Source organism: Streptomyces sp. NPDC104367 (assembly GCF_055583825.1).
Map to the genome: position 1 here is coordinate 1 of NZ_JBVJND010000042.1, position 57,671 is coordinate 57,671.

Genomic DNA, 57,671 nt, shown 5'->3' on the forward strand with positions numbered 1-57,671 from the left:
AGGCCGGCGGTGGTTACGCTCCGTTGGACCCCGGGTATCCCGACGACCGCCTCGCCGGCATGATCGAGGACACCGGCTCACCGGTCGTCATCACCAGCTCGGACCTGACCGCGCGGCTGCCGCGGGACGTGCCGCACGTGCTGATGGACCGCGACATGGCTGCTCTGGCCCGTCATTCGAGTGGCGATCTCGTGCCGGTGGTGGGGCCGGAGGACCTGGCGTACGTCATCTACACGTCCGGTTCGACCGGCAGGCCCAAGGGCACGCTCATCCAGCACAGTGCCGTCGTGGACCTGGTGCACTGGAACCTGGACACCTTCGACATCGGTCCCGGTGACCGGGTGGCGTTGCTTGCGGGGGTCGGGTTCGACGCGGCTGCCTGGGAGTTGTGGCCCGCGCTGGCGGCGGGTGCGACGGTCTGTGTCACGGACGAGGAGACGCGTATGTCGCCGCGGCTGCTCCAGGCGTGGCTGGGGGAGCGGGGGGTGCGGGGGACGTTCCTGTCGACGCCGATGCTGGAGGCGCTGGCGAACCTGGACTGGAGGGGCGGGGCGGCGCCGGAGTACATCATGACCGGTGGTGATCTGCTGCGGTTGCCGGCCGGTGTCCACCTGCCGTTCCGAGTGCACAACGCCTACGGCCCGACCGAGGCGACCGTCATCGTCACCTCCACCGATGTCGATCCCGGTGATCCGCTGCCGCCGATCGGCCGGGCTACCGCCAACTCCCTGCTGTGGGTGGTGGACCGTTGGGACCGGCCGGTGCCGGTGGGTGTTCCCGGTGAGCTGCTGATCGGTGGTGCGGGGGTGGCGCGTGGGTACCTGAACCGTCCGGAGCTGACGGCGGAGCGGTTCGTGGAGTACGTGCCGGATCGTGCGGCGGGTGTGTCGTACCGGGTGTACCGCAGTGGTGATCTCGTCGTGCGGCGTGCGGACGGGATGCTGGACTTCGTCGGGCGGATCGACACGCAGGTCAAGTTGCGTGGTTTCCGTATCGAGCTGGGGGAGATCGAGACCACGCTGCTGGCTCATCCGGGTGTCGGGGCGGTCACCGTGATGGTGCGGGAGGACACTCCGGGCGACAAGCGCCTCGCCGCCTACGTCGTGCCCGCCCGACCGGACACGGTGCCGACGGCGGGGGTGCTGCGGGCGCACCTGGGGCGGCACCTGCCCGAGCACATGCTGCCGGCCGCGTTCGTCTTCCTGGACGCGCTGCCGCTCACGCCCAACGGCAAGACCGACCGCCGCGCGCTGCCCGTGCCCGACACGACCCGCGACGGCCTGGAGACCGAGTACACCGCGCCGCGCAACCGCGTCGAGGAGGCGATCGTCCGCGTCTGGGCCGACATCCTCGGAGTCGAACGGGTCGGCGTCCACGACAACTTCTTCGAGTTGGGCGGCCATTCGCTGCTCGCCACCCAGGTCAGCAGTCGGCTGCGCAGGGCGCTCGGCATCGACGTGCCGGTCCGCACGGTGTTCGGCGCGCCCACCCCGGCGGCGCTGGCGGCCGCGCTGGCCGACCTGATGATGGCGGCGATCAACGCGCAGTTCAGCAGGGCCTGACCCGTACCGTCGTGTCGCCCGGTCCGGAGGGCCTCATATGAGGTCCTCCGACCGCAGGCTCCCCTCGGCCACGGCCATCACTCCCAGCTGGAAGCGGCTGTGGGCACCGAACCGCTCGGTCAGCCGCTCCGACAAGCGGCGCACCGTGCGCAGCGAGACGTCCATCTGGCGGGCGGCGGAGGCATCGGTCAGACCGCGTGCCCACAGCCGCAGAATGTGCTGCTCCTGCAACGAGAGCCGGCCCCGGGTGCGGGGGCGGGCCTGGGCGAGCGGTGCGGCCTCCTTCCACAGCTTCGCGAACAGTTCGACGAAGGCGCTGACGATCGACTCGACGGAGCACACCAGGCCGCCGGAGACCGAGCGGAAGGTGTTGACGGGTATCACGGCCCGGCCGTCGGCCAGCACCATCCACACCGGCAGCGTGGGCAGGGTGCGCACCCCGCCCAGCTCGTCGGTCTTCCACGACAGGTAGTCCATGGCGGCCTGGTCGTGGCGGGCGCTGTCCAGAAGGATCGAGCGGGAGCGGGCATTGCGTTCCAGGACCGCCTCGTCCACGGCGCGGGCGAGGCTGATCTGGGCCGGGGAGAGCCGTTCGGCGGGACCCAGACTCAGAAGTTCGCTCTTGCAGCTGCCGGCGAGGGTGGTGATGTACTCGCGTACGGCCCGTTCCCCCGACAGCCACTCCACACCCGGAACCCCGCCCCGGGAGCGGCTGTTGTGGTCGGCGAGAAGGCGCGCGACCTCCAGCCGCGTGTCCTCGAACTGTAACTGACGGCGCGCCAGGTCCGCCTGCTGGCGGGCGAGTATCGCGGTCAGCCCGACCTCGGGGTCCACCGGTCTCCATCCGCTGGCGGCGTCCCCGGGCGCGACCAACGACAGCCGTGACAACCGTTGCAGCGCCTCGCGGACCGCGCCGTCGCTCTCGTCCAGGCGTTCGGCCAGCTTCGGCACGTCTGCCTGCGGTTGGTCGACCATCGCCAAGTAAACGCTTTTCGCCACGGAATCGAGTTCAAGAGTGGTCGGCAATGCTCTGCGCTCCTGTCGTGTCGTGTGACGGTGCCCGGTGAAACGCGGTGGCCCGGCCCCGGTTCCGCGGCTTTCACGGCCCGGTCGGCTCCGACGCAGAGTCAACGGGACTCAGCCAAATCACGTATGCGTGGCGCCCACCCATGTTTGTCGGCCGTCATGGACCGGGATCCGCGCCGAATCCACCGCGGCCGACGGGCCGCGACCCCCTGAGAAGGCCCTGACGCGGAACGTTCTCGCAGGTGGGCGTATGCGCGCACAAATATGGGTGAGGGACACGCATGTGCCCACCACCTTCTCGCGGCGAACCTGGTGACACACCAGCCGACCAGGAGGAAAACCGAGATGAAGACCATCGCCACCGCCCGCCGCACCGCCCAGGCCGTCGTGACCGTCGCGCTCATCGCCGTCACGGGCGTCACCTTCCTGAACGCCGCCGGCACCGGCTCCGCCTGCGCCGCCCACACCGCCGCCTGCTCGGTGCGAGCCGACGGCGGCGCCGCCAACGGCTGACCGTACGCACCGCCCGCAGAGCCGCACGAGGACCAGCCCCGCACCACCCCGCACAGCCCCGCACGACTGCGGCCCCGGCATCCGACCGGGACGCACCGGACGCCCGGCTTGCACGTGAACCTGCCGCACGACCGCACGTTCCGCCCCGGGCCCACCGCGCCGCATCGCCGCACATCGCATCGCGCACATCGCGCCGCACCGCCACCCTCCAGCCACCGCCGCATCGGCCTGGCCGAACGCCGCGCCGGTCCTGGCGCGCGTCCCGTGCCGGACGGCCACCACCGCACTCACCACCATCCGCGCCTGTCCGGACGCGGGAGACGGGAACAGACTCACCTATGTCGACCGGCGCTCGCACCGACGGCCCGAACGGGTCGCCGCCCCTACCGTTCCGCACGATCCCGGGAGGCAACCGGTGAAGGCCGAGATGTTCTGGGAATGGGTACGCCCACCACGCCCGGGCCGCGAACTGCCCGTCGCCGTGGGCGGGTCGACCGCCCCGCACCGACTGCTGGAGGCGCTGAGGCACGCCGCGTTCCCGTATCCGCGCGGCGGACTGCGCCTGGCCGGCATGCCGCCCGCCGGCTACGCCCAGCAGGTCGCCGACGGTCTGATCGCCGCTTTCCCCGGCGGGGACGCGGACGGGGCCGAGGTGTCCTGGTGGAGCCCGGTCTCCCGACCGGGGCTGCCGGTCAACGCACCGTCGCTGGCGGACGCGCTGCGTCACACCACCGCCCGGGCGCCGCACTGGGTGGTCACCTGCGGCCACGCCTTCGCCGGTGTCGTCGACTCCTGTCGACGTCACGGCGGTTCGGACTGGATCACCGAGGACTACCGCGACTCGATGGTGGCCCTGCACGCGGCCGGGTGGGCGCACAGCATCGAGATCTGGCAGAACGAGCGCCTCATCGGAGGTCTGTTCGGCACCGGCATGGGCGAGGTGTTCAGCGTCGACTCCGCCTTCGGCCGTCGGCCGCAGGCGCTGCGGGCCGCGTTCGCCGATCTCAGCCGCCGGCTCACGGGCCGTGCGACACTGATCGACCTCCAGGTGCCGCAGCAGTACACCGCGGGTCTCGCGGCGGGCTCCGTGACCCGCGCGGAGTTCCTCGACTTGGTGCTCGCAGTGGACCTCCCGCTGCCGATGCGCTCGGAGGTGCTGGCCGTAAGGCCGCTCGCCCACGACTCCGCCGCCACCTGACCTGTCCGACGGCCACCACAGGGACCACGGCCGCCCCGTCCGCCTCCCGGACGGCACAGCGGACCGGGACAAGTGGCTCGAACCTGACGGAGAAGCCAGGCCGCCCCGGCTGAAACAGCGGGCCACGCATCGCAAGGGCTTCCGCAAGCAGGGCCGCAGAATTTGCAGTTGGCCGAAACGGACCTACGACCAGATGGTAGGTCTGCGCGCGACGGCCGGGTGCGGGACGAGTGCCCGCCAGCGCCGGAGCACCACCCGCAAGGGACGCCCACGAGAACCCGGGCGGGAACATCGCCCGCCCGCCGTGGCGGCACCCTGCACCAGGCTGCCGCACCGGGACGGCCGCACACTCCGGTCCCGGCTGCCGGAAGGGCGGTCGTCGGCGTCCCGATGGCGGGCTGTGCCTCCGCGCCGGAACGGGCGTCCGTCGCAGCGCCGCCGGTCGCGCCACGGACGTGCCGAAACTGATCGCAACGCTCCGTACCGTCCGGACGAGGCGGCCGTACACTCCGACGGCACGACCACGATCGGATCAGGTCAATGCCTGACATGACCAACTAGTCGCCTGTGAAGACTATTTGAGAACGTGGACGCACAGGTAATCTGATCGTGTGCATGTCTCATCACCGACTGTGATCGGGCGCTCCGACGAACTCGGCACCCTCCAGGACGCACTGGACGAGGCGTGTACCGGGCGAGGCGGTGCGGTGTTCCTCGTCGCCGACGCCGGAATAGGCAAGTCCCGGCTCATGAGCGAGTGCATCACGTCCGCCGCACGCGCCGGCATGGCCGTGCTGCGCGGCCGGGCCACTCCGGCCGGAGGCGTCGTCCCCTACCGGCCGCTGACCGAGGCCCTGTTCTCTCTCGCGCGGGCCGGAAACGTGCCCGACGACCCGGAACTGGCGCCGTACCGAAGGGTACTGGGGCGACTGGTGCCCGAGTGGCGCGACCGCTCGGACCCCGGCGACAGCGACGACTCGCCGGTCGTGCTGGCCGAGGCGGTGCTGCGGCTGCTGGGCGCCGTCGGCCGCGGCCGGGGCGTGCTCATCTGCCTGGGCGACCTGCACGACGGCGATGCCGAGACGCTGGGCATCGTCGAGTACCTGGTGGACAACCTGAGCGACCAGCCGGTGCTGCTGCTGGGCAGCATCCGCACCATGCCGTCGGCGGCGCTGCGCCTCGCGAGAGCGGGGGCCGGCAGCCGCACGGCGCTGGTGCTGGAACTCGGCCCGCTGACCGACGCGGAGGTCGGCCGGCTGGCCGCCACCTGCCTGGGCACCACCGCCGACGCGCTGCCGTCCGACATCACGGCATGGCTGGTGCGCAGCGCCGACGGCAACCCGTTCGTGGTGGAGGAACTCCTGCGCGGCGGAGTGGACTCCGGCGCGCTCACCCGCACCGCCGAGGGCTGGCGGATGAACCACGACCTGCCGATCGGCGTCCCCTCCACGGTGGCCTCCAGCGTCGGCGACCGCGCCCGGCGGCTCGGCGAGCGCTGGCACGCCGCCCTGGAAGCGGCCGCGATCATCGGCCGGCACTTCCCGCTCGACGTGCTGCAACGCGTCACCGGGCTGACCGAGGACGAGATGCACCGGATGGTGAGGGCCGCCACCGAGGCGCAGCTGCTGACGCCCGCGGCGGGCTCGCCGGACTGGTGCACCTATCGCCACAGCTGGACCGCCGAAGCCCTCGCCAGCGGTGTGCTGCCCTCGCAGCGCAAGGCGCTGGCCGGTGCCGCTGCCGCCGCCATCGAGTCCCTCTCTCCCGAACTGCCTGGTGAAATGTGCCAGTTGACGGCGCGGCTGCGGCTGGCCGCCGGCGACGGCCCCGCCGCCGGCCGACTGTACGCGCTGGCCGGCCGGCGCGCCCTGGACTCCGGTGCCGCCGTCTCCGCGGAACACCTGCTGGACCGCGCGCTCGGCCTGCTCCCGCCCCAGACGCACGGCGCCGAACGCGCGAGCGTGCTCGAGTCGTTGCTGTACGCCCTCACCGAGGCCGGCGACATCGAGCAGGCGCTGCTGCGTGGCGCGGACCTGTACGCGTCCACGTTGCTCGCCCCGCAGCACCGGGCGGAACTGCTGACCCGGCTGGCGTGGGTGTGCGTGGTCGGCGGCCGCTGGGACAAGGCGGCCGAACAGGTCGCGCTGGCCCGCGGCCTGCTGGCCGGCGCCGCCTCGCCCGCGCACCTGGCGCCGCTCGACGTGGTGGAGGCGCACCTGCTGACCCTCGGCGGCGGCCAGGGCGACGGCAGCGCGGCCCGCGCCGAGGAACTGGCCGTGCGGGCGGTGCGGGTGGCGGAGGAGATACCGTTGCCGGCCACCGCGTGCCAGGGTCGGCAGGTCCTGGCCCTGCTGGCCCGGAGGCACAGCTTCGCCGACGCCGACGTGCACCTGACCCGCATGTTCGCCACGGCCGACCAGCACGGACTGCCGATCTGGCGGCTGCGCGCACAGATCCGGCTCGCGACCAACGAGCTGATGCGCACCGGGGAACCGGCGCAGATCCTGCTCGCCCGGGAGGCCGCCTTCGCCCTGGGCGCGGTCACCGCGGGGCTCCAGGCCGACGCCAGCATAGCCATGCAGCGGGTGCTGTTCTGCGAGTTCGAGCAGGCCGAGGCGCTCGCCGACAAGCTGCTCGAGTCGACCACCCGCATGCACCAGGCGGGCGAAGCGCAGTTCTGCCTGGTCATTAAGATCGCCGCTCAGGCCCATCAGGGCCGCTGGGAGGCGATGCGGGCGCTGCTCGCGGAGTTCCGGCGGCGCGACGGCGAGCGGTCCTTCCACGCACCGGTGGTCTTCGGGCATCGCGCGATCTGCGCGCTGCTCGGCGAGGACCGCCCGGGAGCGGAGGCCGAGATGGCCCGGGTCCGCGAGTGGGAGCGTACCCACCCCACCATCTACTACCAGTCCGGCCGTTACGGTCTCGGCATCCTGCTGGAGGTGCTCGCGGGCCGGGCCGGCCGGGAGAGCCTGGAGGAGACCTGGCCGTCGGCGGCGGCCGGGCTGCGCTGGAACACGCAGTTCCTCCAGGCCGCCGACGCCGTGCTGATGGGCCGCGAGAACGCCGCAGAACAGGCCGCCGACCGTATGGCGCAGGCGCTGTCGGCCGCCGCGCCCTACCCGATGGCACGCCACCTGCTGATGCGGCTGGTCGCCGAGGCGGCGCTGGCCGACAGCTGGGGCGAACCGGTGGAGTGGCTGCGGTCCGCCGAGCAGTACTTCCACGGCAGTGATGTCGCGGCGGTGGCCGGCGCGTGCCGGGCACTGCTGCGCAACGCCGGTGTACGCGTGATGCAGCGCCGTGCCGGAACGGGCGCGGTGCCGCCGCAACTGGCGAACCGCGGGGTGACGGCAAGGGAGTTCGAGGTGCTGACCCTGCTGGGCGAGCGGCGCGGGAACCCGGAGATCGCCAAGCTGCTGTTCATCTCCCCGCGCACCGTGGAGAAGCACGTCGCGAGCCTCCTGACGAAGCTGGACAGGTCCGACCGCCGCGAACTGTCCCTCCTGATGGCGGACCTGAGACTCTGACCGCTGCCTCCGCACACGGCACGGCCGTCCTCCTCGCGGGGATCGGCGTCGCCACGGATCCGGGCCGCCCGCCGCGTCGCCCGCCCCCGATCAGCGAGTTGCCAAATTAGGCAATCTCGATGACAGAAGCTGTTGCCGAGAGTTGCCTGCCTTGACTAGGGTGTGCGTTGTCCGGGTGCGCGGAATCAGTGCCCGGGGCGCCGGTGGGGTCAAGCCGTCACCCGTCCTGATGGGCGGTTGTGCGTGGTCGCGGCTGGGTCCGAGGTGGAGTGACCCTGATCCGGCCGCTGGTCACCGGAGGAGGATTGCCAAAAGTTGCCAAGTGGGAAAAGGTCCGGCAACACGTCGTTGCATCGTTCACCAAGTGTTGAGGGAGGGGCAGCGGTGTCGCTTCAGCAGCCGGAGTTCGGGGTTCGCCTGCGCGAGATCAGGGTGGGACTCGGGCTCTCCCAGCAGCAGGTGGCCGGCGACGGTCTCTCCACGGGGTACCTGTCCCGGCTGGAGTCGGGTGCTCGCCCGCCCACGGCGCGAGCCGTCGAGTACCTGTCCGAACGGCTGGGGGTCAGTCCCGCGGCGTTCCGGTCGACCACCGTCGACCCGGTCGCCCAGGCGGTCACCGCCGCGTCCTCGACCGAGGACCACTCCCGTGCGGTGTGCCTGCTCGAGACCGCACTGGCGGCGGAGCCGAAGGACGGCGATGACGCGGCGGTGCGCTGGCAGGCGTTGCGACTGCTTGCCGAGCATTACCGGCAGCAGGGTGATCACGACGGGGAGATGAGCCACCTCGTCCAGATGATCCGGCTCGCAGATCACCTCGGCGTGCCCGAGGTGCGCGCCTATTCGCGACTCCAGCTGGCCCGGTGCCGACGCACGCTGGGGCAGCCGGAGAGGGCCCACGACGCGGCGCGGGAGGCGCTGGCCATCACCGTCGAGCACGGACTCCCGGCGGACGACCGGGCCGGCGCCCTGATGGTGCTGGTCTCCACCGAGGTGGCGGTCGGTGAGCTGGCCGCTGCCCAGCTGCACGTGGCCGAGCTGGAGGAGATCACCCGGCATGGGGGCGAGGTGCAGCGCGCGGAGGCGCTGTGGACCTCGGCCCACGTCCGTCTGCGGATGAGCGATCATGCCGGCGCCGCCGAGCGGCTCGAGGAGGCGCTGGCATCGCTGAACAGCCGTACCAACCCGCTGCTCTGGCTTCGGCTGCGGCTCGCCGCGGCCTCGCTGAGCTTGCAGATGACACCTCGGCGGCTCGACGTCGCGGAGCACTGCCTGACCGAGGCCAGGCCCGCGGTCGAGTTGATCGGCAGCCGGCTGCATCAACAGGAGCACACCCTGCTGGCGGCCCAGCTGAGCTTTCGCCGGGACGACCTGGAGGAGTCCCGGCGACTGCTCGACAGCCTTGACGAGCACGACATGCTGCTCGCCTACCAGGACCGCCTGGCCTGCGAGGTACTGCGCAGTCAACTGCGGATCCTGGCCGGCGATCGCGCGCGGGGAATCGAGGACCTCCGGCGCCTGGCGGAGGACACCGAAGGAAGTTCCAACGTGGATCTCTCGAAGGAGATCTGGCGCGCACTCGCCGAGACCCTGGCACGCGCCTAGTCGATGCGGCGGGCCCGGCCCGCCCGTCGATCTCAGTGATTCTCCATGGTTCGTCCGTGAGCGGTGCGGAACCGAGTGCAAGGAACGGAGGAGAAACGTCATGAAAGATCGCGAGTCGTCCATCGGCGCTCCGTCCGGGATCTGGGAACTCTTCGAGGCGGCGGTCGCGGCGGATCCGGACCGCGAGGCATTGGCCGACCCGCAGGCCGGAGTGAGCCTGACCTACCGCCAACTGGACCTGGCGGCAGCCGAGCAGTCGGCTGCCCTGGTACGGGCCGGGATACGCCCGGGAGACACCGTCGCCCTCTCGCTGCCCAGGTCGGCCGCCGAGACGGTGGCGTTGCTCGCAGTGCTGAGGGCCGGAGCGGCCTACGTCGCGATCGACCCCGAACAGTCGGAGGCGACGCTCCGCCGGATGTTCGAGGTGAGCGCGCCACGCGCGGTGCTGGCCGACGCCGGCGCGGTCGAGCGAGTCATGCGCCAGGCCCCGGACGGCTGTCCGGCCGTCGAGGTGCGGGAGCCGTCGGCGGTGCCGGACGCGGACGGCGCGGCGCGGGTCCCGCCGCCGCACCGCGCCGGTGGTGACGACCTCGCGTACGTCACCTTCACATCCGGTTCGACGGGCCTGCCCAAGGGGGTCGCGATCCCGCACCGGGCCGTCGCCCGGCTCGTCGCCGATCCCGACCACGTGCGCTGCGGCGCCGGCGAGCGCTTTCTCCGCCTGGCACCACTGGCCTTCGACGCGTCGACGCTGGAGATCTTCGCGCCGCTCGCCAACGGTGGCACGCTGGTGGTCCATCCGCAGGGCGTGCCCGGACCGCGCGAGATCTCCGTCTTCCTGCGGACTCAGCGCATCACCGCCCTGTGGTTGACCGCGGGCCTGTTCCGGGTGGTCGTGGACTTCGAGCCGGAGGCGTTCGCGCACGTTCGGCAGGTGATCACGGGAGGTGACGTGGTACCGGTGGAGCAGGTCCGCCGCCTGCTGCGTCGGTACCCGGGGCTGCGGGTGACCAACGGCTACGGCCCGACGGAGAACACCACCTTCACCACCGTTCACCACGCCGACTCCCTGGAGGACGTCGACGAGCCGCTGCCGATCGGACGCCCGATCAGCGGCACCACCGTGCACGTCCTGGACCCCTTCGGTCTGCCGGTCGCCACTGGCGAGGTCGGCGAGCTCTACACCGGCGGCCCCGGACTGGCCCTGGGCTACCTCGGCGCGGACGGGCACGAGCGGTCGGCCTTCGCACACCGGGCTCAGGGCACGGGCGAGCGGCTCTACCGCACCGGTGACCTGGTCCACTGGGACACCCTGGGGCGTCTGCGGTTCGTCGGCCGTACGGACGACCAGGTCAAGATCCGCGGGTTCCGGGTCGACACGGCGCAGATCGAGCGTTGCCTGGCCGAGCACCCCGAGGTCGACGACTGCGTGGTGACGGCGGTGGGCGAGCACGCTGCCGAGAGACGGCTGCTGGCCGCGGTGGTGACCAGGCACGACTGCCTGGCGGATCTGCGGAGCTGGGTCGGGACGCGTCTGCCGGCCCAGGCCCGGCCGGCGCTCTGGGCAGCCGTCCAGACGCTGCCCCTCACCGCCAACGGCAAGGTGGACCGCCGCGCGCTGGAACGCCTGGCCCTCGCCGGTGAGCCGACCGAGGCCACGGCGCGGCCGGGTACGCCGGCCGGCCTGCCCGCCGCCGACCAGCTGGAGCACCGCATCCGGCTGGCCTGGCTGGAGGTGCTCGGCGTGGACCACTGCGGCCTGGACGACGGCTTCTTCGACATCGGCGGCGATTCGATGCTGCTCGCGTTGCTGGCGGGTCGGCTCCAGAAGGAACTCCCGGTCGAATTCGCCACGATGGATCTCTTCCGCTATCCGACCGTCCGGTCATTTGCCAAGAGCATCCGAGTCAAGGTCGCCGCGCATCCCGCCGGGCTTCCCGGAGTCACTTCCTGACCGTCCGGTCTCCCGGCCCGCGGTGACTCCGCCGAGGCCCGCGAAGCCGCCCTGCCCGTCAAGATCCTTCCAGTGAGGGAAAGCCGTGTTATCAAAAGACTCCCGTGGATTCGACATCGCGGTCATCGGCATGGCCGGCCGGTTTCCGGGCGCATCGTCCATCGACGAGTACTGGGAGAACGTCCGCCACGGGCGGGAGACGATCTCCCGGTCAGGGACCGAATCCGCCGGACAGGACGACCGGCCCGGCGACGTCGCCCATCAGGTCGGGGCGAAGGGCGTGCTGGACGGCGCCGACCTGTTCGACGCCGCGTTCTTCGGGCTCAGCCCGCGGGAGGCGGCCATCACGGATCCGCAGCAGCGCGTGCTGCTGGAATGCGCGCACACGGCTCTGGAGCATGCCGGATGCGACTGTCAGCGGTACTCCGGTCTGATCGGGGTCTACGTCGGCGGATCACAGAGCGGATACCTGCGACGTCACCTCCTGCCGCACCGGGATCTGGTCGCCGAGACGGGTGAGCTGTCCCTCGCGCTGGCCAACGAGCGAGACCACCTGGCCACCCGCGTCTCCTATGCCCTGGACCTGCACGGGCCGAGCTTGAACGTGCAGACGGCGTGCTCCTCGTCGCTGGTCGCGATCATCACCGCCTGTCACGCCCTGCTCGCCGGACAGTGCGACATGGCCCTCGCCGGCGGGGTCAGCGTCACGACACCCCTCGAAGGCGGTTACCGCTATGAGCCCGGCGGCATCGCCTCGCCCGACGGCCGCTGCCGCAGCTTCGACGCACAGGCCCGAGGGACGGTCCCCGGCAACGGGGTCGGAGTCGTGGTACTCAAGCGCCTCGCCGATGCGCTCGCCGACGGCGACCAGGTCCACGCGGTGATCAAGGGAGGCGCGGTCAACAACGACGGCGCCCTGAAGGTCGGATACACCGCGCCCGGCGTGGACGGCCAGGCGCGCGCCATCACCATGGCCCAGGCCGCGGCGGGCGTCGCCCCCGACACCATCGGTTACCTGGAAGCCCACGGGACCGGAACGCCGATGGGCGACCCGATCGAGGTGGCCGCGCTGAGCGAGGCCTTCCGGGCGGGAACCGACCGCACCGGTTTCTGCGCCCTCGGTGCGGTGAAGCCCAACATCGGGCACCTCGACGCGGCCGCGGGCGTGGCCGGCTTCATCAAGACCGTCATGGCACTGAAGGCGGCGGAACTCCCGCCCCTGTTGCACTTCCGGCAGCCGAATCCGCTCCTGGACCTGGACCGCAGCCCGTTCTACGTCAACACGGAGCTGCGACCGTGGGATTCGCCCGGGCCGCGCCGAGCGGGCATCAGCTCATTCGGGATGGGCGGCACCAACGCCCACCTGATCCTGGAGGAGGCGCCGGCCCCGCAGCCGCGCGACCGCACCCGGGAAGCGGTCGTCCTCCCGCTCTCGGCGCGCTCCGCCGAGGCGCTGGCCGAAGGCGCCCGCCGCCTCGCCGACCACCTGGATGCCGACCGGACACTCTCGCTCGCCGATGCCGCCCACACCCTGCAGAACGGGCGCCGGGAATTCGGTGTACGGCTCTGCGTCGTCGCGACGGACCGGGCCGAGGCCGCCCGGTTGCTGCGCGAGCAGTCGGGCGACCCGGTCGGGACGGTCGACGGGATCATCGGCACCGCCTTCCTCTTCGCGGGCCAGGGCAGCCAGTACCCCGGGATGGCCCAGCACCTCTACGCCGGGCAGCGGGCGTTTCGGGACGTCGTCGACGAGTGCGCCGAGGAGTTCCACCCGGTTCTCGGGCTGGACGTGCGCACGCTGCTGCACCCAGCCGTCGCCGACGAGGCGGCCGCGGACCGCCTGGCACGCACCGATGCCGCGCAAGCCGCGCTGTTCACCGTGCAGTACGCCCTCGCGAAGCAGCTCATCCAGCTCGGCGTCGAGCCGGCCGCCATGCTCGGACACAGCCTCGGCGAGTACACCGCCGCATGCCTGGCCGGCGTCTTCGACCTGCCCGAAGCGGCGCGGCTGATCTCCGCCCGGGGCCGTCTGGTCAAGGAGCTGCCGCCCGGACGCATGCTCGCCGTCCGGGCCAGGGTCGAGGAACTGCTGCCCGTGCTGGGGGACGGGGTCGAGATCGCCGCCGTCAACGCCCCCGAGGCAGTGGTCCTCTCCGGGCCGCCGGAAGCGATCGAGGCCGTGCGAGACCGGCTGGCGGCCGACCGGATCGAAGGGCGGCTGCTACGGACGTCGCACGCGTTCCACTCCGCGGCACTCGACCCGATCCTGGCGCGGTTCGCCGAGCAGGCCGCCCGGATCCCCCTGCGGGCCCCCGCGATCCCGTTCGTCTCCGGCCTCACCGGTACCTGGGCCACGGCGGAGCAGGTCACCGACCCCGCCCACTGGGTCCGCCAACTGCGCGAGCCCGTCCGCTTCGCCGACGCCGCCGCCACCCTGCTGTCCGCCGGCGACATGCTGCTGATGGAGGTCGGCCCGGGCGGCACGCTGGCCGGGCACCTGCTCGCGGCACCCGGACGACGCCCCGCCCACCGGATCACCCACGCGCTGGGACATCGGTCCGACCGGCGTGACGACCGGGAGACGCTGCTGACAGCTGTCGGCCAGGCGTGGGCCGCCGGGGCGCCCGTCGACTGGGCCGCCGTCGGGCCGGGAGACCGAGCCCGCCGCATCGCGCTGCCCGGCTACGCCTTCCAGCGACAGCGGCACTGGATCGAGGCGCCGGAAGAGCAGGCGGCGCCGACCGGTACACGGCCCGCAGCGTCGGCCGCGCGTGCGGCGGCCTCGGCGATCCAGCAGCCGGCCGTCACGACCGGCGCGGCGGCCGGGACATCGGCGGCCGACGAGCGGCCGAGCCGCACCTCCAGCACGCGGGAGCGGGTCACCGACTGGGTCGGCGAGATCTGGTCGCGCATGCTCGGTGTGCCGCGGGCGCACCCACAGGACAACTTCTTCGACCTCGGGGGCCACTCCCTGCTGGCGACCCGACTCGCCGCCCAGCTCTGCGACGAGCTGCAGATACCCCTCACGGTGGCCGACGTCTTCGACCACCCTTCCGTCGGAGCCCTCTCGGAGGTCGTCATGGAACGCGCCCCAAGCCCCGGATTCCTCGAACAGCTGCTGGCGATCAGGGACGAGATCGAAGCGCTGTCCGACGAGGAGATCGCGGGCCTGATCGCCGAGGGAGGCTTCTGATGGCGACCCGGACCACCCTGGACCGGTGGCTCAAGTGCCTCGCGCCGAAGCCGGACGCGCGACTGCGCCTGCTCGTCATCCCGTACGCGGGCGGCGCGGCCGGCCCGTTCCGCAGCTGGGCCGCCACCATGCCGCCCGAGATCGAGCTGTGGGCCTTCCAGCTCCCCGGCCGCGAGGACCGGCTGGGTGAGCCTGCCGCCACGCGCCTGGACGACCTGATCCCGGCGATGGCCGACGCCGTATCACGGCTCGACCCCAAGCCGTACGTCCTGTTCGGGCACAGCATGGGGGCCCTGCTCGGCTACGAGCTGTACCACCGGCTGCGCGACCGGGGAGCCGATCTGCCCCGACGGCTGATCCTGTCGGGCTGCGCCTCGCCCGCCCTGCGCTTCGAGCGGAACTGGCCGCACGGCGACGACGAGATCATCCTGAACTGGTTCCGGCCTCTCGGGGGGATGCCCGAGGACGTGGACCTCGAACTCCTCCAGCTCATGCTGCCGACACTGCGGGCCGACCTCCAGGTCTGTGAGACCTACGCCCACCGGCCCCGAGCCGCCGTCGACCGGCCGGTCACCGTCCTCGCCGGGCGGACGGACCCGGTGGCCACACCGGAAAGGGTCGCCGCCTGGCGTGACCTGGTCTCCCGCGATTTCACCTGCGTGAACAGGACGGGCGGCCACATGTTCGTCCTGGCACCCGAGTTCCCCAGGTTCCTCGCCACGCTCTGCCGGCCACGGCCGTAGCCCCGTTCGCAGGACCGCTTCGCCAGGATCCGCACACCGTGGACCAATCCCCGTACGGAGGGTGATCCGATGAACGACCAGATTCAGCTCGGGAGCGGACACCAGCTCCGCCCCGTGGCCGCCTCGCCCCGCCGGCCGGACCGGGACGCCGTGCGCCGTCAGCTGCTCGCCCGTCGTGCGGGTGGTGGGGTGTCGGGGGTGTCGTGTCGGTCGGTGGTGGGTGATGTGGGGTTGTCGGCGGGGCAGCGGCAGTTGTGGTTGGCGGATCAGTGGTTGTCGGGTCCGGGTCGGTATGTGGTGCCGATGGTGTGGCGGTTGGTGGGTGGTGTTGATGTGGGTGCGTTGGGGCGTGCGGTGTCGCGGGTGGTGGGGCGGCATGAGGTGTTGCGGACGTCGTTTCCTGTGGTGGAGGGGGTTGCGGTGCAGCGGGTGGGGGGTGGGGTGGGGGTTGTGGTGGGTGTGACGGATCTGGGTGGTGTGGTGGTGGGGGAGCGTGGGGTGCGGTTGCGTGAGGTGGTGGAGGGGGAGGTGTGTGCGCCGTTCGATCTGGGTGTGGGTCCGTTGTTGCGGGTTCGGTTGGTGCGGTTGGGGGCTGGTGAGGATGTGTTGGTGGTGGTGTTGCATCACATCGTCACGGACGGTTGGTCGTTGGGGGTGTTCTGTGAGGAGTTGTCGGAGTGTTATCGGGCGGAGGTGTGTGGTGGTGAGCCTGGGTTGGGGGAGGTGGTTGTTCAGTATGCGGACTGGTCGCAGTGGCAGCGGGAGCGGTTGGGTGGGGCGTGGGTGGCGGGGGCGGTGGAGTACTGGCGTGGCGCGCTGGCCGGCCTGACCCCCCTGCACCTGCCCTCCGAGCGGTCCCGGCCGGCCGACGCGCCCGCCCGGGCGGCCCTGCTGCCGCTGGCGCTGCCCGCCGACCTGGTGTCAACCCTGCGGGCGCTCGCCCGCGCCGAGGGAACCACTCTCTACACCGTTCTGCTCGCCGCCTACCAGGCGCTGCTCAGCCGGCTCTGCGGGCAGCACGACATCGCGGTCGGCGCCCCCGTGGCCGGTCGTGAACGGCCCGAGCTCGTCCGGACCATGGGCTACCTGGTCAACACCCTTCTGTTACGCACCGACTGTTCCGGCGATCCCACCTTCCGCGAGCTGGTACGACGGGTCCGCCGCACGGCGCTCGACGCCTACGCCCACCAGGAACTCCCCTTCGAGAGGGTCCTCGAAGAGACGGCGCTCGGCGACCGCACCCCCGTCCAGGTCTGGTTCAACCTCCTGGAGCAGGCGCCCCGGCCGCCGAAGCTGATCGGCCTGGAGGTCACCGAAGTCGGCATCCAGCGGACGGCTGCCACAGCGGACCTCGCGGTCAACCTGTGGCCGGACGAATCCGGCGGTCTGACGGGGTACCTCGAATACGACGTCCACCAGTTCGACGAAGCGGCGGCCGGGCGCCTGTCGGCGCAGTTCACCACCCTGCTGCGGCACGCGGCCGACGACACCGACAGCGCGCTCTCCAGGCTGCGGCTGCTGGAGCCCGCCGACCGGGCGGCCGTGCTCGCGCTGGGCGAGGGTGCCTCGTACGCCGGGCCGACCCCCTTGTTCACCGAACTGTTCCGACGCCGGGTGAGCGAGAATCCGAGCCGGACCGCCCTGGTGACAGCGGACGACAGCCTCACCTTCGCGGAGCTCGACACCCTGGCGGACCACGGAGCGCACGCGCTGCTCGCCGCCGGGGTCCGGCCCGGTCAGACGGTGGGGGTCTGCGCGGGACGCACGGCCGCCCAGATCGCCGCCCTGCTCGCGGTGCTCCGGATCGGCGCCGCCTACCTCCCCCTCGACCCCGAGTACCCGGCCGACCGGCTCGCCCGGATGATCGAGGACGGCGGAGCCCGGGTCGTCGTCTCGGCGAAGGGCGGCCCGGCCGTCCCGGGCCACTCGGGTCCCGTCGTGGCGCTCGACGTCGCGCCGGACGCCGACCGGCCGGCGACAGCCCCGCAGGCCACCCGTGCGCACCCGGCCGGGCCGGACGACCCGGCCTATCTGATCTACACCTCCGGCTCCACCGGCCGGCCCAAGGGCGTGACGGTCACACAGCGGGCGCTCGCCGCTCACCTGCACCGCGTCCAGCGGCACTTCCGGCTCACCCCGGCCGACCGGGTCGTGCAGTTCGCCTCCTTCTGCTTCGACGCCTCCTTCGACCAGATCCTCGTGCCGCTCGCGGCGGGCGCCTCCGTGCTCCTGCGGGACGCGCCCTGGGGCCCGGAGGAACTGCTGGAACAGGCGACACGGCACGGGGCCACGCTGCTCAACGTCCCGCCCGTGTACTGGCACGGCCTGCTGCGGACCGTCCAGGACGGCACCGCCGCGTTCCCGCCGAGCGTGCGCCTGGTCGTACTCGGCGGCGACACCCTGGCAGCCGCCGACGTGCGACTCGCCGAGCAACTGCTGCCCGGAACGGCCCTGGTCAACATCTATGGGCCGACCGAGGCGACGGTGGACTCCACCCTGTTCGAGATCCCGGCGGGCTGGAACGGCGAGCGGGTACCGGTCGGTCGGCCACTGCCCGGCACCGTCGTGCGGATCCTCGACGAGCACATGGAGCCGCAGCCGCTGGGAGCCGTCGGAGAACTGCACATCGGCGGAACGGCGCTCGCCGCGGGCTACCGCGGCCGACCGGACCTGACCCGGGAGGCCTTCGTCGCCGACCCGTTCGCGGCCGAGCCGGGGGCGCTGCTGTACCGGACCGGTGATCTGGCGCGCTGGCGTGCGGACGGCACCATCGACCTGCTCGGCCGTCGCGACGCCCAGCTGAACATCCGCGGTTTCCGGATCGAGCCCGGCGAGATCGAGAGCGCCCTGCGTGAACTCCCGGGCGTGCGCGAGGCACTGGTGACCGTGCACGGCGAACCGCCCGCGGAGCAGCGTCTGGTCGCCCACGTGATCGCCGGCGACCGTCCGCCGGCCACCACCGAGCTCCGCGACGGCCTTCGGTCGCGCCTGCCGATGTACATGGTGCCGAGCGACTTCGTGCTCCTCGACGTCCTGCCGGTGTGCGCCAACGGCAAGCTCGACCGACGCGCACTGCCCGCCCCGCCGGCGCGCGAAACCGCGGCGCACCGGCCGGCCGGCGCCCGGACACCGGCCGAGGAGCGGATGACGCGGCTCTGGGCGGAGGTCCTCAGAACCTCCGAACTCCACCCGGACGACGACTTCTTCGCTCTGGGTGGAACCTCCGTCACCGCGATGAGGCTGGTCTCCCTGGTCAACCGCGAGTTCGGCGTCCGCATGCAGGTGCGCACCGTCTTCGACGCCCCCACGATCGCCGGACTGGCCCGGCGGGCCGGTGAAGCCGTGGGTGGTGGGGTGTCGGGGGTGTCGTGTCGGTCGGTGGTGGGTGATGTGGGGTTGTCGGCGGGGCAGCGGCAGTTGTGGTTGGCGGATCAGTGGTTGTCGGGTCCGGGTCGGTATGTGGTGCCGATGGTGTGGCGGTTGGTGGGTGGTGTTGATGTGGGTGCGTTGGGGCGTGCGGTGTCGCGGGTGGTGGGGCGGCATGAGGTGTTGCGGACGTCGTTTCCTGTGGTGGAGGGGGTTGCGGTGCAGCGGGTGGGGGGTGGGGTGGGGGTTGTGGTGGGTGTGACGGATCTGGGTGGTGTGGTGGTGGGGGAGCGTGGGGTGCGGTTGCGTGAGGTGGTGGAGGGGGAGGTGTGTGCGCCGTTCGATCTGGGTGTGGGTCCGTTGTTGCGGGTTCGGTTGGTGCGGTTGGGGGCTGGTGAGGATGTGTTGGTGGTGGTGTTGCATCACATCGTCACGGACGGTTGGTCGTTGGGGGTGTTCTGTGAGGAGTTGTCGGAGTGTTATCGGGCGGAGGTGTGTGGTGGTGAGCCTGGGTTGGGGGAGGTGGTTGTTCAGTATGCGGACTGGTCGCAGTGGCAGTGGGAGCGGTTGGGTGGGGCGTGGGTGGCGGGGGCGGTGGAGTACTGGCGTGGCGCGCTGGCCGGCCTGACCCCCCTGCACCTGCCCACACCGGCCGCCACCGGCCGCGAACCGTCATCCCGCGGGAAGGTCCACGAGTTCACCCTCGCACCTGAACTGCGCGCCACGCTGGAGCGCCGGGCGCAGGAGAACGGGGTCACCCTCTTCATGTTCCTGCTGGCCGCCTACCAGGCGCTGCTCAGCCGCTTGTCCGGTCAGCACGACATCGCCGTCGGCACCTCGACGGCCAACCGCGAACAACCCGAACTGGCCCACGCCCAGGGCCTTTTCGCCAACAGCCTGGTGCTGCGCACCGACTGTTCCGGCGATCCCACCTTCCGCGAGCTGGTACGGCGGGTCCGCCGCACGGCGCTCGACGCCTACGCCCACCAGGAACTCCCCTTCGAGAACGTGATCGAAGAGGTCCGCGACCCGGCCTGGGGAGCAGGCGGCCCGCCGATCCAGGCGTGGTTCGGCTACACCGATGCGCCGGCGCTGCCGCTGAGGCTGCACGGTGTCGAGGCCGAACCGCTGGGAGTCGAGGACCTGCCTGCCAGGCTGCCGGTCCGGCTGGACCTCGCGGCCCGGGACGGCCGGATCGACGGCCTGATCCACCACCAGGTCGAGGTGGTGCCGACCGCCACGGCGGTCACCCTCGCCGAAGACCTGACCACGCTGCTTCGCGCGGTCGCCGACGACACGGACCTTCGGCTCGCCGAACTGGACACGGTACTTCTCCGGGCGGCCGCCGAGAGCCGGACCCGAGCCAGGACAGCACTGAGCAGCTGGATGTCGGGCTCGCTCGCCACCGCCCGCCGCCGGCGCGCCCAGCCATGGCACAACCAACCGACAGGAACGAGCGAATGACGTCGAAACGTCGGCTCCGGAGCGGTGAGCTCCTTCGGCACCGGGACTTCCGGTTGCTCTGGGGTTCTCAGGCGGCGTCCCTGCTGGGCAGCCAGGTCAGCCTGTTGGCGCTGCCGCTGACCGCGGTGACGGTCCTCGGGGCGGGCGCCTTCGAGACCGGTGTGCTCGGCGCGGCCGAGCGGCTTCCCTACCTCTGCTTCGGCCTGCTCGCCGGGGTCTGGGTGGACCGGCTGCGCCGGAGACCGGTGCTGGTCGCCGCCGACCTGGGGCGGGCCCTGTTGATGATCACGATCCCCGTGGCCTCGCTGCTGGGTGTGCTCGGCATGGGACAGCTGTACGTGATCGGCTTCCTGGTCGGACTGCTGGCCGTGTTCTACGACGTGGCACACCAGTCGATCCTGCCGAGCATGCTCCGCCGGGACCAGCTCCTCGAGGGAAACAGCAAGCTGGAGTTCACCGGTTCGACGGCAGACCTGGCCGGTCCGGGGCTGGCGTCACTGCTGATCGGCGTGCTCACCGCACCGATCGCCATCGTCGTGGACGCGGTGTCCTACCTCGTCTCCGCGATCCTGCTGCGCGGGCTCACGGAGACGGAGCCCGCCGACCGGCCCGTCGAGCCGCGCCCGGTGCTCACCGAACTCCGCGAAGGACTGGCCTTCGTGTCCGGACAGCGGCTGCTGCGCTGGGTCGCGGCCACGGGCGCCGTCGGCAACATCTTCATCAACGCCATGCTCGCCGTCTTCTTCCTGTTCCTCCTCAGGCAGCTGGACCTCGGCACCGGTGGCGTCGCCGTCGTGGTGATGTGCGGCAGCGTCGGTGCCCTGTGCAGCCTGGTGGTGCTGCGCCCGCTCGCGGACCGGATCGGTACCGGCCCCTCGTTGATCGCCTCCACCCTCGTCACCGCCGCCGGGGTGTGGCTCCTGGCCTTCGCGGGCGGCGGCAGAGTCGTGGCGCTGGTCGTGGCGGCGGCGGCGAACTTCGTCTTCATGCTGAGCTTCCCGCTCTACAACGTCAGTTCACGCCTGCTGCGGCAGTCCCTCACCCCGGGTCACCTCATGGGCAGGGTGAGTGCCATCATGCGGACGATCATCTGGGGCACCATGCCGGTGGGATCCCTGCTCGGCGGGACCCTCGGCTCCCTCCTCGGTCTGCGCCAGGCCGTCCTCGCCGCGGCGTGCGGCCTGCTGGTCTCACCGGTCCTGCTCGCCGTCTCGCCGCTGCGCGGTCTGCGGACCATGCCGGACCAGCCCGAAACGGTCGTCCTGGAGCCGCGTCCGGCGAACGACGACGGCAAGGCCGTCGCGCCCCCAGCCCGGTAAGGCACCTCCCCCTGAATCCGAGAGGGCAGTTCCTTGATGCATCCGACACTCCCGAGCACGGCGCCCGGCATCCCGCCGGCCGGATCCCGTCGGCGTATCGGCACCCCTGCCGGTGACCGGCTGGTGACCGTCGCACCGCCCGGCGCCGCCGAACTCCCACGCAGGCTGAGCGCGACCGTCCCGGGTCTCGACCTCGTGCGGTGGCTGCGGCAGAACCGCGACGAGGTCCACCGCCACCTGGAGGAGCGGGGCGCGGTGCTGTTCCGGGGCTTCCCGGTCGAGCACGCCCGCGGCCTGGAGCGGGTGGTCACGGCGCTGTCCCCGGCCACCCTCGACTACGTGTACGGATCCACCCCGCGCAGCCGTGAGTCAGCGGGGGTCTACACCTCGACCGAGTACCCGTCGGACCAGACGATCCCGCAGCACAGCGAGCTGGCGTACGCCGGCAGCTGGCCGATGAAGCTCTGGTTCCTGTGCACCGTCGCGGCGGCCGACGGCGGGGCGACCCCGCTCGCCGACAACCGCAAGGTCTTCGCCCGGCTCGGCCGGCGCCTCCGGGACCGCTTCATGGACCACGGCGTCATGTACGTCCGCAACTACGGCGCCGGACTCGACCTGCCGTGGCAGCAGGTGTTCGAGACCACCGAGCGGGCCGGCGTCGAGCGTTTCTGCCGCGCCGCCGGCATCGAGTACCGGTGGACGGACGGGGACCGCCTGCGGACCCGCCAGGTGTGCCAGGCGGCGGTTCGCCACCCCTCGACCGGCGAGTGGGCCTGGTTCAACCAGGCTCACCTCTTCCACCCGTCGAGCCTCGGCACCGAGGTCCGGGACTCGCTGCTGACGGCCTTCGCCGAGGAGGACCTGCCCCGCAACGCCCTGCTCGGCGACGGCAGCCCGATCCCGGAGGAGGACCTGGCCGAGATCAGGGCCGCCTTCGAAGCCGAGACGGTCGCCGAGCCCTGGCACTGCGGCGACGTGCTGCTGGTCGACAACATCCTCGCCTCGCACGGGCGCCAGCCCTACGCGGGACCTCGCAAAGTGCTTGTCTCGATGGCCGAGCCGTACGGAACCCAGCAGGGGCAGAAGTGAGGGAGAACGCCATGACCGAAGCCGGCGAAGGGTTCCGCGTCTCGCCGCAGCAGCAGCAGATCTGGCAGCAGGCCGACCGCGGTACGGGGCCGGACGCCACACCGTGGGTCTGGTGCACCACGGAGCTGGACGGACCACTCGACGGATCACGGCTGGACCGTGCGCTGGGCATGCTGGTCGAGCGGTACGAGATCCTGCGCACCACGATCGAGCTCGCACCGTGCTTCGTCCTCCCCGTCCAGTCGATCGCCGAGCCGACGGCGGCCGCGGCCCAGCGGGTGCCTCTCGGACCCGTCCCGGCCGCCGACCGGCCCGAGCATGTGACAAGGCACCTGGCGAGGCTGTCGTCGCACTGGTTCGCCGACGGCCCCGGGGCGCAGCTGCGGGCCGTGCTCTTCGAACGGGCCGAAGAGTCCGCCACGCTGGCACTGGGCCTGCCCGCCGTCCTGGGCGACACGCGGAGTCTGCTGCTGCTGACACAGGAGCTGCTCGACACCTGCGCGGGTACCGGCACCGTGACGGAGCCGCCTCAGTACGCCGATCTCGCCGAGTGGCTGACGGAGATGCTGAGCGCCCCGGAGACGGCCGAGGGCCGACGCTTCTGGTCCACGGCCACCATGGCGGAGCAGGGCGCGGAGCTGCGGTTCCCCTTCGAGAGCACCGCCGCGCCGGAACACGGCGAGCCGGCGGCAGCCGAGTCCGAGGTCGAACTGCCGGCCGACACGACGGCGGCACTGACCGCGCGCGCCGACGCCCTGGGGATCAGCGTCGCGGACCTGCTGCTGACCGTCTGGCAGCTGGTGCAGGCCCGGTTCGGCGACGAGGAGTCCGGCACCACCGGAGTGATCACCGACGGACGCGGCGTCAGCGACCTGGCGACCGTGATCGGCCCCCTGGCCCGCACCCTGCCGGTGCGCTGGGACGGCTCCGCGCAGCCGACCGTCTCGGCCGCCGCCGTGGCCGTGGCCGAGACCCTCGCCGAGGCCCGTGGCCACGAGAACTTCCATGACCCGGCGGCCGCGAGCGCCGCGGCACACCTGTTCAGGACGGCGTTCGAGTTCATCGAGCTCCCGCCGTCGCGCAGGATCGGTGAACTGACCGCGACCGTCCGGTCGGTGCGCGCCTCCGCGCCGCCCCGGAGACTCACGGCCACCTGCCTGCGACGCGGCGACCTGCTGACGGTGCGGCTCAACGCGCCGCGCAGCATCGGCCCGGACGAACTCCGGCTGCTCGCCGGCTCGTTCGCCGCGGCCCTCTCGGCCGTCGCCACCGACGGCGACCACGAGCCGACGACGCTACCGCTCACCGCCGGCGGCCGGTCGGTGACCCCGCGGCCGTCCGGCCCGCCGGACGACGAGCCGACCTGCGGACAGCACGGCGCACACGTGCCGGTGCACCTGCGGGTGGTTCGGCAGGCGGACCTGACACCGGACGCGGAGGCACTCGTCGGCCCGACGGACCGGCTCACCTACCGTCAGCTGGCCGACCGGATCGGCGCCCTGGCCGCTCACCTCCAGTCGCTCGGGGTCGAGAGCGGCGAACGCATCCCGGTCCTGCTTCCCCGGGGCGGTGACGCGGTCGTCGCGATGCTCGCCGTACTCGCCGCCGGTGGCTGCTTCGTACCTGTCGACCCCGAACAGCCCGGGGAGCGACTGGTTTTCGTGCTGGCGGACAGCGGTGCCCGGTACGCGCTGGTCGACCCGAACACCATGGTCCTCCTGCCGGACGACGGCCCGCGCGCGGTGCTCACCACGACGGCCTCCTCGACCGGACCGCTGGAACAGCGGACGCCGCGGTCCGCCTACGTCGTCTACACCTCCGGCACCACGGGCCGGCCCAAGGGCGTGGTGGTCGGGCACGAGCAGCTCGCGCACTACGCCGACGCGGTGATCAAGGAGCTTCCGCTCGGTCCGGCTCCGCGGTTCGCCCTGGTCTCCACGCTGGCGGCCGACCTCGGGTACACGGCGCTGCTGGCCGCACTGTGCACCGGCGGCACCCTCCATGTGATCGACCAGGACACCGGCACCGACCCGGCAGCCCTCGGGAGCTACCTGCGGCGCGAGGACATCGACTGCCTCAAGATCGTGCCGTCCCATCTGACCGCCCTGCTCACGGCCACCACGGAGCCAGCCGCACTGATACCTCGCCGGCTGCTGGTCACAGGCGGCGAAGCCTGCTCCTGGGCCCTGCTGGACAGGATCACCCAGCTCTCGCCCGACTGCGCCGTGGTGAACCACTACGGCCCGACCGAGACGACCGTCGGCGTCAGCGCCCACCGGGTGGACAACGCCGACCTGGACCGGCGCTGCGCGGTCGTCCCGCTCGGACCGGCGCTCGGCGCGAACCAGCTGTACGTGCTGGACGGAGCGCTCCGGCCGGTGCCCGACTGGACACCGGGCGAGCTCTGCGTCAGCGGACCCGGCCTGGCCGAAGGCTATCTCGGGCAGGCCGGGCTGACGGCGGAGAAGTTCGTCGAGGTCGCGGGCGCCGACGGCAGGCCGGTTCGGCTGTACCGCACGGGTGATCGCGTCCGGCGCCTGCCGGACGGCACCTTCGACTTCCTCGGGCGGACCGACGACCAGATCAAGATCAACGGTTTCCGGATCGAGCTCGGCGAGATCGACGCGGCCGTCCGCTCCCATCCGGGCGTCCAGGACTGCTGCGTGGTGCCGGTCGCCGACCCGCACGGCGGCAACCAGGTGGTGGCGTACCTGGTGCCCGCCGCCCCGGCCCCGTCCGACACGGAGCTGCGGGCGCACCTCCGCGCAAGGCTGGCCGAGCAGTTCCTTCCCAGCGCCTTCGTCCGGCTCGCCGCGCTGCCCCGCACCCCCAACGGGAAGCTGGACCGTGCGGCGCTTCCGGAGCCTGTGCGCCAGACGGCCGACGGCGGAACCGGCCCGCGCAACTCGGTGGAGCTGGCGCTGCTCACCATGTGGGAGGAACTGCTCGACCACACCGGCTTCGGCGTCACCGACGACTTCTTCGACGTCGGGGGCCACTCCCTGCTGGCCGTGAAGCTCACCGTCCGCGTTCACAGGGAACTCGGTCGCAGGCTCGCGCTGTCGGAGATCTTCGAAGCCCGCACCGTCGAGGACATGGCCGCCCTGCTGCGCCGCCGAGAGGCCCGGACCGCTCGCCACAGAGTCCTGGTCCAGCTGAAGAGCGGCGCGGGCCGCAAGCCTCTGTTCCTCTTCCACGGTGGCCGCGGCAGTGCCGTCTGGGCCGCGGAACTGGCCCGCTTCCTGCCCGCCGACCGTCCCGTGTACGGCCTGGAGGCACCCGGGCTGGACGGATCCGAAAGCCCGGTCGCGGACCTGCGCGAGATGGCCGAGCGGTACGTGTCGGCGATCCGCTCGGTCCAGCCCAGCGGCCCCTACCTGCTGGGCAGCCGCTGCCTGGGCGGGATGTTCGCGCACGAGGTCAGCCGTCAGCTCGCCGAGCAGGGCCGGTCCACGGGGATCCTGGTCCTGATCGACAGCCCGGCACCCAGCCCGCGGGCCCTGGCGGAGATGGAGAGCGGCGCGAGCGACGACCCCTTCTGGACCGGTCTGGAGGAGGCCACGCTGGTGCGGCGCTTCGCTGCCCAGTACGGCCTCGACCTGGCCCTCCCGGAGGAGGGCAGCACGCCGGAGGCCCAGCGGCAGGCACTGCTCCTGGAGCAGCTGCGGGCGCATGGCCTGGTCGAGCCGGACACCGGCCCTCAGGAGCTCGACCGGCTGCTGGACGTCTACCGGAAGAACCTGCGGGCGGTGCGGGACTACGTCCGGTCCTACGTCTCGGACGGGACGGTCACGCATCCGACGGTGCTCTTCCGCAGCGAAGGATCGCGCACCGCCGCGGAACACGACACGCTCGGCTGGGACGACGTACTGCCGGGCGGGCTGACCGTGGAGGTGCTTCCGGGCGACTACCACAGCGTGATCCGGCCGCCCTGCGTGAAGACCCTCGCGGACGCCGTGCACGTCGCGCTGGAGAAGCGCGGGCTGTGACCGCGGCGGAGCCCCGGGCCGGTCCGAACGCCCCGGCAGGGAGCTCTCTGCGCACCGTGCACCGTGCCCGATGCCCTGGCGAACCAGACCGAACCGACCCGGAGGTCCTCATGTCCCAGCAACTGATGATGCCGCTTCCCCCCATGTTCGACACCTTCGAGGAGGAGCGCGCCCACCGCAAGGAGCGGCTCGCGGCAGCCCTGCGCGTCTTCGGCCGGTTCGGCTTCGAGGAAGGCACCGCCGGCCACATCACCGCCCGGGACCCGGAGCTGACCGACCACTTCTGGGTCAATCCGTTCGGCATGACGTTCAGGCACATCAGGTCGAGCGATCTCCTCCTGGTGGACAGCAACGGCAAGGTGGTCGAAGGCCGTTACCACGTCAACAAGGCGGCCTTCGCGATCCACTCGCAGATTCACGAGGCCAGGCCGGACGTGGTGGCAGCCGCCCACAGCCACTCCACCTACGGGCGCGCGCTGTCCGCGCTCGGCGAGCTGCTCGAACCGATCACCCAGGACGTCTGCGCCTTCTACCAGGATCACGGCCTGTTCGACGACTACACCGGCCCGGTCACCGCGCTGGAGGAGGGCCGCCGGGTCGCCGCCGCGCTCGGCCGGTACAAGGCCGTCATCCTGCGCAACCACGGACTGCTGACGGTCGGTGACACGGTCGACGCCGCAGCCTGGTGGTTCATCACCATGGAGCGCTCCTGCCAGGTCCAGTTGCTGGCCAAGGCCGCCGGAACGGTGGTTCCGATCACTCACGAGCACGCGCTGCACACGAGGAACGAGGTCGGTGACGACCTCATCGGCTGGCTGAACTTCCAGCCCCTCTTCGACCAGATCGTGCGGGCCGAGCCCGACCTCGCCGAATAGCCGGGCGCACCCACCCCGGCGCTCGAGACCACAGGAGACGCGTATGGCCATGAACCGGACGGCAGCGAACGACGCCGTCGCGCCGAGCACCGCCGGCGTCATCCACGAGCTGTTCACGCGGTGGGCGCGCCTGACGCCCGACGCGCCGGCGCTGGTCCAGGACGACACCACCGTGACCTATCGCGAACTGGACGCCCTGGCCGAGGACTTCGCCGCCGAGCTGGCGGCGGCCGGCGTCGGTCCCGGCGACCTCGTCCCCGTGGTGATGCCCAGGTCGATACGTCTTGTGGCGGCCTTCCTCGGGATCCTGAAACGCGGCGCCGCCTATGCCGCGCTGGACCCCGAATGGCCGGGGGCCCGTCTCTCCCGGCTGGTCGGGCTGCTCGGCTCGCCCGTCGCGGTCTGCGATCCGCCGGTCGACCTCGATGCCCACCGGGTCGCTCCGGCCCGGCCCGAGGAGTTCGCGACGGTGGCCGCCGCGCCGAGGGCCGTGGTACCCGTGGCCGTCCCCGAGGAGGCTCCCGCTTGTGTGATCTTCACTTCCGGCAGCACGGGCGAACCCAAGGGTGCGCTCTCCCCGCACTCGGGCACCGTACGGCTGTTCCGTGACTGCCCGTTCGCCGAGCTCGGGCCCGACACGGTGATGCCCCTGGCCGCCGCTGTTCCCTGGGACGCCCTCTCCCTGGAACTGTGGAGCGTACTGCTCAACGGCGGCTGCTCGGTCGTCGTCGGCGAGCCCTGTCTGCTGCCCGCCACCCTGCGCGACCTGGTGGCACGGCACCGGGTGAACACGATCTTCCTCACCCCCGCGCTCTTCAACATGTTCGTGGACGAGGACCTCGATGCTCTGACGGGCATCCACCAGGTCTTCGTCGGGGGCGAGCGCGTGTCCCCCCGCCACCTGGCAGCCTTCCTCGCGGCCCACCCCGAGGCGCATGCGCTGCACTGTTACGGGCCGGTGGAGGCCACGATCGTGGCCACCGTCCACCGGGTACGCCCGGAGGACTGCGGCCGTCCCGAAGGCGTGCAGCTCGGTACCCCCGTGCCGCGTACCGGCCTGTACGTCTGGAACGGCCAACGCCTCTGCGGCCCGGACGAGGTGGGCGAACTCCTGCTGTCGGGTGCCGGCCTGGCCGTGCGCTATCTGGGCGACGAGGCGCGGACCGCGCGGAGCTTCCCGGTTCTGGAACTGGACGGGCGATCGACGCGGGTCTACCGAACCGGCGATCTCGTGCACCGCACGCGTGACGGCAGGCTCCACTTCGACGGCCGGGCCGACCGCCAGGTGAAGATCCGCGGTCAGCGGATCGAGCCTGCCGAGGTCGAGCGCGCCGCCGCTCAGGTCACCGGAGTGCGGCAGTGCGTCGCCGTGCCCGTCCCCGACGAAACCGGCGGCCACCGGGAACTCGCGCTGGCCTTCACCGCCACCGAGGGCTCCGCCGTGGAGGCCGAACAGGTGCTGGCCACACTGCGCGACCGGCTGCCCCGCTATCTGGTGCCGCACAGGGCCGTCCGGCTCGAAGCTCTGCCGCTGAACCCGAACGGCAAGCTGGACCCGGCCGCACTGCTGCGCTCCATGGACCGATCCGGCCCGGGCACGCCCGACGCCGACAGTGCTCCGCCGTCCGGCGGACTTGAGCGGGTCATCGTCGAGATCATGGCCAGGGTTCTGGACGCTCCCGAGGTCCCCACCGGTGCCGGCTTCTTCGACCTCGGGGGCAGTTCACTGCAACTCGGTGTTGTCTGCACCCGGCTCGCCACCGAGATCGGCGCACCCGTGCCGATCTCCGAGGCGCTCCGCCGCCCGACCGCCCGGGCGCTGGCGGCGTGGCTGGCGCCCCGCCTCGCCGTCGCGAGACCTGCTGTCACGCCTCCTGCCGCACCTGCTGACGGATGCTCCGACACTGCCGCCACCGCACCGGCCGTCCCGCTCTCGACCGTGCAGACGAGCTACTGGACGCAGCACCGGCTGCGGCCGCACGACCTCTCCGCGCTCTGCCCGCTGGCCTGGGAGATCAGCGGACCGCTGGACACCGCCGCGCTCACCCTCGCACTCGGCGACCTGACCGCACGTCACGAGGCCCTGCGAGCGGAGTACCGGCTCGACACGACGATGCGTCCCGCTCGGCCGGCGGCCTTCTCCACCGCCCCGGCGCATCAGCCTCCGGTCCGGCCGCAGCTCCTGCGACTGCCTCCGTGCGGATCGCCGCGGGAGGCCGCGGAGGCCCTGCGGTCCGCCCTCCTGTCCCCGCTCGACCCGGAGCGAGGGCCGGTCCTGCGGGCGGCCGTCGTCCCCGTGGCTGCTGCCGGAGCGACCCTGTTCGGCCTGGTGGTCCACCACATCGCGTTCGACGGCCACTCCGCCCCGGTCCTGGCCGCGGAACTCGCGGACTGCTACACGGCACGTGCGGCCGGACGGACACCGGAGTTCGCCGAGCCGGCACCCACCCTGCGCGAGGTCGACGACCGGCTCGCGCGGATCGCGGCCATGTCCGACGCCGACGTACAGCGCCGGTACTGGCAGTCGGCCCTGTGCGGTCTGCCGGAGCTGGAGTTCCCACGGCCCGCCGGCCCGGAGACTCCGCCCGCCCCGGAGCGCCCCGCCGAGTCGTGTCGCGAGATCACGGCGACACTGAGCCGCGCAGAGGCGACCACCATCGGCGAACTGGCCCGAGCCAACGGTACGACCCCGTTCGTCGTTCTGCTGAGCGCCTGCTCGGCCGCGATCCGGACGCTGACCGGACGGACCGACTTCGGAATCGGAGTCCCGGTCGCCCGTCGGGCCGACCCGTTGCTCGGGCGGGCGGTCGGCTGTCTGGTGGACGCGGTCTGTGTGCGGCTGTCGGGGAAGGGCGCGGACTGGCCGGGGCTGATCACCGGGACGGAGCGGGTCACGACCGAGGCGCTCTGCGCGCAGGACGTGCCGTTCGGCGAGGTGGTCCGCCTGGTCAACCCGCCCCGGACCGGCCGCGCCCCGCTGTACCAGGTCGTCTTCGCCTACCAGGACGCACCGCGACCGCGACTGCGACTGCCCGGCGCCACGACGACACCGCTGCGGGTCGCACCCGCGCAAGCCGTGGGTGAGCTGGTCCTGGAGACCCTGCCGCAGCCGGACGGCACACTGCGGATCGACCTCACCTTCCAGGACAGCCTGGTCAGCGGCCGGTTCGCGGCCGACCTCCTCGACACCTTCACGAACGTCCTCCGCCGAGGTCCGCGGGCCCTGGAGTCCGTGCCCGCGATCCCCCCGGCGGAGAACCGGGGCGTATTGACGTGAGCGAGCCCGTCACCGCGCGCCGGCCGGCCGGGGCCGGCGCCGAGCCTGTGCGCGCGGCGGCCGGCTAGCGCGAGACCTGCCGCATGCTCATGCGCGCGGGAGGCCATCCTGCGGGTGCGAGGACCGATGCCTGGACCAGGCCGGCCAGTTCGACGGACGTCCTCTCCAGATCGTTCGGAGCGTCCTGCTTCTGCGGTGCGGGTTGCCCGCCGAACCGCACCTTGCGTATCGCTCCGCCCGTGTGAATGGCCAGCTCAGGGGACCAATAGGCGGAGGACGGCCGGTCCGGGTGATGCGCCGACTCCGCCTCGATGGAGGCCAGGACTTCCGCTGCCACGGCCAACGGCCGCTGCTCCCTGGGCACTTTGGAGAGCTTGGCAGCCGTGTTCACACAACGTCCCGACCAGATCCTGTCCCTCACCCCGCTGACGTCCACGGGAACGGCGAACACCGATCCGACGTCTATGCCGCAACCGACGCTGAACCCGAGTCCGCGCCGTAACGCGGACCTGTTGCGTCCGAGACGGGCGCACATCCGCGGATGCAGGTTGTCCGAGGCGAAGGAGTCGACCTGCCTGGCGGTGTGGACGGCTCTGAGGGCGCGGTGCGGGCCGGTGAAGAACGCGAGCACCGCGTCGCCGTGCACCCCGCACACGTGACCCCCGTTCGCGGCCGTGATCGCGGCGGCGCCCAGGGCGAAGGCCCGGAAGAACCGGGCCCCGTCCTGTCTGCCCAGGGCGTTGAGGATGTCACTCGATCCGTTGACGTCCACATACAGGCACGCGGCGTCGAACACGACCGCGTCCTGGCGGCTGCGCGGGCCCGCCGAGAGGTGCCGGGAGTCCGGAGGACGGAGGCGATGTGAGGCGTTGAAGTTCTCCTCGACGATCTGTCGTAGGTGTGATGCCAGTTCCACGGACACGGTCTCCCCCCAGTAGGCGCTCATGAAGTCGGTTCATCGGTGCGGCGCATGGTGCCGGCGGGGCGGAGCGCCGCCGTGCGGCGTCTGCGGGTGCCACCGCGCCCCGCTCCCGTGGCCGCCGGGGCCGGCAGGGCGGCCCGGTCGCACTTTCCGTTGGCGGTGACGGGGAAGGACGGCAGGGAGACGATCGCCGCCGGGATCAGGGACTCGGGGAGCATCGAGGCCAGATGGCCACGCACCGCGACCGTCTCTTCCGGGTCCAGCGCGGGCGTCACATAGAGGACGAGCTTCGCGCCGGCGGCCACGTCCGTGCGCACCATGGCGAGGGCGGCGTCGACCGAGGGGTGCTCACAGGCCACGGCCTCGATCTCACCGGGCTCGATCCGCAGCCCGCGCAGCTTGATCTGGTGGTCCCGCCTGCCGTGGTAGCGCAGATGTCCGTCCGCCGACCAGCTGACGATGTCTCCCGTACGGTACAGGCGCTCGCCGGGAGCGTCAGGCGCGTCGACGAAGCTGGCGGCGGTCAGATCGGGCCTGCCCACGTAACCCCGGGCGAGACCCACTCCGCCCAGGTACAGCTCGCCGCGCTCACCTGTGGCGACTCGAAGACCCTTGTCGTCGCGTACGGACACGTGCATGCCTCGGATCGGCAGACCGATCGGGACGCCGGGTCCGGCCTCGGGCGCCCGGCAGGTCCACCACGTCACGTCGATCGACGCCTCGGTCGGACCGTAGAGGTTGTGCAGTCGCGCGCTGTACGAGGCCGTGAAGCGGTTGGCCAGTCCGTGGCTCAACGCCTCGCCGCTGGCGATGACATGGCGCAGCGAGCTGCACGGCGCCGTCGCGGTCTCGGTGAGGAACGCGTCGAGCATCGTGGGTACGAAGTGGGCGACGGTGATGTGTTCTCGTCGGATCGTCTCGGCCAGGTATTCGGGGTCCCGGTGGCCGTCCGGCCGGGCCATGACCAGCCGGGCGCCCACCGTCAGCGGCCACAGGAGTTCCCAGACCGACACGTCGAACGTGCAAGGGGTTTTTTGCAGGACGGCGTCGCCGGGGCCGATGGGGAAGCGCTCCTGCATCCAGCGCAGTCGGTTGACCAGGCCGCGGTGCGGAACCCCTACGCCCTTGGGCCTGCCGGTGGAGCCCGAGGTGTAGATCACGTAGGCCAGGTCCAGGTCGTCGGCCGCAGGACACGGGGGAGACGTCCGCTCGGTCGCGGGATCGGCCCACGTGCCAGGAGTGCCGTCGAGGCCGAGCACCGGAGCACGCAGGGCGGCCGGCAGCACCGGCCGGCAGGTGTCGTCGCTCAGTACGACCAGTGGCTCCGCCTCGTTGACCACGTGCTCGATACGGCCCGCGGGCCAGGTCGGATCCAGCGGCAGGAACGCGCCGTCGGCGAGCAGCACGGACACGACGGCGACGACGAGGGCGACCGATCGCTCCGCGCAGACGGCGACGATCGTGTCGGGTCCGACCCCTCGGTCACGCAACCGCTGCGCGAGCCTCTGCGCACGTCGTGAGAGTTCGCGGTAGTCGATGGTCTCGGACTCGTCCGAGACGGCCTGCGCGTCGCCGTAGGCATCGAGTCCGCGCCACAACAGGTCCGTCGTGCGCGCTCCGTCGTCCCAGGCCGGAGCACCGTGCTCCGGTGGCAGGGCCGGTGCCGGGTCGATGAGCCGGCTTAGCAGCCGGGCGGTCCGCGGATCACCGAGCAGCGTGCCGGTCGGCAGCGGCAGCCGTTCCGTGCGAACGGTGTCGGCGGCCCAGTCCGGGTGGGCGAATCGGCGTCCGTCGTCGCCGACGACCACGGTGACGGGCCGCGGGTCGGCCGGGACGGGAGTGCCGAGCGTGTGCAGGAGGAAGCTGAACCAGGCGAGGTAGCGCTCGCTCAGCAGGTCGACGCACGGGTCGAGTTCCTCCTGGGGAAGCCCGTCGGCCCGCAGTTTGAGGGCCAGGGCCCCTCGAAGCCAGTCCATGACGGCGTCGATGGTCAGCTCTCCGTCGTACGTCTCCCGGACGGTGGCGTCGAGGCTCGCACGGACGCCGGTGACGTCGGCGCGGACCAGTTCCGGTGTGAGCCAGCTCGGTTCCATGAGGATCACGTGTGGCCCGGGAGTGCCCGGGACGGTGAGCGCGGCGGCCAGGTGCAGGGTGAGGGCTGCCGCGCTGCAGTAGCCGATCAGGGTCTCCGGCCGCACTCCCCGGCGACGCAGCTCCCCGGCGCAGGCCCGTGCGAGTTCGCCGATGTCCGTGGGGCCTGAGACCGGAGCGGTCACCGCGTCGATCCGGTAGAGGCCCTGCTCGGCGGTGATCGTCTCCGCGACGTCGGCCAGTGTGGTCTTGGGCGTGAACTCGTTGAAGTCCACGACCACCACGGGCCGATCCGCGCTCGCGCGCAGGGCCGTGATCCTTGCCAGCGGCTTGGCTTCAGGGTTCATGGGGTGTCCGTGTCCTTTCCGACGACGTTGGTGGCAGGGGTGCGGGATGCGGCCGTGGGCGGGGGAAGAAGTGCCAGTTGAGCCGCGAAGCCCGAATGGTCGAGTACGGCGTCGAGGTTCAGCGGCACGTCGAACTCGCGCCGGACCAGCGTGATCAGACGCACGGCGAGCAGCGAGTCGCCGCCCAGACGGAAGAAGTCGGCGTCCAACGGCACTGGTTGATCCCCCAGCAGTCGCTGCCAAATGGACCGGAGCCTGTCCTCGGAGGTCGCGGGTCCGGGCGCTGTGGCATTCGGTGTCCGCGGGGCCGCCTGTCGTTCCGTGCCGGAATCGGCGCCCGTGCCGGGCCTGGTCACCGTGCTCGCGCCGGGCGTGGAAGCGCGGTCGGGTCGGGGAACTTCAGCCGGCCTGCCGTCCAGCCAGTGCCGGCGGCGTTGGAACGGGTAGGTCGGCAGGACGACCCGTCTGCCCCTTCCGGTCCCGAAAGCCGTCCAGTCGACGCCGACGCCCGCCGTCCACAGCGTGCCGGTCGCGGCCAGGAGCGCCGTGTACGGATCGTCGTCCGTCCGGGCTCCCGGCATCATGGGCAGACAGAGCGGGGCACCGTCCTCCTGCTGCGACTGCGCGAGGCCGGTCAGGGTTCGTCCGGGGCCGACCTCCAGGAGGACGGGATCGGTCATGGAGTTGACCCGGGCCAGCCCGGCGGCGAAGTCGACCGGTTCGCGCAGATGTCTGGTCCAGTACTCGGCGGAGTACGCCCTGACGGGTTCTCCGGTGAGGTTCGACATCACCCTCAGCCGGGGCCGACGGTGGCGCACGGCTGCGGCGTGTTCGCGGAACTCGTCGAGCACGGGGTCCATCAGACTGCTGTGGAACGCGTGCGACACGCGCAGCGGCCGTGTGGAGATGCCTTGTCCGGCGAGGGCCTTGGCGATGTCGTCCACCGCGTCGCGCGGTCCCGAGACCACGACCGTCTCGGGTCCGTTGCGGGCCGCGACCGACACGCTCTCGGGGAGCAGCGGCGCGACCCTGTCCGCTGCCGCGTGGACGGCGAGCATGGCCCCAGGCGGCGTGTCGTCCATGAGGCGTCCGCGTACGGCGACGAGGTCCAGGGCGTCCGGCAGGGAGAGCGCCTGGGCCAGGCAGGCGGCGGCGTACTCGCCGATGCTGTGGCCGATGAGGACTCTGGGCCTGATGCCCCAGTCGAGGAGTTGCACGGCCAACGCGTACTCGGTGACGAACAGGGCCGGTTGAGCCAGCCGGGTACCGCGCAGAGCGGCCTGCGCACCGGCGTCGCCGCTCGTGTCCAGCAGCAGGGTACGCAGATCCAGGAGGAGGGGCCGGGCCAGTCGTTCACAGCACTCGTCGACCACCTCCCGGAACCGTGGCAGTTCGTCGTAGAGGCCCGCCGCCATTCCGGGGCGCTGGGTTCCCTGGCCGGGGAACATGAACCCGAGTGTGGGCGCGCGGTGGGCGCGCCGCGGCTGTGCCGAGCGCAGCCGATCGCGCAGGGCGTGCGGTTGGCTGCCGACCACTGCGGTACGCCAGGTCCGGGTGGCTCTGCCGGCCTGGAGGGTGTAGGCGATGTCCGGGATCTCGGCCGAGGGCACGTCGTCCAGATGGCGCGCGAGCAGGTCCGCGGAGCACAGGGCGGCCTGCCGGTCGTGGGCGGACAGCACGATCAGGCAGGGCCCCGGGCGCGGTGCGGGTTCCACCGACTGCGCCGCCGCCTGTTCCACGATCACATGGGCGTTCGTGCCGCCCATGCCGAATGCGCTGACTCCGGCCCGCCGCGGTCCGCTCCGGGCCGGCCAGGTACGGGCGTCGGTGCTGACGTAGAACGGTGTGGACTCCCAGCCGATGTCCGGGTTGGGGTTGTCGCAGTTGACCGCTGGTGGGATCACTCCCTCGCGCACGGCGAGTACGGCCTTGACGAGCCCGCTCACGCCGGCCGCGGCGTCGAGATGCCCGAGGTTCGCCTTGAGGCTGCCGATGGCGCAGAAGCCTGTACCGTCCGTGTGCTTTCGGTATGCCTCGGTGAGGGCGTGGACCTCGATGCCGTCGCCGAGTTCGGTGCCGGTGCCGTGGGCCTCGACGTAGCCGATGGTGTCCGCGGTGACACCCGCGGAGCGCAGCGCCGCTTCGATCACCTCGGTCTGGCCCTCGGCGCTCGGTGCCGTGTAGCCGATCTTGCGTCCACCGTCGTTGTTGACGGCCGAGCCGCGGATCAGCGCGTGCACCGTGTCGCGGTCGGCGTAGGCTTCCCGGGCTCGTTTGAGGACCACCAATGCCGCGCCTTGGCCGACCACGGTGCCGTGGGCGTCGCGATCGAAGGGACGGCAGTGGCCGTCGGGCGAGAGGATCCCGTTGCGGGCATAGAGGTAGCCCGCGTGCTGCGGAGGCTGGACGGAGGCTCCGCCGGCCAGCGCGATGTCGCACTCGCCCTGGAGGAGGCTCTGGCGCGCGAGGTGGACCGCTACCAGCGAGGTGGAGCAGGCGGTCTGGACGGCCAGCGCCGGCCCGCGCAGCCCGAGCTTGTAGGCGAGTCGGGTCGCGGCGTGGTCCTTCTCGTTGCCCAGCATGATCTGGAGGAGGTCCTCGTCCTGTGCCCCGCGCGGATCCGTCAGCACATGCCGCAGGAGATAGCTGTTCATTCCCGTGCCGACGAACACCCCCGCTCTGCCGTCGAATCCGCCGTAGCCGGCCGTCTCCAACGCCTGCAGTCCGCATTCGAGGAGCAGCCGCTGCTGCGGATCGGTGAGTTCCGCCTCTCGCGCCGAGTATCCGAAGAGCGCCGCATCGAAGAGTTCCACGTCGTCGAGAACGCCGCGCACCGGTACGTAGTCGGGACTCCCGTAGTCGTGCGAGGGCACCCTCGCGGCGATGAGCTGTTCGGTGCTGAAGCGTGTCAGGGACTCCTCGCCGGCCTTGATGCCGGCCCACAGCGCGTCGACGGAGTCGGCGCCGGGGAACCGGCCGGCGAGGCCGATGACGGCGACAGCCGTGTCCGGGGCCATGACGGTCTCGTCGCTCATCCGACGTTCACCTTCCCGTGGAGGAAGGCCGCCAGTTGCTGCACCGTCGAGTAGCGGAACATGTCGGCGAGCTTGACCTCGCATCCGGGATAGGCGGCGGCCAACTGGTTGCGGACCCGAGGTATCTGGAGGGAGTCTCCGCCGACGTCGAAGAACCTGTCGTCGTAGCCGAAGTCGCTGGATCCCAGGATCTGTTCCCAGATCTCGGCGACCCGGTCCTCGATCTCCTCGACAGCCCCGCCCGTGTCCGTTGCGTCCGTCTCGGCCTTCTCGCTGTCCGGCTCACGCGGACCGGACCGGGAGACGGCGAGCGCCCGTGAGGTCAGTTCCACGACGTCCACCTTGCCGTTCGGGGTGAGGGGGAGACGGTCGGTGACGGCCCAGAGGGAGGGAACCGCGTAGTCCGGCAGGAGCTCGGCGGCCAGCGCGCGCAACTTCTGCTGGTCGGCGGAGCCGTGGGCGGCCACGATTCCCGCGACGATCCGGGTCTCGCCCCCGCCGACCGTCGTGGGGGCGGCGACCGCGTCCGCCACGTCCGGAAGGCCGCGCAGAACCCCGGCAACCTCCTCCAGCTCGACCCGGAAGCCACGGATCTTGACCTGGTGGTCGCCGCGGCCGAGGATGCGCAGGTTCCCCTCCCCGTCCCAGCGTACGAGGTCGCCGGTGCGGTAGTACCGTCGCCGGTCGGGTCCGTGCACGAAGCGGCGCGCGGTCTCCTCGGGGTTGCCGAGATAGTCGAGTGCGAGTCCTTGTCCCGAGGCGTACAGCTCGCCGACGGCACCCTGGGGGACCGCCCGCCCGTCCTCGCCGACGACCAGCACCCCGGTCTCGGCGATCGGCCGGCCGATCGGTACCGTGTCACCGACCTCGGCGACGTCGTCCAGGTGGTGGACCGTGGTGAAGGTGGTGTTCTCCGTCGGCCCGTAGCCGTTGCTGATCCGCAGGCCGGGGCAGTGCTCCAGCACCCGGCGCACCTGGGCCGCGGGTACGACATCCCCGCCGGTCAGCACATGGTCGACCGCGCTGAACGCCCCGGGTTCGTGGTCCGCCACCAAGCGGAAGAGCCCCGCGGTCAGCCACAGTCCGGTCACCGCGTGTTCGTTCAGGAACCGGGCCAGTCCGGCGGTTGTCGGCTGCCGGTCGGGATGGACCACGATCGTCCCGCCCGAGCACAGCGGCGTGAACAGTTCCAGCGTCGACGCGTCGAAGGAGAGCGGCGCGAGCCGGAGGAAGCGTGTCAGTGCCCTGGGCCGCACCACGTTCGTGTCGAGGACCAGGCGGAGCACGGCGCGGTGGGGAACACGGACCGCCTTGGGCCGGCCGGTGGAACCCGAGGTGAAGGCGATGTAGGCGACTCGCTCCGGATCGGGCGCGGCCAGAGGCGGCACGGTCGTGGCCGGGTCCGGGCAGGCCCATGGATCCACCGGTGCGACCGAGGTGGCCGCGAGCCCGGCGGAGGCGAGCTCGGCGGCACGGTGCGGTGGTGCCAGTACGGCTGCGGGGCGGGCCAGTTCGGCGACGTGCCGTACCGCGACGGCAGGCAGTCCCGGTTCCACGCCGATGTAGGCGGCGCCGAGCCGGAGCGCGGCCAGTACCGTGACGATCTCCTCGGCTGACCGGGGCACGGCGATGACGACCCGGTCGCCGTCGCGGACGCCCGCTGCGTGCAGGGCGGCGGACTGTGCCTCCACGGCACGGACCAGGGCGGCATACGACAGGGGTGCCCGGCCGGGCACGGCCACCGCCGACGCGTGCGGTGCGCGGGCAGCGACCCGCTCGACGAGTCGCCATACGTCGCCGGCCGCGGTGACGGACCCGTCGGTGCTGTCTGCCGGGTCCGGACCGGGTCCGGTCGCAGGAAGCGGCGATGCCCCCGTCCCGGCGGCCGCGGCTGCCAGAACCTCCTGATCCGGGTGGGCGGTCATGTGCCGCAGCGCCGTGAGGAAATCCGCAACCAGCAGTGCCGCTTCCCCCGGCGTGAGGACCGAGGACGCGTACTCCATGCTCAGGCGCGGCTGCCGGCCCCAGCGTTGTACGTAGAGCAGGGCGTCCAGTGTCGCGCCGCCGCAGTGTCCCTCGTACAGCCGGGCGTCCAGCCCCGGGAGGCCGATGTGTCCGGGCACCATCTCGTCGTGCGCGGCGAAGCCCACCTGGACCAGGGGGTTGCGGCGGGCGTCGGCGGTGACACCGAGACCCTTGGCGAGTCGCTTGACGGGCACGTCTCGGGCGCCGATCGCAGCGCGGACGTCCCGGCCGACCTCCCGGAGGTAGTCGCGAAAGGTCACGGTGGCGCCGTGCACGCACCGTACGGGTAGCAGGGAGGTGCGCAGGGCGATCGTCGACCGCTGGGACAGGGTCGACCGGCCGACCCAGGAGAGTCCGACGAGCAACCGGTCCCGGCCGGCCCGTCTGGCGACCGCCAGCGACCACGCGGCGAGAAGCACCACGTTGCGGGTGACACCGCAGGTCCGTGCCAGCTCCGCGCAGCCGTCGCGGAGTTCGGCGGACAGCGGGACGGGGACGCGGACCCCCCGGCCGTCGAAGACGTCCGGACGGCGCAGGTCGCCGGGCAGCTCCAGCACGGTGGGCGTCCCGGCCAGCTCGCCGATCCTGCGGACGGCGAGCTGTTCCGCCTCGGGCCGGCTCCGGTTCGTGGACTGCGGTGCCGGACCGGCCGGTGCGGCACTCTGATAGGACGCGAACAGTTCGCGCCACAGCAGCCCGATGCTCCAGCCGTCCGCCACCGCGTGGTGGATCAGCAGACTCAGCACGTGACGACCGCTGCCGCTCCTGGTCAGGGTGAACACGACGGGCGGGCTCGTGAAAGGCCGCAGAAGAGCGGGAGCGGCCGCGGCGAGCATGCTGTGGACCGTGTCCACGCCGGCCTCCCCGTCGGCCAGTTCCAGCTCCTGGACCCGCACGCGCGCGCGCCACTGCGGGATGACACGCGCGCGTGGTCCGTCGGGGCCGTGGAAGTAGACCGTGCGCAGGGCGTCATGCCGGTCCGTGAGCCCTTGAACGGCGTCGAGCAGGGCAGTTCGGTCCAGTTCGCCGTACAGGTCCGCACTGAAGAGCAGGCGCCACGGGTGGCCCGCGCCCAGCTCCTCGCTCACCAGCATGGCGCTCTCGCCTTCCGAGACGGCGCGGTCGGAGCGTGGTGCCGGCGCGCTCTCCAGGACCGGTTCCGGGACCGGGCCCCGGCGGGCGGCCGAGAGGACCGAGGCGAGCGGCTCACCTCCCAGCAGGGCCGGCAGGTCGAGGGACAGGCCGAGGCCTTCGGCTCGTGCGACGAGTTCCATCGCGCCGAGCGAGGTGCCTCCCAGGGCGACGAACGAACACTTGGCCGCCGCGGTCCGCAGGCCGTCCGGCTCCCACCCGAGGACCTGCGCGGCGGCCGCGGCCAACGGTGTCGGCACGGGTGCTGGGGAATGCGTGCTCATGAAGTCCTCCGATGGTGCGTGACCTGGGTACTGCCCGTGTCTGCTGCGGCTTGTGGCGGGCCGTCGTGCGGCACTTCGGCCTCGGGCCTGCGCGTACGCTCCGCCCACGAGATGACGGACCCGTTGGCGATGAGGCCGATGACGAAGATCAGGGCGAGGACGAACCATCCGCCCGGCACGAACCGCGCGGTGCAGAAGGTCACCAGCACCGGGCCGGCGATGCTGGCGAGCGAGCCGCCCAACGCGTACATCCCGCCGTAAGCGCCGTGTGCACCGGCCGGTGCGAGACCGTAGCGGAACGACCAGTTGGCGCTCTCGCCCCACAGCTCACCCAGGGTGAGCAGGGCGACGGTGACCAGGAGGACGCCGGTGCCGGCCAAGGCGCCGAACTCCGGTACCGCCGCCGCACCGACGCAGGCAGCGGCGAGTGCGGCGAACGCGCCGCGCTGCATACGCCGGGCCCCTGGAACGGTGTCGCTTCCCCGGGACAGCCTGACCTGGAGGGCGATCACCAGCAGCGTGTTGCCGAGGATCATCCACGCGGCCAGCGGGGTGGGCACGTCGGTGTGGCTGACAACCCACAAGGGCAGCCCGACCGTCAGGATGGTGTTGCCGATCAGAGTGGTGCTGCTGACCGCCGACACCGCGATGTAGGGAAGATCGTGGACGCGTCGCCCGCCGTCCCGCTTCGGGTCGGACGTCCCGGGGGACTGGGGGCGCGGTAGGCGCAGACTGAGGATCGCGGCGGCTGCCGCCGCTGCCGACATGCCCAGAATCAGGGACGCGTACGCCGCTCCGGTGTCGAGGCCGGTCACCACACCGGCGCAGAGCACACCGACCGAGAACCCGATATTGGTGACCACCCTGCTGTATGCGGCGACGCGCACACGCTTTTCCTTCGGTACCAGATCGGCGAGGAGGGAACCGCGGGACACGTTGCCGCCGGCCTCCACGATTCCGATGCCGGTGATCACCGGAAGGTACTTCCAGAACGAATCGACGAAGACGGCCGCGATCAGCAGCAAGGAGAGCAGAGCTGAGCAACCGATCGAGACATCGCGGGAGTTCCAGCGGTCGGCCAGCCGTCCTATGGGAACGCTCAGCAGCACACCGGCCAGGCCGGCCAGCGAGAATCCCAGTCCGACCTTCGACTGGGACATTCCACCCGCCCTCACGAAGAAGAGGGCACTGCCCGAGGTGTACAGGCCATAGCCGATCGTGGCAATGAGGTTGTTGATCTGAAGGACCCGTATGGGTCCGGGAGGCGGCAGGACATCGCTGACGCGCAGCACAAAATTACCCCCGTGGTGAACATGACGGATGGCGTGGAATTTCGGCGGACACGGCACATGGAGCGTTTGCCGCCGCAGTCGTCCGCCCGGGACCGGGACTCGGCTGTTCGCTCACGCCGTGGACGCCGGGGAATGTAGCGCACATCCGATCTTCCGTGTGAGTCGTTTTCCGGAAACCCGTGGTTCGCCTGGCGGTCCCCGGCGGTTACGGCTGCTCCTCGCCTCGGAAGACGGGGAAGGAGACCCCCGCAGGAGCCCTGCGCCCTTCAGGCGGGTCGTCGACCGTGCGAGGTCCGGGCGGCCGACCGGTGCCGCCCCGTGTGGAACCGGTCGACGATCATCTTTCTCACCTGCACGTTCATGCCCTCACTCACCTGCCGCGCCACCACGGGCGCGGCCGTTCGCGCCCAGTCGGGCCAACGCTCGACCTTCGGCCTTGCGAAAACCTTGCCGCTCCGGCCGGCGGCCCCGGCCTTCGGCCCGCGCCCATCCCCGGCAGACCGCGGCGGGGCAGGATCTCGACTCTTCGGACCGGCCGGTGCGGGCGTCCTGCGCATCAGGGCCGACTGTGCGAGAACCGTGGAACGGAGTATTCAGTTCCGGAGCGGTGCCGGTTCGGAGGAATCGATTCCCAGCGGCAGAGCCCCTCGCATCGATAGTGACTCATGCCGGACGTGTCGGGCTTCGTCGGGGATCGAATCGGCCTTGCGGGACGCATGGAAAACACCTACGATCACCGCCATTCGACGGGGTGTTACTACTTCGAAAGCACGCTTCCTCGGTCCGCTTTTGCGGCGTCGGTCGCCAGTCGGGCGGAAGCCGTGCGTGGATTCAGCGTGATGATCGACTGGAAAGGAAATTATTGTGATAACGGGGATTTTCGTTCGCGTCGATCAAGCGGTACGCGTATGAGTGTCGAACCGGTGACAGACGGATCAGCCGAACCGCCGCTCGCCCCGGACGGGTTCAGGGACTGGCTGGCAGGTCAGTGGGCGGAACTGCTCGGTTCCGAGCCACGGGACGACGCGGATTTCTTCGCTCTGGGAGGAAACTCCCTTAAAGCAACTGTTCTCGCTTCCCGGCTGCGGACGGCGGGTTTTTCCCAGGTCGGGCTTGTCGACATGTTGGAACACCGTTCGTTCGCTCGGCAGCTCGCTCTCATGACAGCGCAGGACGAACCCGAACCGTCGGCGGAGCCCATGCCGACGCTCGCGTCGACGGCCCCGCCGGGGTTCTCGCACGGACAACGGAACCGGGTCGCGATGGCCCGGGAGCGATTGCTCCTCGGTGAGACGGGCGCACCCCCGCTCGCCATCCAGCTCGCGGTCGAACTCGTCGGCCGGGTCGACGTTCCAGCGCTCGAGGCAGCGGTACGCGACCTCCTCTCCCGGCACGCCGGCCTACGGACCGCTTTCCTGTCCGAGGACGCTGAGGTCGCCCTCAGGGAGATACCGCCGGCGTCACTCGACGGGCCGCACCTGACCCTGCGCGACCTGCGTCACCGCCCCTACTCCGAAGCCTGGTCCGATGCGCTCGCCCTGGCCCACGAACAGGTCGGTGCCCCGGTCGACTTTCGCGATCCACCGCTGCTGTCCGCGCATCTCACCCTGCTGGACGAGGACCGTTCCCTGTTCACGCTGACAGTGGATCACCTGGTCAGCGACGCTGCCTCCATGGGCTTGCTGTGGCGTGACCTCAGCGAGTTCTACGAGGCGTCGCTCGAAGGCCGTCCGCCCGCGCTTCCGCCACTGCGCACCACGGCCCAACAGGTCCTCGGTGCCCGGGAAGCACGATGGCGAGCCGATGCGCCCCGCATGCTGGAAGCGTGGGACGAGGCCCTGGCCGGGTTTCCGGACGCGCCGCGGGACGACCTGGCGCCGGTCGACCCCGACGAGGAGTTCCGGCCGCCGCAGCCCGCCGAATTCACTCAGTGCACACTGCCCGCCCCGGCCGCCGCCGACTTCGACGCCGCCTGCCTGTCGGTCGGCGTCACCCCGCACACGGCCGTCATGGGGCTGGTCCTCCACGCCTTGCACGCGCTTGACGGCAGACAGGACGCCGCGGTCTGCTCCTCGCAGTCCGGCCGGACCGACGTCCACGACGACCTGGTCGGCTGGCTCTCGGACAGCGTGATCGTCCGCATCGGTGAACAGAGCGGCGGCCTCGGGGCTTCAGCGCTGGATCTCGTGCTGCGCACTCAGGAACACCTCATGTTCGCGTACCGCAACCCGGTGCCGTTCAACGTCTTGGTCCAGCGCTACCAGGGAACCGTCGACGGCCGGTCGCCGTACAGGCCCCACATCTACGTGCACCACACGGGCGCCTCGCCGGTGGGCGCCCGGTTCGGGCCCGCGCGAGCCAGACTGCTGGACGAACGCGCCCCCATCACCTTCTTTCCCGGGCCCAGCATCCAGGTCGAGCGTGTCGGGGACGGCCTCTCGATCGGTGTGAACACGGTTCTGGGACGCTATCCCGACGGCTTGGTGAACCGGTTCGGCACATCACTGGGCGACGCGATCATCCGGTTCACCGCCGAGGCGAAATCGCGAGGGTGGTGTGAACCCGACGACGGATCCGGCGATCCCGGCAGTGACGTCGGCTGACGGACGGGGCGGTTCGCCGAGCGGTCCCACTTTGGCGCCGGGTGGCGACCACGGCGAGTCGCCGGATCCCGTGCGCACGGCCCACGCAGGTGGCCGAAGGCGCCGCTCCTGGCGCCGCGCACCGCCTGCCGGATGACCGTCCACCGCAGACGCGCCTGCCCGACCACGACGGCGGCCTTCTCCACGCGGTCGGCGCGGGAAGCCGGGTGACCAGTTCTCCGGCACCCGCAGGAAGGTCGAGGAGTGACCCCAGCGGGCGTTGACGATCTCTTTGGCGGGAGCCGGGCAACCCAGCTCCTCCAGCCGTTCAACCGACTGCGAGAAGCGGCCGCCGGCGTCGATGACGGGGTGCGGAAAACGCGGCGGTGGAGACCCCCGCACATGCCGCCGCCGCACCGCTCGTCACCGCGCCGTGCCCGGCCTCGGTCAGCACGGCAGGCGCGGCCTCCAACAGCGCACGAACCCCAGCGGCGTCGGACGGCTCCGGACGGGCTGCCGGCCCTCCGCCCGCACCGAGGCACACCTGCGCCGGCTGCCCTGCCGGGGTGCGATCCGCCGCGTGATCCTCCACCGGGGCCTCGCCGTACGCTCTCCTCCTGTCCCGCTGGGGGCCGGTGAAAGAAAGCGGGCGGTGCCGGACAGGCGGAGGTATGGAGTTCATGCTGGAGCGTGGGCGGTCCCGGGAGCGGGAAGCCCGATTCGAGGTGCTGGTGGGCGTCGTCGCCGAGCCGCTGCACCGGTATCTGCGTCGGCGGGCGGATCCCGGTGCGGTCGACGACGTCCTCGCGGACACGTTGCTCGTGTTGTGGCGCAGGCTGGAGGACGTGCCGGGGCTCGGGGCGGCACGTCCCGTCGATCCCGCCGAGGTCCTGCCGTGGTGCTACGGGGTGGCCCGTGGCTGTCTGGCCAACGCGCGCCGGGCCGAGGTCCGCCGGCTCCGTCTGGTGGAACGGCTGACCCGGACGGTACGGACCCCTGCCGTGTGGCCGGGGGCCCAGGACGCCGGTGACGGAGAACTGGAGTCCGCGCTGGGCAGGTTGAGCACGGTCGACCGTGAAGTGCTGCTGCTGTGGGCATGGGAGGGACTGGCGCCGCGGGAGATAGCCGAGGCGACCGGGATGACCCCGAACGCCGTCAGTATCCGCATGCACCGGGCGAAGAAGAAACTCGCCACGATGCTGGAGCGAAAGAACGGCGCTCCGGCCGCACACATGTCCGGTGAAGGACAAGGAAGGAGCGACCGGTGAACGATGAGGAACTGCTCGTCCGGCTGAAGGCAGCCGACCCCGCACCGGCCCCGGTGGCTCCTCCACTCGATCCCCGCCGGCTGATGGAGGCCACCATGACCGTCGACACCGAAGCACGCACCGCGCCGTCGTCTTCCCCGTCCCCTTCCCCCTCGTCGCCCGGCCGGGCCCGCCGCCGTCTGGCACTCGTGGCGGCGGCAGCGGTGCTCGCGCTGGCCGGCGGCATCGCCTGGAACACGGCGGACACCCGCGACGCCGTTCCGGCGCCGCTGGTCCTCAAGGCCGTGGGCGAGAACGGCGGCGCCCGGTGCGCGGGTCCCACCGTCGAGAGCCTGCGTGACCGGTCGACAGCGCACACCGCGGCCTTCGAGGGCACGGTGACCTCCGTCAACGGCGATCAGGTCACCTTCAGGGTCGACCACTGGTTCACCGACGGGGACGCCGCCACCGTCCGGGTCACGAACGTCGAACACTGGGAGGACGGCATCTCCTTCCACGTCGGTGACCACGGATTCATCGTCGCCCGCGACGGCTCCATCGGATACTGCGAGAACGCCTTCTGGACCGAGCCCTCCCTCAGCGGTCTCTTCCACCGGGCGTTCGAGCTGAGGGGCTGACGCGGTCTCGCGCGACCGGCGGCGCGCCGACGGCACGCACCGTCGGCGCACGGCCGAGGAGGTGTGCTCCGCGGGCGTCGACGGGACTCCGGGCGCAGGGACTGCGGTCGGGGAGGGACGCGGCGAACACATGTGCTCGCCGCCGAATACCCCGGCCGCACGGGCCCGTCCCCCGAACAGGGGGACGGTTCGCGTCGCCGGACCACCGGGTCGGAGAACCCGCGGCGACGCTCCCGTGTCTCCCCCCGACGTCGGACAGCCGCGGTCCGGGCCGCCCGGCAGGCGCCGCCGTCCGCCCGGCCTCAGTCCGCCGGCCCGCTGACCGGCAGGCCGAGCCGGTCGGCGACGGTCGTCAGGGCGGCTCCCAGCGGCAACGCGACCCGGGTGAGCGCGTGGGGGTCGCCCCGGGTGGCGTCCCGGTTGACGATGAGCACGGGCGTGCCGTCCTGCGCGGCCTGGCGGACGAACCGCAGTCCGGACATCACCGTCAGGGACGAGCCGAGGACCAGCAGCGAGGTTGCCTCGCGCACCAGCCGCCGACAGTGCTCGACTCGCTGCGGCGGAACCGCTTCGCCGAAGAACACCACGTCCGGCTTGAGGACGCCCCCGCAGTCGGCGCAGGGCACGACGCGGAAGTCACGGGCCTGCGCGTCGGTGAGGTCGGCATCGCCGTCGGGGTTGATTCCGGCGGCCACCGGGGCGAAGCCGGGGTTCTCGGCTTCCAGGCGCCGGGCGAGCTCGCGGCGCGAACTGAAGGCGCGGCAGGAGAGGCAGACGACCCGGTCCAGGCTGCCGTGGAGTTCCACCACGCCCTCGGTGCCGGCGGCCTGGTGCAGACCGTCGACGTTCTGGGTGATCACCCCCGAGACGTGGCGGTGCCGGACGAGGGCGGCCACCGCCCGGTGTCCCGCGTTGGGACGGGCACGCCCGAAGGTGCGTCGGCCGAGGTGGCTGCGCGCCCAGTACCGGCGCCGCGCGTGGGCGCCGGCGGTGAAGTCCTGGTAGGTCATCGGGGTGTGCCGGCTCAGGCTCCCGCCCGCGCCGCGGTAGTCGGGGATGCCCGACTCCGTGGAGAGGCCCGCCCCGCTGAGCACCAGCACCCCGCCGGCGCTCAGCGCGTCGACGACCGGCTCCAGGTCGGTGGTGCCCGGTGGCAGGTCTGCGGCGGGGATCCAGCTCAGGGTGGGGCGCATGCGCATGCTGCCAGGGTACGGAACCGTCGGGGGCCCGCGCCGGGCACGGACAGCCGCCGGGAGCCGGTGTGGGCGCCTCCTCACGGACGCCGTGCCCTCGCGGCCGCGCGAGGAGAGCCTGGGGAACACCTCGCCGCAGGCCCGGACATCGTCCCCGCGGACCGCCCGGATCCCGGGACGCGTGCGAAGCGGCTGGTGGCCGACGACCGCCCGAGCCCTTCCCGCTCCCGGTCGTCGTCTTACGGCCCGTGGCGCGGTGGACCGGCGATGCGGCCAGACGCGGGTGAGGCGCGGGTTCGGCCGGCCGTCGGCGCCGCAGACCTGGGTACTGCCTCAGGAGGGGTTGTCGACAGTGCTGTGCAGCACCACATGGCCCGAGTACGAGGTGTAGATCGTGCAACCGGCGGTCACTGATCCGCCCTTGGGGGTGGAGGGAATGACGGCGGTGCAGGTTCCGGCACTGCCGGACATGGAGCCGCTCTCCTTGTCCAGGAGGAACGTCGCGGTTGCCGTGCCGGTCTCGGTACCGACGTTGGTGAAGACACGGGAGACAGGGCATCCGCCACTGGCGCTGTTCTTGCACTCCCCGGCGAACTGGGGGGATCCCTCCTGGTCGAAGTGGGCTTCCCCGCAGTACAGCTCGGCCGTCGAACAGCCGGCCGTCGCGGTGGGGAGGGGCGTCGGCCGTGTCAGCTGTGCCGACGGTGAGGAACTGGCGGTGCGGCTGGTGCCGTTGGCCCAGTCCTCCAGCTGCGAGTAGTTGTGTATGCCGAAGAAGGCGGCGACGGCCAGTGCGGTACCGACCGCCCCGATGAGCCACTTGCCGTCCTGGCCGCTCCCCGTCGGCGGCGTATCGACCATGATCCGCTCCCTCGCGGTGGTGGACGCGTGGTCCATGCCCCTCGCCGGCCCCGTCCGTGGGGCCGGACATCGATGATGACGCGCTGCGCCCACCGGCGGCGGACCGGCGGGTCGACCGGTTCTGACCGGCCGGATCGCTCCAGGCGGATTCTCGCCGTACCGGGGGCGCGACCGGTCGAAACGCCCGTCGGGCCTTGGGCCGGGCACGGCGTTCTCAGGAGCGGAACTGCCTGGGCACCTCGGCCGTCAGCTGGTACCGGGCGTCGCCCGTGCGCGGGTGTCAGGCTTCATCGCCGGGCCGGAGGCGGAACTGCCGCCCGGTGAAGGGTGTCGGACGGGAGCGGCTGGGCCGGCGGCGATGGTCCGACAGGAGTCCGGGCCCGACAGCTCCGCCGTACATGGACCTGCCTCCGCGGTCGAGGTGCGAAAGCGGGCGCTTACGGGCGGAGTCTAGCCGCCCCGTTCACTCAAAGGAACGTATATGTCTGTTCGGGGTGCCAGAACGTCAGGACTCGGACCGCTGAGGGGCGGAACACGTCGGCAGCCCACAGACGGCCCCGGTACGGAGCGTCCTGACCGTGACTCGCTCACATCCACCTCGCCGTAGTCGGCGCCGACGACGGTCGGCGCGACAACCCGCCCCGTTCCGCCCCGCTGCGCCCTGGCACACCGTGCGAGGTCGGCGATCCACTGTTGCAGGGTGACCTCCCTGACCTTCAGCGTGACGCCCAGTTCCTTGACGGAGGCGGCCAGGGAGAGGGCGGCCTCGCCGAGCTGGGGGCCGCTGCTGGGGTAGGCGGTTCTGCGGTGAAGCCGTCCGGATGCGCCGACCGGGCGAGTTCCGCCCTGGCCCGCTCCATGCTGCGGGTCCAGGCGGGCAGGGCGTCGTAGGCCGTGTCGACCTCGGCGGCGGAGAGCAGGGCGCCCCACGTGTCCGGGGGGACCAGAGTGGAGGCGACCTCGCCCTTGCCGTGCAGGATGCCGTGGACCATGCCGGTCCGGTCGGCGGCGTACGCGAAGGCCCTGCGGACGTGGACGTCGTCGAAGGGGGCGCGGGTGGTGTCGAAGGCCAGGGAGACCACCGACCGGTCGCCGGTGCAGGCGACCCTGGCGGCGGACTTCCAGCCGCGTGCCTCGTCGGAGGGCAGGTCCAAGGCTCCGTCGATGGAACCGGACTTCATCGCGACCGGGCGGGTGCCGGGGTCGGGCACGAGGGACAGCTTCAGCGACTTGAGCGAGGGCGTGTCGCCCCACCAGTGGTCGTCGCGTTCCGGCAGGACGTGGTCGTCGGCGGCGAACGCGGTCACGCGGTAGGGGCCGGAGCCGGGCAGCAGGGTCCTGGCGGTGCCGACGCGGCTCTTGTCCTTCTTCAGGAAGGCGCGGCCGCTGACGACCGGGGTGCCGGGGGTCGGCGTCCGGGCGAAGGCGCCGTCGTCCGCCTTGAGACGGATGGTCAGCTCACGGTCGCCGGTGGCCTTCACCGAGGCGACGCCTGCCCAGGCGTGGGCCAGGGCGCTGGACTCCTCGCGGGCCGCCTCGATGGAGGCGAGCACGTCGTCCGTGGTGACGGTGGTGCTGTCGGAGAAGCGGGCGCCGCGACGCAGGGTGCAGACGTACGTCTTCGCGTCCGGCTGCTTCCAGGACTCGGCGCGGCCCGGTTCCGGCGCCCCGGCCGGACTGACGGAGAGCAGCGACTCCTGGACCAGCGCGGCCACCGCGTAGTTGAGGATGCCGGGTTCGCGGGTGACGTCCAGGGTGGAGATCGAGGACGGCAGGGCCAGCGTGAGGCTGTCGACGGGTGCGTCCGTGCCACGGGTGAGGCCGCCCCCACCGCCCGCCTCGCTCTTCGGTCCGGGAGAACACGCGGACAGGATCGCGGAGGCGGTGAGCACTCCGACGCCCGCCCCTGTCGTACGAAGCACGCTGCGTCGGCTGAGCTGTCCGTCCGGCTCCGGATGTACGGGAACCACCTGTCGTGTACTGCGCCTTGTCGTCCATTGTTGATGTCCGACTGGGTATGGACGGCATACGCACCTCTTTGGGGAAGTCAAAGCTCCGCTGAGAGGCACGGGGTGGATTCGATTCGGTCGGATGACCGTCGGCAGTGCCCGGGCGCCGGATCGGTCGAGCGACCGGGGAGGCGCATGAGCCGGTGGGGCGGGCGATGGGGGCGGAGCCGCGGCCGCCCTACCGTCAAGGGGGCCTGCCTCCAAGGGGGTCTGCCTTGTTGGTCTCGGTGCCTGTGTGCCGGTCCGACACCTGACGCCCTCGCCCCCGACGAGGGCGTCGTGTCCCTGGCCTGCTTCCCGCTGACCCACGCTCAGGAGCCGTTTCCGGGCGGAAGGAAGGCCCGGGTGCGTGAACCGGCCGGGATCTCCTCCTTCCGGTCAGGCGTAGGTCTCGAACTCGGCGACCTTCGGGGTGGCGCTGGAGCTCGTGATCTCGAAGGTGACCTTCTTCAGCGAGGTGGACGCGAAGGAGATGGCGCCCGCCGCGCTGCCCGAGGTCAGCACGGCCCCGGTGTCGGCGTCGAGTACCCGCCAGGAGCCGATGTTGCCGGTGGCGCCGGAGGCCTCCCGGATGTTGATCGAGGAGATGGTGGTCGCCGAGCTCCACTTGATCGAGATGGAGCCGGTCGAGCCGGTCGGCGACCAGTAGGTGCTCATGTCGCCGTCGCGGACGTTGCCGTAGCTGGTGCCGGACGCCTTGCTGGAGCCGTCGGAGTCGGCGCCGATGCTCAGGTTGGTCCCGGTGGGCGTCGAGGTCGCGGTGGCCGTCGAGGTCACGGTGGCGGTCGGCGTGGGTGTCGCGGTGGGTGTCGTGGGCGTGCAGTTGCCGTCCGACACCTTCAGGCCGTTGCCGGCGCCCGCCGTCGCGGTCACGATCGACGGCACGCAGGACGCGTCGTCGAGGGTGTAGGAGTAGGGGATGCTGATGGTCGTGTTCGACGTCGGGTTCGGACCGGCGGGGTTGTTGTCCTCGCCCGGATCCGACCAGGTCACGTTGTCGAAGATGTTTCCGCTGACCTGCCAGTAGCCGGGCAGGTCGGTGTAGAAGGTGCCGAGGACGTCCTTGGAGTCCTGGAAGTAGTTGTTGTCGACTTTGGCCTTGCCGCCGGCCCGTGGGTTGATGCCCGACTCGTTGAGGCTGGTGTAGTAGTTGTTGTAGATGTGGGCGGTGGCGCCGCGCAGGAGCGGTGTACGGGAGTCGATGTTCTCGTACAGGTTGTGGTGGAAGGTGACCGGCCCGTTGTCGAGGTCGCTGTCGCTGGAGCCGATGAGGCCGCCGCGGCCGGAGTTGCGCAGGGTGTTGTAGGACACGGTCACGTACTGGGTGTCGGCCTTCATGTCGATCAGGCTGTCGAAGCCTTCGGACTCGCCGCCTGATGCGAGCAAGGTGTTGTGGTCGACCCAGACGTTGTGCACGTCGCTCTCCATGCCGATGGCGTCACCGCCGTTGGAGGTGGGTGAGCCCGACTTCTTCACGTTCTGGACGGTGACGTTCTGGACGATGATGTTGCTGGAGTCGCGGATGTGGATGCCTATCTGGTCGAACACGGCGCCGCTTCCGACACCGACCAGGGTGACGTTGCTGATCTCCTTCAGCTCGATGACACCGGCGGCGGTGTTGCAACTGTCGCCCGACACCTTCGCCGTGTTGCCGACGGTGATGGTCCCCTCGACCTGGATGATGATCGGGGTGCTGCTGCTGGCCCGGCCGCACAGTGCCTGGTGGATCTGGGTGCCGGTGGTGGCCGTGACCGTCGTTCCGCCGGTGCCGCCGGTGGTGCCGCCGTTCTGGGTGGCGTACCCGGTCGCGCCGGCGGTCGCCGCCGACGCGGCGGGCATCGACAGGGCTATGCCTGCCGCCACCGCCAGGGTCAACGTGCCCAGTACCGCGGAGAGTTGGAGTGCGACTGGCTTTCTCATCCTCGCCTCGTCTTTCGTCGTCGCGTGCCGGGGTGCCGTGTATGTGCGTGTGCGTGTGCGTGTGCGGGCCGACGGGCCGTCGGGTGAACGTCCCTGATCACGCCAAGGGGATGGGGGAGATCAGGCCGCCACCGGCCTGCTGCGGGTTCCGCTCGCGTCGGTGGCGGGCCGAGAGGGACGGCGGTGCCGGTGTGGTGCGGGTGATACGGGTGGTGCGATTGCGGTGCCGGCCTGACGGGCTGCTCCGCGGCTCATGCCAGGGCGTTCTCCGGCATGGCCTCGATGCCTGGAAAGCGCTTTCCGTGCGAGGTTAGAGCTGCCGCGACCTATCTGACAAGGATGTGAACAGCGATTGGCTACCTGATTCATGCATTGGTGCACTCAAGAGGGGAGATCGCAAGAGCGTCTAGTACATGAATAAAGTTCACGTACATGATCCCGGGTGTCGAACTTCACCGGCCGCCGTACGGACCGGTGCGGGCCCGGGGTTCAGCCGGGTCGGGGTCTCGCGGGTGACGGGCCCCGTGATGTCGGCCAGGGGGAGTCGGGGTGCGCCGACCGGGAGCGGTGAAGCGGCGCTTCTGCGGTGGAGCTGGCGTGACGCCATGTGTGCCACTAGATTTGGTGGCATGACTGCTATCACCGTGCGGATCCCGGATGCCATGGACAAGCCGTTGCGTGACGCGGCGTCCGGCGCCGCGTCGCTCAACGACTACATCGTGCGGGCGGTGCGCCGGCAGATGACGCTTGACGCCGCCCGCAAGCTCGCCTCCGTTGCCCCTCTCGACCTTGAGGGCGAGGGCGACGCTCTGTGACCATCGGCAAGGGCGACGTCTGGGACGTCGACACCGGCAAAGGCACCCGGACGGTTCTCGTCGTCAGCCTCGACGGCCTTGCCGAGGCGTACGGCGCCGTCGTCGTCCTGGTGCTCCACGCTCCGGCGGAACACCCCGACACCGCTATGAGCGTGCACCTGACCACTCCGTTGGACGCCTCCCTCGTCGCCGTCAACCTTCTCCAGCTCTCCGCTGTCCGTTTCGAAGCCGGCACACTGCACGGGAACATCGGTCCGGAGCAGCAGGAACTCGTCGACAACGCTCTCCGCGCCGTCCTGGACCTGTAGACCCTCACCGGCCCCGCGCGCGTCAATCCGGTTCCATTCACCTTCCGCGGCTTTGCAGGTTGCGCGGTCCCTCGCGCGAGTGCCGCTGGCCGTGTCATCGGTCTCAGCCCGGATGCTCTGCCGTGCTGTCGCTGCCCGCGGCGGTAGCGCGGGACGTACTTGCGTACGCGACCGGGGAGAAAAGCCCGTACGCACCACGCAACCGCGCCGCGTGATGACCGGCATCCGCAACCGGGACACCGGTCCCCACCGGCAGGACGGCCGGAGGAACATCGCGGCCGTCCTGCCGGTGAGCGGCCCGCGACCGCCGTCGGCTCCTGGACCTCCCCGGTATCACCGGACAAGGCCACCTCACGCGAAGGCCCTGGCCGGGGGTGGCCCCAGGTGGAAGCTCGGTGCGTGTGCACGCTCAGGGACGCGAAGGGGAGCAGCCCTGCAATACCGGTCGTCGACACACTGGCGCCCTCTGGTTCCCGGTGGCCGGACCCATGTCTGTCGAGGACGTGGGTGGGCGAGACCTTCGGCCCATGTGCCGACGACGTAATCAGCGCGTCGGCGGGGTCGAAGTCGTCTGCCGCCCGCGCGCTGGTCGTCCCAGGAGCCCCCGCCGTCGCGGGAAGGCCAGACGATACCCGTGATCCATTTCGTACTGCTCACCGTGTGTGCGGTGGCGATCCATCTCTCATGTGAGTGGTTCGTCAACGCGGTGGAGTGGCTGGGCGAACGCCTGAACGTGAGGAGGACCGCGGGCGGTACGAATCTCGCCGCCTTCGGTACGGCCCTGCCGGAGTCGGTGGTCACCCTGGTTGCCGTCACCACCGGCGCCAGTGAGGAAGCCAAGAACATCGGTGTGGGCGCCGCGATGGGCGGACCGCTCGCCCCGGCGACCGTGGCTTACGGCGTGACCGGCGCGGTGCCGCTGTTCAAGCGCCGCGGTGAGCGTCGCACCGTGCCGGCCACTACCGGCATCGCCCCCTCCAAGCCGGACACGTGTCCGGATGCCGAGGACCCACTGGGCTCCGAGACGGACATGAAACGCCTGGCCAAGGACCAGACGTGGTTCTTGCCCGTCTTCATCGTGAAGGTCGCGCCCGGTCTGGTCGCCTTCGCCTTCGCCTTCAAGCCTGCCCTCGGAGTGCTGTCCTTCGCCGCGTACGCGGTCTGCTTCTGGCGGGATATCCGCAGCAGCCGCGCTGACCTGGGCGTGGCCAGGTGACGGACACGGCATGGGAGCGATCGGCCCTCGTGCTGTCGGGCGCGGACGGCCACGGGGGGGAACAGCGAGAAGCGGTCCACGGGCGTACGGCGAGCGGCTGCGGGCGCAAGGGACCGCGCGGGCTTGGCCGTTCGGCCGCTGTGACCTGGACGCGGCGCACCTCCCGCCGGAGGTGCGCCGCCACACCGGCATACCCGGCCGTCGCTCCTTCCGACTCCCCGGCCTGTGCCCGCTGCGCGGCCCGGACGCCACAGGCGAGGAACGACCGGTCCTGGCGCGCCACCGGATACCCGGTCATCCCCACCATCGACCGACCCGAGGACCTGCACCTGCTGCCCGAAGCCGGCCGGTACGCGGTCAAGCCCAAGGCGGGCGCGGACTCCATCGGCCTGACCTTCGCACCCGCCGACCGGCTGAGTGACCTCGCCCACGGTGACGTCCTGATCCAGCCGCGCGTCGACTTCCGCTACGAAGTCTCCTTCTACTTCATCGACGACACCTTCCAGTACGCCCTCAACGCCCTCAACACCCCCGCCCCCGAGCGCCGTTGGGCCCTCGAACCCTACGAACCCACCGACGCCGACATCGCCTTCGCCCGGCGCTTCGTCCACTGGAACACGATCGACCACGGCATCCAGCGGATAGACGCCTGCCGCACCCGGGACGGCGAACTGCTTCTCGTCGAGCTGGAGGACCTCAACCCGTACCTGTCCCTGGACCTTCTCCCCGAACAGATCCGTGACTCCTTCGCGGAGAACATGACGTCCTCCCTCCACCGGTTCCTGGACCCTCCTTCCCGCCCCTGACACGCCCCCGCGTACCGGTCCGGGCAGGAAGGCGGAACGGCCTTCGGGGTTGGGCACGTACGATCCGGTTGGCCGCTGTCTTCTGCAGCAGGCCGTAGGCGAGGACCGGAATCAGCAGATGGGGTTTGTCCGGTAGCGCGGTCGTGATCAGGACGGCGCTCGCGCTGCTGTTGTTCATGCCGCAGGCGAGGGTGAGGGACGAGGCGGCGGGCGGGCCAAGCCGTAGCAGCCGTGCCGCACACCGGCCGAGCACGAACGACAGCTGGCAGACCAGCGCGGCCGTGACGAGCGCGGCGCCGAGCAACAGGGGACGCGGCTGGGCGAAGAAGGAGCCGACGGCGCCGCAGGCGTTCACGTACGTCAGGACGAGCGAGCCGGCCAGGGCCCCGGTCACGACAGGCCCCGACACTCTCCTCAGCCAGGACGAGGGTAGGGCGAGCCGGACCAGAAGGCCTGCCGCGCAGGACAGAACCACGCCGAGGAGGGTGAAGCCGCCGCCCGCGGTGTGGCCTCTCGCCGCGAGCGAGTCGGCGTCGACGTGGCTGAGGAGGGGAGACAGGAGCTGAATCACCAAGGGGGTGGTGAGCGGGCTGAGGAAGGTCGACGAGAGTACGAGGGCGACCATCGTGGGCTGGTCTCCCTCGCCCTTCCCGGTCCACACCGTCGCGCCGGCCGCGATGGGCATGGCGACGACCAGGATCATCGCGGCCAGCAGACCGCTGCCTCCGTCGGAGTCGGGCGAGTTGCGCAGCGGGTACGCGACCAGCGGAATGACCAGCAGCGGGATGAGCAGGTGCAGGGCGAGCCCGCCCAGCAGCGCGCTCGGACTGGTCAGGACGCGGCCCAGTTCACGGACGGGTACCTGGAGCCCGGCCGAGAACAGCACCAGCCACAGCAGGCAGGGAGCGGTGGACAGGGGCAGGCGGAGCAGCGGTCCGAACGGCAGAGCGTGGGTGTGGCGCAGCCACAGACCGGGGCCCGGCAGGAACAGGGCGCCGGCGTAGGACAGGATGACGGCTCGGCCCAGGCGCCGCCGCAGCCATGTGGTCGAGCGGCCGGCGGGCGCGGAGGCGGTGGGCGGAGCGGGCAAGGCGGTCTTCTTCCGTCGCGGGAACGAGGGCGGGACGGAGGACCACTATGAGAAGCCGGTGTGCGCACGAGTCCATGGCGCCATGCTGCTCGCCGGCAGCTTCGGGGCCGGTCGAGGCGCGGCGGCGGTCAGGATGCGTTCAGGAACGGATCGGCGCTGATGACGACGTCGACAGGAAGTGGTGATCGGGGGAGGTGCTCACCGGCTCGGCACCCGCGGCCGCCGCCTTGAGCTTCAGGACCGGTGCGGGCTGTTCGAGCTCCGCTCCGTCGCCGGGCAGTTCGATCCAGCGGGACACCCTGCCGTCGCTGTAGGTCTCCACCGTCTTGAAGGCGATCTCCTCGGCGTCCGGCAACTGCCGCACCTTGATGGTGTGTTCGGCGTCGACGCCGGCTTTCAGGGCGGGCCCGGCGATGCTGTAGCCGTCCCCGGTGGCCTTCAGCTTCCAGCCTTTGGGAGCTTCGCCGAGGCTCACGTCACCGGGGGCGATGCCCTCGGCCAGCACGATGCGCACCTCGGTGAAACCGGCCGTGCCGGACTCGGCCTCGGAGACGAAGCCGAGGGTGACGTTCTCGGCCAGCGCCTGCGGGGTGTCGGCCTCGGCCTCCACGTGGGCGGAGGCCGGGGGCGGCCACGACGAGCGCGGCGACCACGTGCACGGAGGCCATCGCCGCCCCGGCGTGATGCCACGCGTGACCGTCCCCGGCCTCGGCCGCGGTATGACCGGCGTGCATCGGGTGCCCCGGCATCCCCGCCGACGCGGCACCGTCCACGCGGGACAGCGCAAGGTGCAGCGCACCCTGCACGGCCAGCGTGCACACGACGGTCGCGGCGGGTGCGCAGCGTCGGCGGGCCAGCGGCCAGACGGCCGTGACCTGTGCCGCGGCCATCGTGCCCACCAGCCGCCAGGACACCGCGCCCTGGGCGAGCGCGTGGTGGCCGAAGGCCGCGAGCACGGTTCCGAGCACGGCGAACAGACCAGCCCGCACACAGGCCCCCGCGCGGCTGGGCCGGTCCGTCCCGGCGCGGATCCTCGTGGCCGGTCGCGCGATCACGCGCCACGGTCGCCCGTCATCCCGTGTCGAGCGCCTCGCCGAGGCGCTCCGGGGATCGGGTGGCCGGGTACGGGCAAGGGCCGCCATGCGCAGACCTCCTCGCCCTC

The 57,671-nt window shown here is 71.6% G+C and carries 33 protein-coding genes; 21 read left to right on the forward strand and 12 right to left on the reverse strand.

The window, feature by feature from the left end; all coding sequences use genetic code 11:
* Nucleotides 1–1,562, forward strand: a 1,562-nt coding sequence (locus tag ACZ619_RS40075; protein ID WP_469610185.1) for an amino acid adenylation domain-containing protein, incomplete at its 5' end; no start/stop codon positions are given.
* A 33-nt stretch (nucleotides 1,563–1,595) separates the two neighbouring features.
* On the opposite strand, the gene ACZ619_RS40080 is transcribed toward ACZ619_RS40075, so the two are convergent.
* Nucleotides 1,596–2,561: a LuxR C-terminal-related transcriptional regulator gene (locus ACZ619_RS40080; protein ID WP_469610188.1), complete on the reverse strand. Its 966-nt coding sequence runs from the start codon at nucleotides 2,559–2,561 to the stop codon at nucleotides 1,596–1,598.
* A 372-nt stretch (nucleotides 2,562–2,933) separates the two neighbouring features.
* Between ACZ619_RS40080 and ACZ619_RS40085 the strand changes: the two genes are divergently transcribed.
* From ACZ619_RS40085 to ACZ619_RS40145, 13 genes are all read left to right on the forward strand, one after another.
* Nucleotides 2,934–3,101 (forward strand): hypothetical protein, encoded by a 168-nt coding sequence (locus ACZ619_RS40085; protein WP_469610190.1) that lies wholly within the window; start codon nucleotides 2,934–2,936, stop codon nucleotides 3,099–3,101.
* 415 nt (nucleotides 3,102–3,516) lie between these two features.
* Nucleotides 3,517–4,299 carry a leucyl/phenylalanyl-tRNA--protein transferase gene (locus tag ACZ619_RS40090; protein WP_469610192.1) on the forward strand — a complete coding sequence of 261 codons (783 nt, stop codon included), beginning with the start codon at nucleotides 3,517–3,519 and terminating at the stop codon, nucleotides 4,297–4,299.
* 632 nt (nucleotides 4,300–4,931) lie between these two features.
* Nucleotides 4,932–7,826, forward strand: a complete 2,895-nt coding sequence (locus ACZ619_RS40095) for a helix-turn-helix transcriptional regulator (RefSeq protein WP_469610195.1) — start codon at nucleotides 4,932–4,934, stop codon at nucleotides 7,824–7,826.
* A gap of 384 nt (nucleotides 7,827–8,210) precedes the next feature.
* Nucleotides 8,211–9,428 carry a helix-turn-helix domain-containing protein gene (locus ACZ619_RS40100; protein WP_469610197.1) on the forward strand — a complete coding sequence of 406 codons (1,218 nt, stop codon included), beginning with the start codon at nucleotides 8,211–8,213 and terminating at the stop codon, nucleotides 9,426–9,428.
* A gap of 100 nt (nucleotides 9,429–9,528) precedes the next feature.
* Entirely contained in the window at nucleotides 9,529–11,382 is a 1,854-nt protein-coding gene (locus ACZ619_RS40105; RefSeq protein WP_469610200.1) for a non-ribosomal peptide synthetase, read from the forward strand.
* Nucleotides 11,383–11,467: 85 nt separating this feature from the next.
* Nucleotides 11,468–14,575, forward strand: coding sequence for a type I polyketide synthase (locus tag ACZ619_RS40110; protein WP_469610203.1), 3,108 nt, complete (start codon nucleotides 11,468–11,470; stop codon nucleotides 14,573–14,575).
* A complete protein-coding gene (locus ACZ619_RS40115; RefSeq protein ID WP_469610205.1) occupies nucleotides 14,575–15,318 on the forward strand; it encodes a thioesterase II family protein in 744 nt (247 codons plus the stop codon). The genes ACZ619_RS40110 and ACZ619_RS40115 overlap by 1 nt, the downstream gene beginning before the upstream one ends.
* A 150-nt stretch (nucleotides 15,319–15,468) precedes the next feature.
* Nucleotides 15,469–20,148: an amino acid adenylation domain-containing protein gene (locus tag ACZ619_RS40120; RefSeq protein WP_469610207.1), complete on the forward strand. Its 4,680-nt coding sequence runs from the start codon at nucleotides 15,469–15,471 to the stop codon at nucleotides 20,146–20,148.
* Nucleotides 20,145–21,467 carry an MFS transporter gene (locus ACZ619_RS40125; RefSeq protein WP_469610209.1) on the forward strand — a complete coding sequence of 441 codons (1,323 nt, stop codon included), beginning with the start codon at nucleotides 20,145–20,147 and terminating at the stop codon, nucleotides 21,465–21,467. The genes ACZ619_RS40120 and ACZ619_RS40125 overlap by 4 nt, the downstream gene beginning before the upstream one ends.
* Before the next feature lie 36 nt (nucleotides 21,468–21,503).
* Entirely contained in the window at nucleotides 21,504–22,556 is a 1,053-nt protein-coding gene (locus tag ACZ619_RS40130) for a TauD/TfdA family dioxygenase (RefSeq protein ID WP_469610212.1), read from the forward strand.
* Nucleotides 22,557–22,567: 11 nt separating this feature from the next.
* A complete protein-coding gene (locus ACZ619_RS40135; RefSeq protein ID WP_469610215.1) occupies nucleotides 22,568–26,545 on the forward strand; it encodes a non-ribosomal peptide synthetase in 3,978 nt (1,325 codons plus the stop codon).
* Nucleotides 26,546–26,601: 56 nt separating this feature from the next.
* The gene (locus ACZ619_RS40140; RefSeq protein ID WP_469610217.1) at nucleotides 26,602–27,420 is read left to right on the forward strand and encodes a class II aldolase/adducin family protein; all 819 of its coding nucleotides are present in this window, start codon (nucleotides 26,602–26,604) and stop codon (nucleotides 27,418–27,420) included.
* A gap of 43 nt (nucleotides 27,421–27,463) precedes the next feature.
* Entirely contained in the window at nucleotides 27,464–30,697 is a 3,234-nt protein-coding gene (locus ACZ619_RS40145) for an amino acid adenylation domain-containing protein (protein ID WP_469610219.1), read from the forward strand.
* Between the two features lie 64 nt (nucleotides 30,698–30,761).
* On the opposite strand, the gene ACZ619_RS40150 is transcribed toward ACZ619_RS40145, so the two are convergent.
* From ACZ619_RS40150 to ACZ619_RS40170, 5 genes are read right to left on the reverse strand one after another with little or no spacing between them, the layout of a single operon-like run.
* Nucleotides 30,762–31,643, reverse strand: a complete 882-nt coding sequence (locus ACZ619_RS40150) for a hypothetical protein (protein WP_469610222.1) — start codon at nucleotides 31,641–31,643, stop codon at nucleotides 30,762–30,764.
* On the reverse strand, nucleotides 31,640–34,057 hold the full coding sequence (locus tag ACZ619_RS40155; protein ID WP_469610224.1) for an amino acid adenylation domain-containing protein: 2,418 nt from the start codon (nucleotides 34,055–34,057) through the stop codon (nucleotides 31,640–31,642). The genes ACZ619_RS40150 and ACZ619_RS40155 overlap by 4 nt, the downstream gene beginning before the upstream one ends.
* On the reverse strand, nucleotides 34,054–37,092 hold the full coding sequence (locus tag ACZ619_RS40160; RefSeq protein ID WP_469610226.1) for a type I polyketide synthase: 3,039 nt from the start codon (nucleotides 37,090–37,092) through the stop codon (nucleotides 34,054–34,056). The genes ACZ619_RS40155 and ACZ619_RS40160 overlap by 4 nt, the downstream gene beginning before the upstream one ends.
* Nucleotides 37,089–40,532: a non-ribosomal peptide synthetase gene (locus ACZ619_RS40165; protein ID WP_469610228.1), complete on the reverse strand. Its 3,444-nt coding sequence runs from the start codon at nucleotides 40,530–40,532 to the stop codon at nucleotides 37,089–37,091. The genes ACZ619_RS40160 and ACZ619_RS40165 overlap by 4 nt, the downstream gene beginning before the upstream one ends.
* Nucleotides 40,529–41,824 carry an MFS transporter gene (locus ACZ619_RS40170; protein ID WP_469610230.1) on the reverse strand — a complete coding sequence of 432 codons (1,296 nt, stop codon included), beginning with the start codon at nucleotides 41,822–41,824 and terminating at the stop codon, nucleotides 40,529–40,531. Before ACZ619_RS40170 ends, ACZ619_RS40165 begins: the two co-directional genes overlap by 4 nt.
* A 665-nt stretch (nucleotides 41,825–42,489) precedes the next feature.
* On the opposite strand from ACZ619_RS40170, the gene ACZ619_RS40175 reads away from it, so the two are divergent.
* The 3 genes from ACZ619_RS40175 to ACZ619_RS40185 all read left to right on the forward strand — a co-directional run bounded on the left by ACZ619_RS40175 (nucleotide 42,490) and on the right by ACZ619_RS40185 (nucleotide 46,291).
* Entirely contained in the window at nucleotides 42,490–44,427 is a 1,938-nt protein-coding gene (locus ACZ619_RS40175) for a condensation domain-containing protein (protein ID WP_469610233.1), read from the forward strand.
* A 650-nt stretch (nucleotides 44,428–45,077) separates the two neighbouring features.
* Nucleotides 45,078–45,674, forward strand: coding sequence for an RNA polymerase sigma factor (locus ACZ619_RS40180; protein ID WP_469610235.1), 597 nt, complete (start codon nucleotides 45,078–45,080; stop codon nucleotides 45,672–45,674).
* On the forward strand, nucleotides 45,671–46,291 hold the full coding sequence (locus ACZ619_RS40185; RefSeq protein WP_469610238.1) for a hypothetical protein: 621 nt from the start codon (nucleotides 45,671–45,673) through the stop codon (nucleotides 46,289–46,291). Before ACZ619_RS40180 ends, ACZ619_RS40185 begins: the two co-directional genes overlap by 4 nt.
* Nucleotides 46,292–46,593: 302 nt before the next feature.
* On the opposite strand, the gene ACZ619_RS40190 is transcribed toward ACZ619_RS40185, so the two are convergent.
* The 4 genes from ACZ619_RS40190 to ACZ619_RS40205 form a co-directional block, all read right to left on the reverse strand.
* On the reverse strand, nucleotides 46,594–47,490 hold the full coding sequence (locus ACZ619_RS40190) for an NAD-dependent protein deacetylase (protein ID WP_469610241.1): 897 nt from the start codon (nucleotides 47,488–47,490) through the stop codon (nucleotides 46,594–46,596).
* Between the two features lie 327 nt (nucleotides 47,491–47,817).
* Nucleotides 47,818–48,345, reverse strand: coding sequence for a hypothetical protein (locus tag ACZ619_RS40195; RefSeq protein WP_469610243.1), 528 nt, complete (start codon nucleotides 48,343–48,345; stop codon nucleotides 47,818–47,820).
* 716 nt (nucleotides 48,346–49,061) lie between these two features.
* On the reverse strand, nucleotides 49,062–50,267 hold the full coding sequence (locus ACZ619_RS40200) for an ABC transporter substrate-binding protein (protein ID WP_469610246.1): 1,206 nt from the start codon (nucleotides 50,265–50,267) through the stop codon (nucleotides 49,062–49,064).
* 465 nt (nucleotides 50,268–50,732) lie between these two features.
* Nucleotides 50,733–52,274 carry a pectate lyase family protein gene (locus ACZ619_RS40205; RefSeq protein ID WP_469610248.1) on the reverse strand — a complete coding sequence of 514 codons (1,542 nt, stop codon included), beginning with the start codon at nucleotides 52,272–52,274 and terminating at the stop codon, nucleotides 50,733–50,735.
* A 629-nt stretch (nucleotides 52,275–52,903) separates the two neighbouring features.
* Between ACZ619_RS40205 and ACZ619_RS40210 the strand changes: the two genes are divergently transcribed.
* The 4 genes from ACZ619_RS40210 to ACZ619_RS40225 all read left to right on the forward strand — a co-directional run bounded on the left by ACZ619_RS40210 (nucleotide 52,904) and on the right by ACZ619_RS40225 (nucleotide 55,419).
* Entirely contained in the window at nucleotides 52,904–53,089 is a 186-nt protein-coding gene (locus ACZ619_RS40210; protein WP_469610251.1) for a hypothetical protein, read from the forward strand.
* Nucleotides 53,086–53,397 carry a hypothetical protein gene (locus tag ACZ619_RS40215; RefSeq protein ID WP_469610254.1) on the forward strand — a complete coding sequence of 104 codons (312 nt, stop codon included), beginning with the start codon at nucleotides 53,086–53,088 and terminating at the stop codon, nucleotides 53,395–53,397. The genes ACZ619_RS40210 and ACZ619_RS40215 overlap by 4 nt, the downstream gene beginning before the upstream one ends.
* 667 nt (nucleotides 53,398–54,064) lie before the next feature.
* Nucleotides 54,065–54,613, forward strand: coding sequence for a hypothetical protein (locus tag ACZ619_RS40220; protein ID WP_469610257.1), 549 nt, complete (start codon nucleotides 54,065–54,067; stop codon nucleotides 54,611–54,613).
* A 140-nt stretch (nucleotides 54,614–54,753) separates the two neighbouring features.
* Complete coding sequence (locus ACZ619_RS40225) at nucleotides 54,754–55,419, forward strand: ATP-grasp domain-containing protein (RefSeq protein WP_469610260.1); 666 nt, start codon at nucleotides 54,754–54,756, stop codon at nucleotides 55,417–55,419.
* Here ACZ619_RS40225 and ACZ619_RS40230 read toward each other — a convergent pair.
* Nucleotides 55,310–56,509: a bile acid:sodium symporter family protein gene (locus ACZ619_RS40230; RefSeq protein ID WP_469610263.1), complete on the reverse strand. Its 1,200-nt coding sequence runs from the start codon at nucleotides 56,507–56,509 to the stop codon at nucleotides 55,310–55,312. The two genes, ACZ619_RS40225 and ACZ619_RS40230, sit on opposite strands and share 110 nt — an antisense overlap.
* 139 nt (nucleotides 56,510–56,648) lie before the next feature.
* Nucleotides 56,649–57,119 (reverse strand): DUF1775 domain-containing protein, encoded by a 471-nt coding sequence (locus ACZ619_RS40235; protein WP_469610265.1) that lies wholly within the window; start codon nucleotides 57,117–57,119, stop codon nucleotides 56,649–56,651.
* Between the last annotated feature and the right edge of the window lie 552 nt (nucleotides 57,120–57,671).

What these genes read in the sequence shown, in the direction of transcription:
- ACZ619_RS40130 (WP_469610212.1), top strand. Translation starts at nt 21,504, where the DNA reads ATGCATCCGACACTCCCGAGCACGGCGCCCGGCATCCCGCCGGCCGGA.
- ACZ619_RS40175 (WP_469610233.1), top strand. Translation starts at nt 42,490, where the DNA reads ATGCCGGACGTGTCGGGCTTCGTCGGGGATCGAATCGGCCTTGCGGGA.
- ACZ619_RS40145 (WP_469610219.1), top strand. Translation starts at nt 27,464, where the DNA reads ATGGCCATGAACCGGACGGCAGCGAACGACGCCGTCGCGCCGAGCACC.
- ACZ619_RS40205 (WP_469610248.1), bottom strand. Translation starts at nt 52,274, where the DNA reads ATGAGAAAGCCAGTCGCACTCCAACTCTCCGCGGTACTGGGCACGTTG.
- ACZ619_RS40105 (WP_469610200.1), top strand. Translation starts at nt 9,529, where the DNA reads ATGAAAGATCGCGAGTCGTCCATCGGCGCTCCGTCCGGGATCTGGGAA.
- ACZ619_RS40210 (WP_469610251.1), top strand. Translation starts at nt 52,904, where the DNA reads ATGACTGCTATCACCGTGCGGATCCCGGATGCCATGGACAAGCCGTTG.
- ACZ619_RS40160 (WP_469610226.1), bottom strand. Translation starts at nt 37,092, where the DNA reads ATGAGCGACGAGACCGTCATGGCCCCGGACACGGCTGTCGCCGTCATC.
- ACZ619_RS40190 (WP_469610241.1), bottom strand. Translation starts at nt 47,490, where the DNA reads ATGCGCATGCGCCCCACCCTGAGCTGGATCCCCGCCGCAGACCTGCCA.
- ACZ619_RS40135 (WP_469610215.1), top strand. Translation starts at nt 22,568, where the DNA reads ATGACCGAAGCCGGCGAAGGGTTCCGCGTCTCGCCGCAGCAGCAGCAG.
- ACZ619_RS40195 (WP_469610243.1), bottom strand. Translation starts at nt 48,345, where the DNA reads ATGGTCGATACGCCGCCGACGGGGAGCGGCCAGGACGGCAAGTGGCTC.
- ACZ619_RS40165 (WP_469610228.1), bottom strand. Translation starts at nt 40,532, where the DNA reads ATGAGCACGCATTCCCCAGCACCCGTGCCGACACCGTTGGCCGCGGCC.
- ACZ619_RS40115 (WP_469610205.1), top strand. Translation starts at nt 14,575, where the DNA reads ATGGCGACCCGGACCACCCTGGACCGGTGGCTCAAGTGCCTCGCGCCG.
- ACZ619_RS40150 (WP_469610222.1), bottom strand. Translation starts at nt 31,643, where the DNA reads ATGAGCGCCTACTGGGGGGAGACCGTGTCCGTGGAACTGGCATCACAC.
- ACZ619_RS40125 (WP_469610209.1), top strand. Translation starts at nt 20,145, where the DNA reads ATGACGTCGAAACGTCGGCTCCGGAGCGGTGAGCTCCTTCGGCACCGG.
- ACZ619_RS40180 (WP_469610235.1), top strand. Translation starts at nt 45,078, where the DNA reads ATGGAGTTCATGCTGGAGCGTGGGCGGTCCCGGGAGCGGGAAGCCCGA.
- ACZ619_RS40085 (WP_469610190.1), top strand. Translation starts at nt 2,934, where the DNA reads ATGAAGACCATCGCCACCGCCCGCCGCACCGCCCAGGCCGTCGTGACC.
- ACZ619_RS40155 (WP_469610224.1), bottom strand. Translation starts at nt 34,057, where the DNA reads ATGAACCCTGAAGCCAAGCCGCTGGCAAGGATCACGGCCCTGCGCGCG.